The following is a 57,671-nucleotide window of genomic DNA, read 5'->3' on the forward strand; positions in this document are numbered from 1 at the left end:
GCCAAAAGCATAGTCAAGTGCTTCTGTATATATTTTATTATTTTCATCCAGCACTTCAGAAGTAAGTGCATTAAACTTATTCTTTCCCATAAATTACATCCCATATTTTATCATATGTATTCCATATATTTATTGTATTTATATAACTATATGTCCTATTTCTAATACAACGAAATCACTCGCTACCTTATTATTCAAAAGTTGTTTCATAGCTGTTATTCGAATATAAAATCTAATAAATACAAACTTAATTAACTGCTACTTCCATTTTTCCCCATATACTGGGTGGCTATTCTGTTTTCAGGATGAACATCACTCATATATATTACCGTTAAGAAAATCCATTCCAGTGGCTTCATCATAATATATATAATATCTGCCATCCATTTACTCTTTATCAGCCTTGCAACAGGGAAGCCGTATCTGTCATATATTCCCCTGACAAGCTTGTGAAAGCGTGGGGTTTTTTCTTCTAAAATCTGTTCAAAGGCATTTGCCACACAGAGCTGCCTGTTTACAATTACCTCATGACCATGGCGTACCCCTTTTCGTATAGGTTTTACAATTTTTTTATGTCCGCCTGCCGCTACCGTACATAGATAGTGTTCATCATAATAGATATTTTGAGGTGCTTCCTTCATTGACAATCTCCAGTCGGCAGTCTCCGTCCACGCCTTTATAACAGAATCTGGTGCCTGACCGAAAAGTAATAATATACCTATAATGATTCCAAGCAAAGGCAGCATAAGAATAAGGGCATATACAGGCCAATGTTCCGATTTTGACAATATTTTATTAAAAAAGCTTAAACAAGAGTTTTTTTCTATTTTTTCTTTTTCCATCTCAAGTTCATGCCACTCACGAACCTTGCAAAGCACTGTCCTTATTATAATAAAAGAAATACAAATAGGATAAGTCAACAGGTATGTATCAAGAGTACTTTCTGCCATAGATTCACCACCATAAACCTGTACGGTGAAAACAATTATTCCTATCAGCCAAAGATACATGGCGGATATTGAAAATACTGCCATAAGCGGCGGCATTTTTTTAAGCGGACAAAATCTTAAATAAAAATACCCTATAACACCTATCAAAAATATTACAATAACTGTAGGTAGGGAGCCTGAGTAAATCGGTGTATGCTTTTCTAAATTATGCAACTGCTCATACCAGTCGGAACCTGTAGTATATTTTGCCTGTGTGATATATAAAAATTCTAAAATAAGCCCATACCATATTACAATCTGGTCAAAACCCACCCCTGTTTTTGTCATCGTTTTATCTGTTTCAAGGATGAGCATCGCCAGTTGATATGCTGCCAACACTATAGGATATACAAATAAGGCGCCTACAAATCCTCCCCATAATGGAATGGCTACAACCCCGGCAGCTATATCCTTAAATTCTCCATATTCTCCAATTGAAGATATTGCGGCAATCATAGTCCATCCTATAACTAAAAATAATCCTATTACATAGCTTATAATAATACTGTTCAGTATGGAAATTCTAAATATATATTTTTTCATATTCTTCTCCGTACAACCCTTTATACAGTGCAAATCAGTTTAATCACATCTTTTTATAATAGTTCCGCCACCAAGTACAAGTCCGCTCTCATCATATAAAACAACTGCCTGCCCCGGCGTAATGGCTCTTACCTTTTTATCAAAATCAATCCTTATTCTGTCTTCTCCGATTACTTTAATGCTACAATGCTCCCCCTTATGTGAATATCTTATTTTACCGACAGCTCTCATACCGTCAAAAAACTTCTCAACCGCCATGGCATTTAGATTATTTGCTTCCAAACTGTATCCGAACACATCTTCATTTTCACCTATCACAACTTCATTTGTGTCAGGTCTTATCTCTGTCACAAAGATTGGATGCCCCAGTGCAATGCCAAGTCCTTTTCTCTGTCCTATGGTATAGTGAAGTATACCCTTATGTTTCCCCAGTATCTCCCCGTCAGCTGTCACAAAGTTTCCCTCAGGCATCTTTTTTCCTATTTCACTCTCTACAAATGAAGCATAGTCATTATCTGAAACAAAGCAAATCTCCTGACTGTCGGGCTTATTTGCCACTCTGAGATTAAACTTTTTGGCAATTTCTCTTATCTCATCCTTTTCATAATCTCCAACAGGCATCAAAGTCCTTGAAAGTTGATCCTGTGTTAGATTATAAAGTGCATAGGTCTGATCCTTTGCACTTGTCTTTGATGTTCTGAGTGCATATCTTCCGTTTTCAAGCTTTTCTATTCTTGCATAATGCCCTGTAGCAATATAATCCGCTCCAAGCATCATACTTCTCTCTAAAAGAGATTCCCATTTTACATATCTGTTGCAGGCTATACATGGATTAGGTGTCCTTGCCTGCACATATTCATTTACAAAATAATCTATTACCTTATCTTTGAATTCATCTCTGAAATTCATTACATAATAAGGTATGCCTATATCCCTTGCCACCCTTCTGGCATCATCTACAGCAGACAAACCGCAACAGCCTCCACTGCCGGACATATCCTCTTCATCTTCGCTTTGCCATATCTGCATAGTCACACCTGTGACATCATATCCGGCTTCTTTTAAAAGATAGGCTGCCACCGAGGAATCCACACCTCCAGACATACCTACCACTACTTTTTTCTTTTCCATATATTCTCCAAAAAAATTATATTAAAATCTGTTGCTGACAGTATATCATATACTTATTGCATTTGTATTAATATACTATAAAGTCTTCGGATCAAGACCATACCAATTCTCTGTCCATATTTCTTTTTCATATATCCTGTCAATATCTTCTTTTGTATATAAATAATCTGCTGCACCGGAGAAAATATCTTTCGGAAACAGTTTGAAATACTCATGCAAAAAATTCAAATACATAAAGGCTCTGTCTCCGTACCCTTCAATATATATGTATCTGTAGTAATCTGTCTTTTGTCCTGAAGCATCTTCTACTGTACAATCCGGTAATTTATCCTCTGTTATATAAACATATATAACCGCCCATGAAGAGGCGTCATCCAAATACCATCTGCCATCATCATCATAATCCGGTTTATTTACAGAAAACAGATAATAGTCTCCATGATCATATAAATATTCCATAGTAAACCCTCTTGACATCAGTATATTTACAACATCTTTTATGTCTCTACAACTGTTATCATTTTTTCTTCTTAAAATTTCTACATCTCCTGCCATGATACCTAATAAAATCTATCCCTTTCTATTCTTAAATATCCATTTTTCGTTCTTGTTCTCATTATCAAATATTTCATCAATCTGTGATTTTGTAAAGAAACAACTGTTATCAATATAGAAAATATCCTCGGGAAACTTATTTAAATAGTTATGTACTATTTCAAGCACCTGCATCTCTTTTCCTATAAGATCGGTAATCCTAAAATATGTCTCAAAGCCCATCTGTTTTATTTCATCTGTAGGGATATCTGTCATCTCAGTGTTACAATATATTTCAATAATCTTTTTATTATTACATTTTGCGTATAAAATATTGTAACTCTCTCTTTTTATATTTACTATATTTTTGCAATGTGATTTTTTTAAGGCTCTTATTACCCTATAAGCCGTGCCGAATTTTGAATTTTTCCTTTTACCGATTATCCTTCCCTCATACCTCAGTTCAACACTCATCTCTCCCCTATGTCTTGTATCCATTATATTTCCCATACCGCCCATATAAGATACAGTTGTTGATACAAATATATTTATATATTCAGCTATACTTTTAATGCTGTATAATGGTTTATATATCCAGTTTTTATCCGGCTTTGCATTATAAATACTGTCAATCATCGCTTTATTATAATATCTCCCGTTATCCACATAAAAGATATCGTTTGGGTTCTCTTGTAAATATCTGTATAACAGTTCCAGAATAATCAGTTCTTTCCCGAATATATTTGAAAAACGATAATATGTCTCAAGCCCCAGTTCATTTGCTCTTTCGGTCGGTATTTCAAAATTTCTTTCATAACTGTACACCTCTATCATATGCTCCGCATCATTAAAGAACAAAATATCATTCTCCTCTTTCATATATGATATACTGTACGCATATTTATCAAAGGAAAATTTCATACTGTAGCCCATATCTATAAGAATATAAACTAATATGTGTGCTGTCTGTATCTTATTAACACCGGCTTTACCAAGTATTCTACCCTCAAATCTCATAATCACCTCTATATTATTGCTCATTCGGATCTGTATATATCCATTCGGCAGTCCACTCTTTTTTATTATAAATCTTATCTATGTCAGCTTTAGTATAAAAATGTTTATCCTTTGAATAACAGTTCCAAAGTACATCCTCAGGTACAAGTTTAAAATATTCATGAAAAAAATTTAAAAGCATAAAATATCTACGCTCCAGCCCATATATCACCTCCATATAATTTATAAAATTCTTATACAATAATCATCTTATACTTGTCAATTTAAATTCAATCATTTACTATTTTATTGTTAATACTATTTATACTGTATATGATGTATATAGACTATCTGATAAAGGTTTGTCTGTCATACCTTTATAAATCTAAAGAACAGGAGTACTATGATATATATGGACAATGCCTCCACCACTATGGTGGATAAAGAGGCTTTTGATATGGCAAAAAAATATTTATTTGAAAACTATGCAAATCCTTCATCAAGCTATTCAATGGCAAATGATGTAAAGGCTGATATGGAAGATGCCAGAGAGATGATAGCTGATATCCTCGGTGCAAGATATAATGAAATCTATTTTACCTCAGGCGGCAGTGAATCAAATAATTGGGCAATACTAAAGTCTTGTGAACTTATGGAAAATAAGGGAAAGCATATTATCAGTTCAAAGATTGAGCATCATTCCGTACTGCATACACTCTCTTATCTTGAAAAAAAAGGATATGAAGTCACTTATCTGAATACTGATGAAAAAGGTATTATTGATATAAATGAGCTTAAGTCAGCCATAAGAGAAGATACCGTCCTTATAAGTATAATGTTTGCAAATAATGAAATAGGAACGATACAACCTGTTAAAGAGATTGGAAAGCTTGCCCATGAATACAATATTTTATTCCACACTGATGCGGTACAGGCTGTAGGGCATCTGCCTATTGATGTGAATGAGCTGAATATTGATTTACTCAGTGCAAGCGGACATAAATTCCATGCACCTAAAGGGGTTGGCTTCTTATATATAAGAAGCGGTATTAAGCTTACCTCTCTAATACATGGCGGCAGTCAGGAAAGAAATCGCAGAGCCGGAACAGAAAACACCTTCGGTATAATTGCTATGGCACATGCTTTGAAAAACTCCTATGAAACCTTAGATAAAGACAGCTTATATGTAAAATTCCTTAGAGATAGGTTAGTTTCTTTAATACTTAAAAATATAGAAGGCTCTCATATAAACGGTGATATAAAGAACAGACTTTTTAATAATATAAATATCTACTTTGAAAATATAAGCGGTGAGCTGCTACTAATTTTATTAAATCAAAACGGAGTATGTGCTTCTCTTGGCTCAGCCTGCACTACAGGAAGCATAGAACCCTCACATGTAATTATGGCTGTTTCAAATGATAAAAAAAGAGCCTCATCCTCCCTACGACTTACTTTAAGTAAGTACAATACGGAAGATGAGGTCAATAAAACCTTTGAAATACTAAAAAAATGTATAGAAAAGCTTAGGAGCTAGATTTTAACTGTATAATCCTGTGATTTGAACTCAACTCACAGGATTATATGATAAAGTATTATAACATTTATACCGACTCACTCTATGTAAGTCAGTTCTATAAATATTATCGCTTTTCACAAACCTCTTTCACAGTCTTTATAAGTCTTTCCATCAGACTTACCCTGTTTAAAACAGTGATAAGATAATATCCGTCCACAAGATCATAGATTTCATTTGCTATCTCTTTTGACATAGAAAGGGCAATTTCTTCAGCCTCTTCTCTTTCCTTGCCGATATATTTTTCTACAATATCATCTGTAATATATATACCGTTCACTTCACTTTGCATATATCTGGCGTTTCTCTCGCTTACTATAGGAATAATTCCTCCCATTATCTTAACATCCAGATTTTCTCTGGCTTCTTTAAGATTCTCAATAGCTCTCTTTGTCAAAACAGGCTGTGTAAATAATACCTCAACGCCGTTTTCCTGCTTTCTTTTCGCCTTCTTAAGTTCCGCACTGAAATTCCTTGAATTTACATTTAGAGCCGCACATATATTCATAGGGCTTTCAAATACCTCATCATTTAAAGATTTAATAAAGTTTGCAAATTTCACTGAATTGAACTCAAATACCGATCTTATCTCATCCCTTTGGGCATTCGGTATAGGGTCTCCTGTGATCACCAATACATTGTCAACTCCCATTGCATTAGCACCAAGCAGAAGTCCTCTTGAAGCATTTACATTCCTGTCTCTACAAGTCATATGAGGAAGTACATCAAAGTCCAGCTCATTTCTTACCTTACAAGCAAGCAAACAGCTGTCCATTCTTGCTCTGGCTATAGGATTATCCGCAATGGTTACAATATCCGCACCGGCAAGCTTTAGCTTCTTTGCATTCTCAATGAATTTATTTACATTTGTATCTATCGGAGAATCCAGCTCCACAGCTATTGCCTTTTGCCCCGATTCAAGCTTGTTTTTAAATCTGTTTAATCTGATATTCTGTGTGGTATTTTTTTCTGATTTTATCGCTCTTCTTGGCTTTATTAATTTTCCACTCATACTCTTTTTTAACAGCTCTATATGTTTCGGTGTGGTTCCACAACAACCACCTACAATATTTACACCCATCTCAAGGATATCTTCTATCTGATTTGCAAAATAGTTGGCTAACGAACTGTAGTAAACCCTATCATCTCTGACTACCGGATAGCCGGCATTCGGCTTGGCAAACAGATAAAGCCCCTTTGTATCCACTCCCTTTAACAATTTTGCCATATGGTTGGCTCCTGATACACAATTAAGTCCTACCGCATCAAAAAGTCCTGAGTCTGTAACCTCTGCAAACAATGCCTTATATTGATAACCTTCACTTGAGTAGCCGTCAGGCATCACTGCAAATGAAGCTGCTATGAAGGCATCACTGCATTTTCCCTTGATATAACCGGCACTTAAAACCATCCCGCTTGTGTTGCTTTGAGTCTCAAATAAGAAATTCTTTATTCCCTTTTCTAAAAATATATCTATTAAAACTTTGTACTCTTCAAATACAAGTTCATTTCTGCTCATATGAATCGGCCCGATATCTGCAAAAACATATGCTCTGTCTTTTGCGGCATCATTTGCAATATCAATTCCTGCAACAATTACCTCTTTTTGCAGTTTTCTGTCTCCGTTAAAAACGTCAATACCTACAGCAAATGTATTGGTAAGTATCGCTTTTGCACCTGCTTCTATATATTCATTATGAATACCCTTTATAAGCTCGGGATTTTTAATATTTGCAAGTTCACAGCCTATACCGTCATCTGTAAGTTCATCATAATATGTTCCCATTGCCCCGTCAAAAAGCAATATATTGTTCTTTAAATAGTCTCTAATATTTTCCATAATTTATCATCCTAAAACTGTCTTTGCTATGTCAACCGAGCTTCTGGCATCAGGTGCGTAAAAATCCGCTCCCATCTCATCCGCATACTCCTTGGTAAGCACCGCACCGCCTACCCACACTTTGCAATCATCAGATACTTTTCTTATCTCTTCAATAGTTTTTTTCATCGCAGGCAATGTTGTAGTCATAAGTGCTGAAAGCCCTACAAGCTTTACATTTTCTTTAACTACAGTATCTACTACCCTTTGTATATCAACATCTCTTCCAAGATCTATCATTCTGTAACCATAGTTTTCTAAGATTACCTTGACTATATTTTTACCGATATCATGTATATCTCCCTTTACGGTACATACAACTATCTTTCCCTTACTTACATTCTTATCGCCCTTTTTAGCTATCTCCTCTTTGATAAGTTCAAAGGCAGAGCTTGCGGCATTGGCTGCATTTATAAGCTGCGGTAAAAATATAACCTGCTTTTCATACAAATCACCTACCTTATCCAGTGCCGGTATCAGATACTCATTTATTATCTCCAATTCACTGTGGCTCTCTAAAAGCTTTTTTGCATTATTATAAGTTTCTTCCTTTAGCCCCTTTAATATGGCATCCTGTACCACTTCCTTTGTAACTTCTCCTGTAGCCGATACCTGTATAATCTTGGTCTCGGCTTTTACAGCGGCAAATCTCTCTATATACTTTACAGAATCCTTATCCTCTCCGGACAGCACTTTAAAAGAATAAACCGCATTCATTATACCTTCAATATTCGGGTTTACTATCGGTAAATCAAGCCCTGCATACATTGCCTGAATCAGAAAGTTCTCTGTGATATGACTTCTTGCGGGCAGACCGAAAGAAATATTGCTTACACCCAGAGTTGTATGAAGTCCAAGCTCCCTTGTTACTCTTCTTACAGCCTCAAGTGTTTCTTTTGCCTGATCCTGTTGTGCGGAAACTGTAAGTGTAAGACAGTCAATAATTACATCTTCTTTCTTCAGTCCATACTCAATTGCCTTATCAAGTATATGTTTTGCATTGTCAAATCTTTCCTGTGCTGTAGTAGGAAGTCCGCCTTCATTCAGTGCAAGTCCTATAACCGCTGCACCGTATTTTTTTACAATTGGCAGTATCAGGTCAAGTCTTTCATCCTCCGCATTTACGGAATTTACAATCGCTCTACCGTTGTATACACGAAGTCCCGCTTCTATCGCCTCAGGATTTGATGAGTCTATCTGCAAAGGAATATTAACTACAGATTGTACCGCCTTTACGGCTTCTATCATCAGTGCAACTTCATCACCGCCCGGAACACCCACGTTTATATCCAGTATATCGGCTCCGGATTCCTCTTCCTCTATAGCAACCTTACATATATATTCCATCTCATGGTTTAAAAGTGCTTCCTGAAATCTTTTCTTACCTGTAGGGTTTAATCTCTCTCCTACAACCCTTACACCGTTTAATTCAACCATCTCATTTCCGGAGCATATACCGGTTTTTGCCTTTGTAGGCTTTATCTCAGAGAACTTTCTATTTTCAAACTCTTTTTTTAACTCACTGATAAATTCCGGTGATGTACCGCAGCATCCGCCCGCATATTCTATTCCTATTTCACCAAAATCAGCCATCAACTTTGCAAAATCGCTTGCAAGTAGATCATATTCGCCTGTTGACGGATTTGGAAGTCCGGCATTCGGCTTTATTATTATAGGCAGATTGGTCCATTCCTTAAGTTTTTTTGCAAGTGGCAGTATTTCCTTAGGTCCGAGAGAACAGTTAAATCCTACCGCATCCACACCGAGTCCTTCAAGTGTTACAGCCATTGACTCTATCTTTGTTCCGGTAAAGGTTCTTCCTGTGGTCTCATAGGTCATAGTCACCCATACAGGAAGATTTGTATTTTCCTTTGCGGCAAGTACACCTGCTCTTACATCATAAAGATCTGTGAAGGTCTCAAATATAATAATATCAGCACCGTATTTCTCGCCTGCTACCACCATTTCCTTATATATTTCATAGGCATCTTCAAATCTCAATACTCCAAGAGGCTCCAACAGCTCTCCTATAGGTCCGATATCAAGTGCCACCTTTACTTTTCTTTTGCTCTTTGCTACAGCTTCCTTTGCTGATTTTATAGCGGTAGCTATAGCGGTATCCACATCTATCTTACATCCTTCAAGTTTATGTGCATTTGCGCCGAAGGTATTTGTATATATTACATTACTGCCTGATTCTATATATTTTAAATGTATATTTTTAACTATTTCCGGATTATCAAAGCCGAAAACTTCAGGATGTTCTCCCGCTTTCATTCCGGCTGCCTGGAGCATTGTACCCATTGCCCCGTCAAGTATCAACAAATTATGCATAGCATCTGACTCCTATTTTTCTGTACCTGCAAGATTTCAAAAGATTGCATCCTGCACAACTCTTTTTTAATGTTTCAAGCTTTTTGTCAATGACTCCTATTATTGCTGTTACCGATTTTCTGGGTAACATTATACCGCTGTCACTGACATTAACTCCTATTCTTCTGGTAGCATTGACAACATCCACAAACTGCCTTTGTATTGTTATCGGCAAATCTCCATATCCGGGTGAAAATCTGAATGTCAAATATTTATTTTCCTTTAAATATTGCTCTCTAAATCCTGCTTCTATGCTGTCACATACAGCCTCAATAAGTGTTGAGCCGCAGGAATCCATAATAAGAGCATTCGCTACATTCTTAAGTTCTTCTTTTCTGACAGCATTATCCACACCTATCCCTAATGTAGCCGCCATCAAAATGAGCTTATGACAGTCTTTTATATGTTTTTTTATGCTGTTCCCCACAAAAAAGTCCAGTTCAGCCGGAAACTCTCCCTTATTCTCAAGTTCCCATTCTCTGAAAACAAAGTTAGGCTTTGCCACGGCATTTATTTTTTCCATACACTCCAATACTTGTGAATGCAGATTTTTATCTATCTCCTTACCATTGTGTTGAAGGTATCTAAGCACCTCAGACTCATCATCCTTTGTAAGTTTTACATCTATATTGAACATTTCTCTTCTTTCCATCTTATATCTCTTTTCGTTTTACTATAGTAAGATAATTTATACTAAAAGTAAAGTTTTACATTATACATATAGCTTATAGCTGGTTATTCTTGAACTTATATTGAAATACAGTAATGTCTGTTGTAAGAAAATTTTAATTGGTATTTTTCTTTTTATATGCTAGAATATCGAGTGTAAATGCTGTATTTACATTCATCCGGGGATGTACCGGTTTCGACAGGGAACATGCAGCTGGTGAAGCTATTCGTATGCAATGCGTCAAATGGCAAAAATAAATATAAACGCTGAAGAAAATTTAGCATACGCTGCCTAAGGCAGTTGCAGACCTATAAGCACTCACACTTATAGAATCTGTATCGACTTATGTGAGAAACCTTATATACAAAGCTTTGAGTATATAGATGTATGATGAAGCTACTCTTTACTACAGTTTGTTGTTTGACTGTTTTAAAGGGGAATTCAATCAAGCAACTATAATAGTAGAAGAACAGGGAATTGTTTTTTGGACACGGGTTCAACTCCCGTCATCTCCACTTAAAAGTCTTGAGTTTTCAAGGCTTTTTTTGTTAGTTACTGCTGATATTTCGAACTTTTGTTTGCATTTTAATCGAACATATGTTAGGATAGTATTATAACTATACCCATATAAAGGAGATTTTATGGATACACTGACACCAAAGCAAGAAGAAATTTATAATATTATCAAGGATTCTATCTTGAAAAAGGGCTATCCTCCGTCTGTTCGTGAAATCGGTGAACTTGTAGGACTTAAATCCACATCTTCAGTACATGCCCAGCTCAATACTCTTGAGAAAAAAGGCTATATCAGAAAGGATCCGTCTAAACCCAGAACAATAGAGATAACTGATGATGAATTCAATCTTACACGCAGAGAAGTGGTCAATGTACCTATGGTTGGTACTGTAGCAGCAGGTATGCCGCTGTTGGCCGATGAAAATATATCTGACTATTTTCCTATACCTACCGATTTCCTGCCGAACACCGATATATTTATGTTAAAGGTCAAGGGAGAATCTATGATAAATGCCGGTATCTATGACGGCGACCAGATTATTGTAGCTAAGCAAAATACTGCCAAAAATGGAGATATTATAGTGGCTTTGATAGAAGACTCCGCTACTGTCAAGAAATTTTTCAAAGAAAATAATTATTACAGATTACAGCCTGAGAATGATTTTATGGAGCCTATTCTGGTGAATGAAGTTAGTATACTTGGAAAAGTCATCGGACTTTTCAGAATTATGTAAAAAGGCTGCTACATATGTAGCAGCCTGAAAATATTAAGTTCAGATTATCTTGCACCTGCCTCTTTAACCTTAGCAGCTTTACCTACTCTGTCACGAAGATAATATAATTTTGCTCTTCTAACTTTACCTTTTCTTACAACTTCCACTCTGTCTACAGATGGAGAGTGTAACGGCCATGTCTTCTCAACACCGATACCGTTTGAATTCTTTCTTACTGTGAAAGTCTCTCTGGCACCACCGTTTTGTCTCTTGAGTACTGTTCCCTCAAAAATCTGGATTCTCTCTCTGTTACCCTCGCGGATCTTGTTATGTACTCTTACTGTATCACCTACATTAAAGTCATCAACACTTACCTTAAGTTGCTCTGCCTCAATACTTCTTATCAAATCGTTCATGTGAAACCTCCTATTATTTTGATGTTCTTAAAATTTCTTCCAGAGGACCATCGCCTTATTCACAACCACACCAGTTTAACATATGAACTCCGACAAAGCAATAGCCAATATCTGATTAATATAGTTATCACTTATTAAGTTTTGCATTGATTTCACTTATATATCTTTTATTTATAAGCATAAACACAATCCAGACTATAAAATATACAAATATATATATTACAGTAAATGAAACCAAATCAATTACATCAAAAGAATACCAACCTGCAAGCACTGCTAAAGGAACAAAAAAAATATAGTTTATAATACAATGCAAAACAGTCATCTTACTTATACTGAATTCTGTATGAGTAAATATAAGACTTGTAACTGAAAACAGTGTACCGATTGATGCCCATATAAAAACCGATGCAATCATTGCAGTAATTTCATTTGAAAACAGCTGCAAAAATCTGTCAGGTGCCGGTTGATAAATCTTATTACCTGACAAGTATGATAACATTATGGACATTAACAGACCTATATCAATTCCTATAAAAATTCCAAATACAATCCTGCTGATAATTTTATTTTTCATGATACAAAATCTCCTTTATTTTTTTTAGATACCTTCTTGATGAGCTTGTTCTCACACCGTTCCTGAATTCAATATTTATAATTCCACCTGCACTCAGTGAAAAATGTGACACATAATCAAGATTTATAATTTCAGAATTTGACACCCTTACAAACTGTATCGGTAAAATTGTTTCCAACTCATAAAGCCTTTTTGAAATCTGAAACTCCTCTTTTACAGTCTGTGCATATATCTGCTTTGCCCCTGAATAAAACCTTATAAATTTATTGATCTCTACAGGATAAATATTATCATCCTTTCTGACATTCAATTTGTTATTATAAGCCCGTATATATTCCAAAAAATTTTCTACTCCCTCATATTTGCTGTTTATTTTTATTAAAGCTGTATCCAAGGCAATACTGTCATCATTTATGCAAATTACATTCATATGTCCTCCTTAGCTTAAAATACAAATATATTTGTTTAAATTAATAATAATGAGATTAAGAAACTTTGTCCATAGAATATAGACATGTGGCTTTTTATAAGATATATATGGAGATTACATTTTTATTTGACAATACAAATATTTTATGCACTTATCTTTGTCTCTACTATTATATAATCTCTTCCATAGAGACCTTAAATATTGTTGAGAGTACTATAAGATTATCTATGGTTGGCAAAGCTGCTCCATGCTGCCATTTGTAAATAGCTTGTGGTGTTGCAAATCCGAATATATCCTGCAACTCTCTTACACTTAAGCCTGACTCTTCTCTAAGTCTTACAATATTTTTTCCTGTTGCTACCAAATCAATGGTAGGAAAAACAAACATCTCTTTTCCTTTCCGCCTCAAGCCCGGGAAAAGAGATTCCCTCAGTTTGAAGCTTTAAAATTATAAATAGGTTTCATTACTTCAATGATATCTACAGATTCTTTGATAACATCTATGATATCCTCAAGTCTTTTATACGCCATCGGAGCCTCATCCAATGTATTTTCATTTATAGAAGTGGAATAAACTCCCTTCATCATTTCTTTATACTCATCCAAGTTTAAATTATTTTTTGCGGCAGTTCTTGACATAAGTCTTCCTGCTCCATGTGGTGCTGAATAATTCCATTCTGGATTACCTTTTCCCACAGCCAAAACACTTCCGTCCCTCATATTTATAGGTATTAAAACTTTCTCACCGCTATGAGCTGCTATCGCACCTTTTCTTAAAATCATCTCATCCACATCAATATAATTGTGAATAGTATGAAATGCCTCAAGGCTTGTCAATCCGGTTCTTTCTAAAATAATCTCCGCCATCAACTCACGGTTTCTTTTTGCAAAGTTTTGACAAATCTCCACATCATGAAGATATTCTGCAAGGTATTTATCCGATAAATAACATAAATCATCAGGTATGCTTGTCTTAGACTCATATACTTGCCAATGCAAATCTTTTAAAGCACTCTGTATCTCGCTTTTTCTCCCCTGCTCCTTATAGCTTCGTATTATCTCATCTCTTTTCTCAAGATAATCTCCATAACCTCTGTCTAAATTCATTGCCAGTCTTTGGTAATACTCGGCCACCTGTTTCCCAAGATTTCTGGAACCCGAATGTACTATAAGATATTTATTTCCATCACCTGTCTCATCTATCTCTATAAAATGATTTCCTCCACCGAGAGTTCCCAAAGAACGCTCAAGTCTCCTTGAATCTCTTAAATATCTGTAGCAGTTTAATTTTGTTAAATCAAAGCGTTCCTGTCTGCCCTCCCATACATCCATTCCGGAGGGAATATAATGTGCCGCCTCATCTACCTTTTCAAAATCTATATCAACTTTACCAAGGCTCACTGTATACATTCCACATCCGATATCAACACCTACTATATTTGGAACAGCCTTATCATTTATGGTCATTGTTGTTCCGATAGTACATCCCTTTCCTGCATGTACATCAGGCATTATACGAATCCTTGAGCCTTCAGTTATAATATAATCACACATTCTTCTTATCTGCTCTATTGCCTCATCCTCTACAACCCTTGCATAGCATATAGCTGTATTTACTTTCCCCTTTATTTCAATTTTATCCATATATTCTCCTTTACATAAAAAAGCCGCCTACCCATTTAGAGTAAGCGGCATCAAAAACATTTATCTATTATCAGCATATTATCTAACTATGCTTATAATTATACAAACAATTTCCTCGTACTTGACCTATCTCTAATGGATGCAACAAAACAAAGCCCTTCCAATCCTGACTGCTCGGGAGTGCTAAAGTATAGCGTTCAATATTAAGATAGTCAAAACGATTCATTGTTCTCATGTCTTTTCCCTTCCGGCACATCTGCCCAAATTCTTTATCAATAGAATAACATAGTAAAAGTTATTTGTCATTATACCTACAGTATAAAAAATACTCTATATCTTACAATTTAATTACCGGTTTATAGTCTTTCTATATAAAAACACTTCCGGTTCCACTCCGATATTTTCTCTAATCCATTGTACGGAGTTTTCTATATCATAGTTAGTATTATATCCCGGTATCCCGGGAATCCTTATATGAATTTTATGCTTTGGCACTTTGCTTCTAAGTTTCAATAAGTTTTCAACCATTTTTTTATTATCAGTTCCTGTATAGCTTTTATAAATATCATTATTTATATCCTTTATATCAATAATCCACTCATCCATATCATACAATACCGGTTTTATATTATCCCAAGGAACATTAAGTGAAGTTTCTATTCTTTTTGCCCATCTTTGATCTGCCAAAGTACAAACCTTATGAATATACTTTGATTGTAGCAGCGGCTCACCACCACCAAAGACAATGCCTCCTCCACTCATCAAATAATAAATATCATCCTTCCTTAAAATCTCTATCAGCTCCTGAGGGGTAAATGCTGCATGTTGAACTCCAACAAACGGTTTTTGGGGCTTATGACAAAAATCATTTATACAGTATTCACAGTAAAGAGGACAATCAAAAAATACTATGAGAGTAGATATTCCTTTCCCGTCTGTACCCATTCTAAGTCTGGAAATGGATATAATATCCCCAACCACTAATCTACCTCCTCCAGATTAAGACTTGGAATCCTTTGCTTTTCCTTTGGAATTTCTGAAAGCTTCATACTTAAATACTTAGCTTCTTCATCACATTTTTCACAGGTTCCGGCACAGGCTCCCACATAGCTACACTCCTCAGAAGAAAAATCTATGTTATTCATCTGTGCCAGTTTAAATCTGTATTCACGCAATAAATTACAAATCTTCTTTCCATCTATTCTGGCTACAGGTTTATATAGCATATCCCTTCTATAAATATCGTCACTAACTTGATTGGGGATATTTACCCTCCCCTCTAGAAAATACATACTCGCTATATTTAAATCTCCCAGCAAGTATCTGTTTTCTAACCTATCATTTTTATTTGGCTCTTTTCCCAATGGAATATATGACTTTGAAGTCATATCAAAGTAAGATTCATTTTCCATCTCACTTATACCATCTATTACAATCGGAAAAATCTCCTCAAAGTGATTTTGGACATTTTCTAAAAAAACGCCGAAATTCTTATATTCATTCTTTAAATAATCCTGAATATCTATATAACAAACTGATTTTACACCTGATAGATCTGAAAGCATATCCTCATGAGCTTTCATTCTCCATTTTCCTTCAAAGCTCAAGGGTGGACTTGCCCAAAGGTGAATATTAATACTATGCTTTCTTTTTTTAATAATATAATAAGGGTATAAACTTGCGGGATCACCGTCAGTCAAAAATAAAATATCATCTTCAGACCTTAACTTGTCATAAAGTTCATCTGCCACATCTTCTAAATCATTATAAACTCTACTGCCAACTCCCATACTCATTCCAAGACCAAATGACTTTCGTGGACAAATAAAGCACTCAAATTCATCTGTAGCTTTTATCCCTTCAAGGCAAACTACCAATACCCGATCCCTATACTTTTTTAGTATCGGATTCCGTGGATTCCACAATATGCCCGTATCCGTAATCACTATTTTCACTTCTTGATTCTCCCGTTTTTAATAAAGTAATCCATATTATCTTTTATATTTTCAGCTATCGGTATACAGGATTTAAATGAAAACATATCCGAATCTTCAAATGAGAATGTAAATTCATCAGAAATGCACTTTGCTATTTGGTCAACTGTATGATCCCAAGTCATATCCATTGCAATTCTCATACTCTCCCCATCAAACTCATCCTGTGGACAATCCGGTAAAAGTCCATATGGATTCCATTTATCAATTTCTTTTTTAACAATTTTAAAAATTGGCCTCCTATCTCCCCATTCCAGATTACTTTTTTCTATCATTTTCTTATATTTATCTTTTTTGAACTCAAAGTCTATCATAGATGGTGAACACCAAATATCCACTATTTTATTCCAATCCCTTTCCGGACATATACCGTCTATAAGTTCTGATTTAAATAATTCATCCAAGGTTTTATATTCGATTTCACCGCTTCCGTCATAATAACCGCATCTTTGAAATGATACATGATCTGCATATCCTATAATCATATATTCTGATTCATTTCCCCTAAAACATAAAGTCACTTCAGGTTCAATACCCATTTTAATCAACTCATTTATTGTTTCTTTAACATACTCTATAGAATAAATATTTCCTTTATCCTGATTTTGAAAAGCTCTGTAAAATTCATATGCATCAATTTGCTGTAAACCCGATACCTGACCATCTCCCATTTCCATTATTATTAGGCTACCATCCGCTTTCCTTGCCAAATCTATGGTTACAAAATTGCTTTCTATCCTACTCGCTATAGACTCAATCCACATATATTCATCTTCGGATATATTTACCTCTTTATTTTCATTCCAATAATTATCTGCAACCAATATTTCTCCTTTAAAGACAAATATTCTGTATTCCTCTGAAATTGGCATACCGCTCTCTTTATGTATTCCTATTGATTTAAGACTTTCATATTTTCGAAGCACCACACCGCCCTCAAAATTTTCACCCTGACGATTGATAAAATTTCTAAGAATATGACCGGATTCTTTCTCATCTTTAATATCTTTTATAAAGCAGGCATCATACCACTCATGCTTTCTACTTTTTACATAGTCTTTAACTACAAAAGCTCCTTCAAGTCCTTCTGTAAGTTCTAAAGCATCCCCTATATCCCTTGACTTATTCCATACACTAAATGGAGTAAGTCCTTCAAAATCACTATACCATCCCGGCAAAAGATGATACTTTGCATACTCTTTCGGTAAGTTTATCAGCTGTATTCCCCTTTCCAGAAGCAAATTATAAAAGTTCTCATACATATGTGGCGGCATCATCCAACCTCTGTATATAGTCAAACCTTCAATGTCTTCACCATAAAGTGACAGTTTCCCATTTTCTAAATCTTCAAAACTAAATAGTGCGCAAGTATGATTTAAGCCTGCCGCCTGATATTCTTCAAAGTAATCCTCATCCACATTCTTTTTATTTAGCGGATGACTGCAAAAAATAAAACTTAAATTTTTAGCAATTTCAAAATTCTCTTTTCTCATATATACTCCCTGATATCTGTCAACAAACAATAAAGCTTCTTATCCCTTTGTATACCAAGCGAATTCTACTCAATCTCTCCCATAAAATGTTGTTATACATCAATAATTCTTTATTATCATAATAAAGGAAAAGCTGTACAATAAAAATGCCTGCTTTTAAACTCTCTCATTTTTATAAAGCTCTTCTACTACTTTGGGGCTTAAACCAATAAACTCTCAATCAAATCTTTTCTCTGTATTTTTGATTTCCATTTATCCGGTATATTCTCATACCCATAGAAAATACCTGCTACTCCGCCTGTCACCGCTGCTATAGTATCTGTATCATTGCCCAAATTTACAGCTTTAAGAATTGCCTCCCCGTAAGATGATGTATTCAATAAACACCACAGAGCAGCTTCCAAAGTATCTACCACATAGCCTGTACTTTTTATATTTTCTTCCGGTATATCTTTAAATTCAAAAAGAGAAATAATCCTGTTATAGCTACTAATTTCCGCACCGGTATTCAATCTATAATATCTAAATGCATTATCTATTCCTATCTGTAACCTTTCTGTTATTTCACCGTCTTTTTCTATAACAGCTTTTACCAAAAAATAATATATACCACATGCCATTTTACTTCTTAAATGAGCATGTGTCAGGGCGGAGCAGTTATGTATAATATCCAGGACTTCATTATCCGATAGATTTAATTTCTTTTGCTTTTCAAATATGTGAATGCATACAGGTAAAATCCTCATAAGTGATCCGTTTCCATTATCCCACTCTGTTTCACCTCCTGATTTCAATGGTTCTGCTCCGTTGCCATACTTCATTATTGCTCTTGAGGTGGCTATACCTATATCAAATACATTATCAAAAGGAGTATACTCTCCATACATACACCAATTATGAAATCTATCCATAATATCCTTATAATCAATTTTTCCTCTATCCCTTATACTTGCAAGAGTTGCAAGTACCATACTGCTGTCATCAGACCATGTACCTTCCGGCTGATTATATGTTCCATAACCTGTCATATCTGTTATCGGGTTCTTTTTTCTGTCTTCCCTTGAAGTAAACTCAACAGGCACACCCACTGCATCACCGATAATCAGTCCATATATTCCCGATTTCCAAATATTATCCATCTATCCCCCTTAAGTATTCATTAACACATAATAATCTATTTATACACTTTAAAAGTGAAACTCATCCCTCACTCCCATTAACTGACTCCACCTTGCCGAAATAAGTTTGGCATAAAATATACTTGCCAAACCATAGCATCCAAGTGCATAGGAATCATTTAGCTCCACCAATAATGTTTTACCGTCTTTCGTAACACATATATCCATACTGCATGCAACCGGTCTTTCCTCCCAGCTGACAAATGCCTCCATCATAGAATTTAAAATATTTGAGTCATAATGATAGTTATAGCTTTTCCTATTTCTATCCAATAATAGACCATATGGCCTAACATCTATTATCTCATCATACAGTATAAAACATCTCCACTCTGCACATATATCTAAAGGCTCACTTACAAGCACCTCATAATCTTCAGAGTAATTCCCACAACCAACAAGGTCAGATATACCGCTTATTATCTTCCCTGTAAAAGCTTTGTTTCTTCTCGGCTTGACAAAATAACCCGCAGACCACTTCTCTTCATTTCTTGAAATGCTGTTTATAGTATCTTTCCAAATCCTCCTACCAAGAAATGGGTTAAGAACTTCCGGGTAATCAGGTATCCCCGGTATAATACCAAATTTAAAAAATATGCTGTTACATTGGTCTATATAATCTATCACGATATCTTCTCTTGTTACTCTATCATAAATTTCATCAATTTTATGATAGCAAATTATCTCCGCTCCCAACTCTCTAAAACCATACATAGCATTTGCAATATTTACACTATGTGGAATTTCCATTTTCATTTCATTGTCAAATTTTGTCTTTAAGTAAATTTTTCCCATAATACACCCTTTTATCCTCTCCATTATATAAATACATTATTCATTTTCCCTCCAATAATATGCTTTTCTGACAATAACCGATACTTTAAATTTAATATTATGATATCAGTTTATATCTTTATCATATAATATCATCTTAGGTGTACAATAAAAATGCCTGACACATACCAAATAAAAAATATCATCTATTTAATCCGATAAAGGCTTTATCTACATATTATTTTATTACATTTTCAACTGATGGGCAGAGCCGGAATCGAACCGGCGCTGTTTCTTTTGTAACGGATTTACAGTCCGCCCCCTTCGCCACTCGGGACACCTGCCCTTATATAATTTTTATATTTCATGACTATAATTTCAGGTAAATATCTTATTTTAAATCATGAAATATATATTCTCCTATCCGGATTTGAACCGGAATCAATCGGTTCGTAGCCGATTATTCTATCCGTTGAACTATAGGAGCATAGTGAAAAGTCTTTCCTCTTAAAACTTATTCATATAGAACATACCGCCATTCATAAAGAGTAAGAGGTGTTCGCTTTTCTTTACTTTTAAAAGAATATCACAGAAAAATTCTACCGTCATTCTACCTGTAGTATAAATGCAGTTTTATGATTTTATAAATATTCTTCTGCCGTCTTTGCTGTTTGCTTTCTTTTTAATATTTACTTTGGCCTGTCCGGTGGTATAATTTAAGTGTTGACAGCTGTTTATCATATAATTACCTGTCGGTGAATCAGCATAATCATATCAGGAGGTAGAATAATGACAGAAAATATTGAAGTTTTTACACAAAGCAGTATCAAAATTACAGACGGTGAGAATCATATCTATATAGACCCCTTAGGTATTAAGGAAGAGTTTTGTGATGCCGACTATATCCTAATTACACATGATCATTATGATCATTTTTCACCTGAAGATATAAAAAAGGTAGCTTATGAAAATACTGTACTTATAGTTCCTGAAAAAATGAAAGCAAAGGCTTTAAAAGAAATAAATTTTATAAATAAGATTGAAAGCATATCACCAAATCAGAACAAAAAAATAAACAGCCTTTATATAGAAACAATACCTGCCTATAATATTATAAAGCCTTTTCATCTAAAAATTTCAGGCTGGGTGGGCTATATTTTAGAAATTTGAGGAAAAAGAATTTATATTGCAGGTGATACAGATAAGACCAAAGAAGCCGAGGCTGTACATTGCGATATTGCCATGGTGCCTATTGGCGGAACCTATACAATGAATGCAAAAAAAGCAGCTGAACTTATTAATATAATACAGCCTGAAGTCGCAATTCCCACTCATTATGGAAGTATTGTAGGAAATAAAAATGACGGAGAGTTATTTAAGGAGAATGTAAAAGCTCCTGTAAAAGTAGAACTTAAACTTAGATTTAATTAAACTTTTCATTATGAAATAATGTTGTAAAACCCTATTAAACATCCCTCAGCTAATGACTGAAGGATGTTTAATTCTAAGGAAATTTCAAGATAGCTTTCTTTGACGATAATCCGGTGAAAGTTATCGTCTTAAGGCGTAGGCATTATGAATTTGAGGGGATAATTATCATTTAGACATTGCTTTGGTACAGCACCACTTCATCCTGCAACAAAATCCTCCCTCTTCATTTTTCAAAAATTCAATCTTCCATCTATGATATTCCGCCACCTTTTTTACTATCTTTATTCCAAGTCCGTGATTGCCCGTACTCTTTTCAAAGGCATAGGACTTTTTATTTATTTTTTGTAAAAACTCCCTGCTAACACCCTGCCCGTTATCTTTTATTTCTAAAACAATATTTTTATTATTTTCATACAGCTCTATGCTTATGGAGCAGCCTTCTACATTGTGGTTCATAGAGTTATTTATAAGATTTATTATCGCTCTTTCCACAAGCTCTTCATTTATTAAAAATGTTTTCCCCTGTAAACTCTCTTCTATATTTAAGTCAAATTCAAACTTTGATTCCATATCTTCATCCAGTGTATTTATAATATTGGTTAAGATTTTGCGGATAAAAACACTCATTTGAATCTGCTTTTTTATAAACCTTCCTGTTCCGAAATCAAGCTTACTTGAAAGATTTAAGTTTTCAACCAATGACCTGATACGCGTTCCCTGTTTATCAATAATTTCAGCTTTGTTTTTTATTGTATCATCACAGTTTTCATTTAGTATCATTTGAGCATTTCCAAGTATGATGGCAAGTGGCGTTCGTATATCATGTGAAACTCCTGCAATCCACTCCACTCTTTCTTCTTCTCTCCTTCTTTGCTTTGACTTATACAGCTTCAGAGCGATAAAAATTAATAGAATAATATTAAAGATAAAGACTAAAGGTGTTATTTTAACAAATAATAAAAAATTACTTGCATTATATTCCAATGTATATTTCCATATTTTGCTGTTTAATTTACCTATTATTAACAGTCCTCCATCATCCGCTACATAGGTATGTACCGGATAATCCTTTAGATAATACCTTGAAAATTTTGCCACATCCTGCAAAGTATACTGTCGATTTTTTAGATCATTTGGTAAATTCTCACTCCATACCGTATTTCCGTCTTTATCTATTATAAAAGCGAATTCATCATTATCTTGAAGTTTTGCACTTTCTTCAGCACTTAATAAGATGTTTCCATTATTAATTGTCAGATTATTTTTTATTTCACTTACAGATGTATAATACACACCTGATCTTTCATGCATTAATATACCGTAGATTATTAAGTCAATAAAAAGTATACCTATTGCACAGAGTAGTATAGTAATTATAAATTGTACTCTTCTTTCTCCCCTTCTTCTCATGCTCTCTCCAATTTATAGCCAAGCCCTCTGACTGTTTTTAAAAATACCGGCTTTGACGGATCTTTCTCTATTTTTTCACGCAGATGTCGCATATGAACTATTAAGGAATTTTCCAGTCCATAACTGCCGTCCGGCCAAAGTTCTTCACAAAGTATATCTGTGGTCACTATCCTCCCCCTGTTTCGATATAAAACAGAAAACAGTGTAAGTTCTTTTGCTGTAAGTGTTATATCCTCCCCACTTTTTCTGACTGTGCCTCCATCCAAAGATACCAGACTCTCTCCCAATACTACCTCCGATATATTTTCATCTATTTTATAACATCTTCTGATTACCGCACCTATACGAAGCAATAATTCTTTGGGAAGAAAAGGCTTTGTAATATAATCATCCGCTCCAAGTCCCAGACCATGCAGTCTGCTCTCATCCTCATCCCTTGCTGAGAGAAAAATCACAGGCAGTTTTGGAAAGATTCCTTCATTTTTTAATCTCTCATAAAAATCAAATCCGTTTCCGTCACCAAGCATCACATCCAGTAAAATCAAATGTACTTGACTTTTTTTTATTTTTTCATTTGCCTCTTTTAAACTGAATGCCGATTCTACATTGCTGTAACCTTCATTTTTTAAAATATCCGCTACTACCCCTGCAAGCTCTCTTTCGTCATCTATTATAAGGATTTTACAATCTTTCTTTTCCATCTTATCTCCTATATTATTTTCTTCACTTATTATAACTTATATAAGCTCCGACAATATATAAAAATGAATTTCTTAATGTAATCATAATGTAGAGATAAGCTTAATATAAGCTTTGACCATTATTCTATATATATAAAGACTTTTAGCACAAAAAAGAAAGGAATATATATGAACAATACAATACTTGAAATCAAAAATTTATCTAAAAAGAGCGGCAATACCTATCGTGTCAAAAACTTGTCCATGAACATACCGAAATCCTGTGTCTACGGATTCCTTGGACCTAACGGAGCAGGTAAAACAACAACTCTGAAAATGATTCTTGGGCTTATAAAAAAGGATGCCGGTGAAATAAAGATGTTCGGTGAAGATGTATCTTCTAAAAATCTTTTGGCTTTACTGCATAAGACAGGCAGTCTTATAGAGAACCCCGGAGGCTACCCACATCTAAGCGGTCTTGAAAATATGCAAATCATCGCAAAGTTAAAAGGTGTAAATGAAACTGAAATAGAAAAGGCATTAAAAACAGTCCGATTATACGAACAAAAGGATAAAAAGCTTGGTGCATATTCACTGGGTATGAAGCAAAGGCTTGGTATTGCTATGGCTTTACTTGGAGATCCCAAGCTTCTTATTTTGGATGAACCAAGTAACGGACTTGATCCTGCAGGCATAATGGAAATCAGAAATCTGATCACCTCTTTGCCGAAGGAAAGAGATATAACTGTTCTTATATCAAGCCATCTTCTAAATGAAATAGAACAAATGGCTGACTATGTAGGCATCATTCACAAGGGGCAGATGCTATATCAGGGAAAACTATCCGAGCTTGAATCAACCGGTAAAAATCTGGAACAGATTTTCCTTGAGCTTACCGGAGAAAGGGAATCACTATGAAGCAAATAGGTTTACATCAGTATCTTTTAATAGAATTTAAAAAGAATAAGTTTATAATTTCAGCTTTACTTTTATTTATCGGAATAATCTTAAACTGCCTTTATGTTTTGCAAGGCAGACTGCCGCAGGGGCAGGAATGGCAAATGATCTTTGCCTCAATTCCTTTTATCAATACATTATTGATTTCTATTATGATGTCTGTACTTGCCAGCAAATGTATTGATGTGGAAAATAAAGGCAATATGTGGAATACTCTGCCCACACTTTATAGCAGAACAAAACTTTATATATCAAAGCTGATGTTCGGATTTGTACATATACTTTTATTTTGTATATTGCAGACGATCTTACTGCTTTGTTTTGCCGTAAAGATTCTGCCTGAAAGCAAATTTCCGCTTTTTTATCTTATATTTACTATATTGTCAGAAATTATATTCGGAATGATTATTTTCCAATTACAATGTCTGCTCTCACTAAGATTTCAGAGTCAGTTTGCAGCACTTTCCATTGCATTTGGCGGAACACTGGCAGGAGTTTTCCTCGCTTTTGTAAGCAAGTTTTCACTTACACCATGGTCTGTACTGTTTTCTCTAAGTACCGTATCTATGGATTTTGATTCTGCAACAAGACAAATGTCTCTTTCGTGGAATAAGATAAATATTTTAGCTGTTCTTGTAGGGTTAATGTATTTTTTTGCTACCTTTATAGCAGGCTTTAAAGTATTTAATACTCCTGAAGCAAAAAACTTTACATTTATTCATTCAAAGGCTAAAAGCAGGAATATACATACAATACTGCCTGCCGAACTTATAAAACTTAAGTACAATCCTGTATGGATCCCTTTTATTTTGATTCCGATTATTTCAGCAGGCATCGGTATTATAAATTTCCTCGGAAACCAATATGTACTGTCCTTTAACTGGGATGACCTTTGGACTCAAGAATCGTTGTTTTTAGGAATATTTTTTCTCTCGCCCTTAATTGCTGTTTTGGCAAGCCTTCTGTTTCGTATGGAGCATCATGGAAATAACTGGAATATAGTACTTACAGTAAACTCAAGGTTTAAGCTCTTAAAGGATAAATGGCTTACCACATCGGCTCTTTCCATTATTTGTATACTGTGGATCGCAATAATATATATTATTTCGGGAAAACTGCTCGGTATCCCTGGGAATATACCTCCTATATTCTTTTTAAGGATTTTTACAAGTTTAATCTGTATTATTGCTGTCGCAGGTTTTCAATGTATGCTGTCACTAATAATACGCTCCTTTGCAATACCTGTGGGACTTGCATTCCTTTGCAATATATTCGGACTTTTGCTTAATTTAAAAGGACTTTTTTATGCCACACCGTTTTCAATGCTGATTTATTCCATGGGAAGTACAAATATTACAGGGAAACTTAATATACCCCTTACAATATTATCATGTTTATTTTATGTCTGTATTACTTTTTGTATAGGTATGCTGTATCTACATAAAGCGGATATAAAGACAGGCAGATAGTATTGCTCTAAAAAATTGGTAATATTGTTATAAATCATTAAGTTTATTGTTATAAACTGCCATTGTAAGAATTTTACTTAATAATGTATAATGATAGAAATGTTTTAAAAACTTACAAAATTGCCATAATATAAAAAGTAGGATTTTAAAGCTTTTATAACTGTTTGTATGCAATCTGCATGATAGCAAAATGGAGACCTGTATGAAAGAAAATAGAACTTATTATAAGAAAAAAGCATATATTATCTTACTTTTTATTACAATTATTCTGGGATTTCAAAGCCTTTATGAATACTATAAAGTCAAGATAGACGATCCTATTCAACTGATTTCAGCTGTATTATACGGTATTATAAAGCTGTTTTTATTTGCACCGCCGATATCTCCGGGGGATAATACAACTATTTTTTATGAACTGGCAAAGTGGCTTGCACCAATACTTACCTCCACCTTTGTATTTACGAAGATTTCAACTACTCTGCTACATCTAAAGAATATAGTTTTTAATAAAATAAGCGGTAATCATATTTTGGTATTTGAGAACAGCTTTATAGGTGAGACATTGATCAATAATTTGCTGAATGAGAAAAACTCATATAAGATTTCTCTTATTTCAAAAAAGTTTATTGATGATAATTTAAAGAGTAAATATGAGAAAAAGGGTATAGCTACATATCAGCTTGATTTTGAAAACAGTGACATAAATGAGATAAAAGAAGTTTTTAGTGCTTTAAATATCAATAATGCAAAGTATATGTTTTTTTGTTCGGAGAATGATCTGGAAAATTATGCTATATACACAAATATTATAAAAAGAATTAAACCCAAAAGGCATATCGGATGTTATATAAAATGTGAGTCTAAGACTGTATCTTCCTATATTGAGGATATGATAAGCCTTGAAAGAAAAAATGAAGAGAAGCTTAAAAGAATAGATACTATACATTTTGATCAGACAGATTTGACTGTCAGAATGTTGATGTCGGATAAATGTGTAATGCAAAGTATTTCAGCCAATATGGATGGGCTTTGTGCTATAGGAGAAAATTGTTCGGTAGAGCTTATAGAAAAAAATATAAAGAAAATTCATATACTGATAATAGGTATAAATGAGCTTACAATTACATTGCTGAAGCATATTTCAAATGATATGACTATATCATTAGATGAAAATACCAAGGTCAGCATTATAGATACAGATGCTGCCAATCGTATGAGCGAACTTTTATATAATAATGAGGGCTTAAAAAAATCCTTGGATATAGAGGTAATGGATATTGGATTTGGAAAAAATGCCTTAAATGAACATTTAAGAAATATAAAAAATGATGATGATTTATCAATTATATTTTTAATGAATAAAGATGTGGTTAGGAGTCTTAAAAATCTTAAGATACTTGACAGGTATTTTGAGAGCGTACCAAAGATAATAAGAAATATATCCAATGTGGATTTAAGCTATATACTTACTAAAAATCATGAAAAAATCCGAATTTTCGGTGATGTTTCACAGATTATGACAGGTGATGTAATGATAAGGGAGTCACTTGATAATCGTGCAAAACAGTTTAATGAAAGCTACAATAAGGCCTCCATGGAGGCAGGTATGGGAGAAGGTCAAAAATGGAATGAACTCTCCTATGTAAAGAAAACCTCTTCAAGACTGTCGGCATCACATGACAGAATAAAAGAAGAAATAGCAAGAAAAATATTTTTTTCTAAAACGGAGGAAGAGATTGTCGATTATCTAAATAAAAAGTTTGAAGAGTTCAGTGGTTTGCAGAATAACCGAAAGGAAAATCCTGAAAAATTCAAGCATGAATTTTGTAAATATTTAGAAGAAGCTCCGTTACTTGATTTTTTATCAAGGCTTGAACATAAAAGATGGTGCAACAGCTATTATGCAATGAATTTTAAGTATGGAGAGAAAAAGGATGAGAACTTAAAGACACATCCATGCCTTATAGACGATTGGGATATTATAAAAGGGGAAAAGTTTGAAATCTGCCATCCTGAATATGATTTATTGTCTGTATTTACTCTCTTTCAAAAGGAGGACTAAAAATGGAAAAAGAGCAAAGGCATAGAAAACCATCTGATGAAATGCAAAGAGCGGCCTATGAATATAATGAAAAAAAGTATAAATATGATGCTTTTATAAGTTATAGACATGTAGAGCCTGACCAAAGCGCAGCAAAACAGGTACATCAGATGATAGAGACATTCAAGCCTCCAAAGGAGTTCTATGAGGACGGTAAAAAACCTACCTTTAGAGTATTTCGTGACAGAGAGGAGCTGGCGGCAAGGGATCTGGGTGCCTCCATAGAAGAGGCACTTGAAACAAGCAGATATCTTATTGTCATATGTTCCAAAAGAACACCTTTATCAGACTGGTGCCAAAAGGAGATAGAGACCTTTAAAAGCTTACATGGGGATGAGAGAATAATACCGGTACTTATAGAGGGTGAGCCTGATGAATCTTTCCCGCAAGCACTTAAGGAGCTTAAGCGTGGGGATAATGAGAGTCTACAGGATGTACTTGCAGCCGATATAAGACCTGATGAAGTACTTCAGTCTGATTTTAGCGGATATGAAAATCTGCAAAATAATAATATTTCAAAATTAAAGGAGCTTACAAAGAAATCTTTAAATATATTAAAAACTGAAAAATACAGAATAATGGCAACAATACTGGGTTGCAGTTTCGGAGATCTTAAACAAAGGGATAAGGAGAGAAAAAACAAGCTTATCCTGACCGTATCCTCTATGGCGGGAACGGTATTTTTGATATTCGGACTGTTTATGGCAATCGCTTATCAAAAGGCGGAAATTGCAAGACAGGAGGCTGTTCAGTCAAATACCGGAATCTTGCTGAAAACCGCCAAAGACTTTTTGAGAGAGGGAGATTATATTAAGGCTGTACTGGTGGCAAAAGAGGCTATGAATCCTATAAAAAAGGATATGAAGTATTATGATTCTTTAAAAGCTGAAGAATTTTCTATATTCAATAATACTATATATCATAGCGGTGCCTCCACACTTACAAATATATCCACAAAAAATAAATTTACATTTATGGCAATAAGTGAGGATGAAAAATATGTAGCTTACGGTCTTAATAATAATGATACTGCCATAGCAAGTGTACAAAACGGTGAGGTAATAAAAAGATTTACAGGACATACCCAGCAGGTCAAATTTGCTGATTTTTCAAAAGACGGAAAATATCTGGCATCTTCTTCTTTTGACAATACCTGCATTATCTATGATATAGAAAGCGGAAAAGAAGTGGCAAAGCTTGAGATAGAGGGTGTGCCTATGTTAACCAAGTTTTCCAAGGATAATACCAAATTGTACTATGCTACAATTTTAAACAGTGATACCTGCTTTTATGTCTATGATACCGCTACATGGCAAAAGCAGGGCGGGTTTGTAATTAACGGTCAGGTTCAATATGCCGATATAAACAGTGACGGCAGCGAAGTACTGGTAACTTTGGCTGATAATACAGAGGATCAGCTTACAAGAAGAAGTTTAAAAGACGGCAATATAATAGATACTATACCAAGGATAAAAGGCATAAATTTAGAGCAGAATGAATTTGACAAACCTTATAAAGCTGCAAGTTATTCTGCCGACGGCAAAAATATAATACTGCTTACAGAGGGTGAGATTATGAAGATTTCACTTGAAGATAAAACAGAAATATTTAGGCAGGATATGTATATCACACCAAATGATACAAAGGTATTAACAGAAAGTGAAAACGGTGAAAAAATAGCGATAAAATCAAGTACGCAGGTATATATTCTGGATGGAAACAGCGGTGAAGTAACTGATGAAATATATTTCCCGGAACTGAATATGAAATATTTTGCCTATAATTATAATACAAATACTGTAGTCGGTTTTGGAGAAAACGGAAATTATTCCGTATGGAAAGATAAAATAATAGTTGAGAATAACTTAAGCTATGGAGGAGGGGTTCCGATAGAATTCTTCTATTTAAAAGATGGAAGCAAGATACTGACAAACTCACATGAAAGTCAGACAATAAAGATAATTGATTTAAAATCAAGGATTTTAGCAGAGCCTATATATGCAAGAATAATGGCAAACTCGGATAATTCTTCTCATATGCTGTTATTTGACGGAAACGGTTTTGTTTTATCAGATGATGACGGGAAGACAAGTAAAAAAATCAACCCCGATGAACCTACAACCTATGGCATTATGTCAAATCCAAAATACAATAGAATATCAAATGACGGCAGATATTATGCCTATATAGGTATGACAAAGGATGCTTTATCAGATGCAAAACCTGTATTAAAATTATATGATGTTCAAAATGATGTAAATAATCAGGTGGTTATAAATACAACCTCAAGCCCCTTTGTTTTCAGTAATGATTCAAAACAAATACTGTTACTTGACAGTGTAGACGGACTGAAAATATATGATACTCAAAACCTTGAACTGATAAAAAACTATAGTGATATTAAATATGAATCCGGAGTTGTAAAGTTACTGATAAACTCTCAAATCCTTGTAGTAAACAGATTTTCAGGTATAGCTTCCGTTTATAATCTTGATACCGATGAACATATAACGGATATTCCGGGAGAGGTGGTAAATATACAAAATGTTGACGGCGAAATAAAATTAAGGGGAATACAAAATAATACCGCATTTTATTGGAGCAACAAGGACGGTTTAAGTACACATGAAATGGATGAGGCATGTGCCCAGACGGCATTGAGCTTTAATGATATAAATTTATATAATGAAAATACTGATATATTGATGATGATAAGGAATAATGAAACAGACAGAAAATGCTATGTGGTTGATTTTTCAACTGGAAGATTAAAAATGACCTTAAGTCCTGCTGTCAAGGATTATAATGTAAACGGTCATATTTCACCTGACGGTAAGCAAATAGCAATAGATCAAAACTATTATGTAAATTATGATAAAGACAGTGCAAAGTCAACATACTATATAGTATCTACGGTATATAAGCTGTTAAATGAGGATGAAATATCAAATGAAATAGACGGCATCATTGCCGGAAGAAAATTATCTGATGAAGAGAAGGTACAAATAGGTATAATTGCAAAGTAAACCTACATTTCCGGATATACTATACTACTCTTGTAGAACATTTTATGCCATACAACAACTGTTACAATAAAACCGATACCGTTAATATAGCAGTCTTCGGATGCTATATTAACGGTAGATCTTGTTTTATCTTTATATGATTTTGCTCATATAGTATTAACTTCATTTCTCCTTTCCCGCTTCAAGTTCTGCAAATAGCTTCCAAACTCTTCTGATACTGTTTCTTTTTTCCCTATTTTCAGCTTGACGATAATACTTTTTTTGTTGCTTTGTTACTTTCGGTAATTTTTTATAACTAATCTGCATTAACTTTTTTGCTTCATCATGTTTTATGATATATTCCAAATGATTATACGGTGATTGATTCTTTTCCACATCCCTTTGTACATGGTAATGTGCAGTCTTTGCCTCCTCCATAGTAAGAGGCTTCCCGTCAAACGGACAATGCAATAACTTATACCTGTCAAAATATTGTATATATGATATTTTCCAAGCAGCCATATCGGTAAGAATATAAAGATTGGTATCGTCAAACTCTATTTGTACTCCTCTTTTATTAGCTAAGTACTCTATTCCCTGTGCATACTTTCTATACTTACAAGGATAGAAGGCTACCCTTTCTTCCTTTGCAATATATCTCATAGCTGTTTTCAGATTCTTACTTTTTCCGACTTCATCCACTCTGATTAACAAATCTTTTTGAAGTTCTTCATTCCACTCTTCAAGGTACAGTCTTATATCCTGACTTGAGTCACTTAGACTTATTCTCCAATTATACCAATCAGTATGCACTCCTATATAATCTTCCTTAAGCTCTGTCCAGATAGGTAAATCTCTAAATACATCCTTTAAATTTTCTCTATATCCATTGTATAAAAACTTGATATTACAGCAACACTTACATGGCTTTAAATATTTAATCCTGCCGTCATTCATATCAAAGCTTATCAATGACTTTTCTTTGATTCGATTTATAAATCTGCATCCCGGTCTGTGAAAGATCTTAGATTTATTACTCATCTGTGCTATCATTTTCTTCCTCCAATCTACAAAGTAATTCTTTGTTATAATTGGAGTTTATCAGATCATCTGTCCGTTAAAAATGACAGCTGCTAAACCTTAAGTTAACATTTTAAAACCGTTATATTCTGACTATTATCCTTCAGAATATTTCTTTGACATATAGGTAATATCCTCTTTTACCTTATTTCTAAGACTTTCGGGTTCCAAAACCTCTACATAAGGCCCGTATTGTAATGCCCAAAATCTCATTGCCTTTTCATTACAGTTGACTCTTACTATAATACGTTCTTCATCTTTTTTAATGATACTAAAATCAGTTCCAAACCAATCTACCAGTTCAGACATCATATCTTTGGTTGTCAGCAGCTTAACAGCAGTGCTTTTTCCGCTGAACATATAAATATGTTCAGCCATATGCTTTGGAAGATTTATCCCGGATTTAAGCTCAGGCATATCTTTCATCGGCTTAACTTTATCTTCAAGTTCACATACATCAGTCATTTTGTCTATGCGAAAATGTACTACATTATCATACTTGTCATAATTTCCTATCAGATAAAATTTTCCGTTATTTGCAACTATCCTGTACGGATTTACAATATAACGCTCTTTTCTTCCGGGATGAAGCTTAAAATCAGTTCCTATATAATTATATATAAAGCTGATCTTATGCCCCTCTGAGATAGCATCATTTATCTTATCTATAGAGTAGATGTTTTGTCTGTTGATATTCTTGTTAAGCTCAGGTATATTACATATATTTGATACTTTTGCATTAAAGTATTTACTTGAAAGCCCTTTTATCTTTTTAATAAGTTCCTTGGCCTGATTTGCAGAAAATACTTTTGAAAATAAAACACTGTCAATAAGTACCCTAAGTTCTGCATCATCAAACTCTCTAAAAACCATCCTATATCCGTCTTCCATTGATACTTCAAATCCATGGCTCTCACCAAATTCTTTCAATAACAAGACATTATTCTTTACAGAGCGTCTGTCACATACCGTTCCATAATTTTTTTCCAAAAGCTTTATAATCTCTTGTTGTGTCAAAGAATGATCCTCATCGGTATAATTGCGAAGTATCTCCAGTATGAACATATTCAACATCTTTTTATTTCCTATACCATACATCTATGCCCCCATTTCAAGGTCAAATATACTGCTGTAACAGATACTGATATTTTATTCTTATATTCTAAAGTTTCAATATATTTTCCTGTATTATAATACATCTATTGCTCTTAAGTTTCATTCATAAAACTCTCTATCTTTTCAATTTCCTTTTTCGCTCTTTTTCTTACAGCTTCTATATCCCAATCTCCCAAACTTTCATATTCTTTCATAAATTCTATTCTAACTGCCGCATATTGTGAATTTTTGTATTCAGTAATTTTTTCACTTACAGTATTATCCTGAATACTCTTATTTATATGACTGTCAAGTACAATCAGATTTCCTATTCCGTTAAACTCATCACTATTATCACTGAAATTATTTCTTGCCCGTATATGCTCTATATCATAAGGGTTTTTATTCTTTTCGTAGATTGCATAGTGGAAAAACTTTTCATAAATTTCTTGCTCACTTATTACTATTTCATTTCCTTGGCAAATAAACGATTCCCCCAAATTAGCTATTTCATCAAGTAATCCAGACAGTGTGCAAACAAGCCTGACTCTACTTGCATTGTAAAATAATCCTGATTTAATAGTTGTATAAAAATCTTCCTTAGGTTCATGGTCCTTACTGCGCACCGGTGACCACAGCATATCTTTAATATTTTCTATAATCTTATTAGTGCTATCTTTCTTAAACCACTTAAAGCATTCCTCACAAACCTTATTTTGAACAGAATTTATCACTCTGTCATTTACAACAGTATAGATTAAAAAGAATCTAAACATATACATATTTACTCTCAGTGAATCTATATAGTAATCGCTCCAGCCCTTTCCTTTAGCTTTAAAGTATGCAACCACAAATGGTATAGTCCAATACCTTTTATATCTGGTTTTTTCAACCATATAAATCGAAAAGATTTCTTTTGCAATTTCATGATGTGTGCCGTCATACCTTACATCTTCAATCCAGCGCCAATACTTAATAAATTCTTCCACTATATGCTTGAATGTGTCAAACTCCAGTACACTTAGGTCACTTTGCTCTGTAAGTTTATCCCCTTTAAAAAGTTCATCAAAGAACTTTTCATTGCTTTTTGATACCTCAGAAAATCCCCAGCCAAATTCCGCACAAATTATATGTTTATAGATATCTAAAACCCACGACATATTAAATTCTGTCTGGTCTTTTCTTCCGCCTACGCCCAGTGCATTATTGCTATCATCTATCAATTTATAACAATTGGCAATTTCTTTCATCCAGTTGTCTGTATCATCGATTTTTCTAAGGTAATTATAATATCTTAATTTAAAAATATCTGTTGCATTCAAATCAAGCCCAGTAGTATTTATAGTGTTAAAGACAGATACCACTTCCGGTAGATCCATTTCTTCGGTCGTCAGTATTACAAAGTATATATTATCCAATACAAAATCTTTAAGTTCTGAATAAAAATTCGTTTTATCTTTAAACTCTTGTTCGTAATACTCAGAAGTAGCCTTCCTTAACTGTTCCTTATTTTTAGAATATTTAGAGGAAACTTTTTTTATTTGAGTCTCACTCATTACTTTTTTGAGTTCTTCAGAATCTATAGTATTGCTGTAATCATTGTTTTTTTCTTTCGGATGGGTTTTGATTATCTCTTTTTGAAGTACATCCAACAAAAGTAAAAATGTTGTAAGTCTTTGTTGACCATCAACAATATCAAGTATATTGTCATCTTTAGTTTCTTTGTTAAACTGTATTGTCCCAAAAAACACGGACTTTGCATATTTTCTGGCATCCACTTCATTTTTCGTACTGAATGCTTCAAAAATAGTATTCAAAAAATCATTTATATTTTTTTCTGCCCATTCATATGGACGCTGATAAATAGGTATTCTATACCTTTCTTTTATTATATCTCTAAGTCCCAACACTTTAGAATCAATCGGAAATCCCATAAATCCTCCTCATAATAACTTATTCTATTAAGATTACAATAATAACTCGTTTTTATTCTACATCATTACAACATTTTTTCAAGCTCTAATCATTACACTATCTCGTATATTCCTAATTTGCTTTTTAGTAAGTGTTTTCTCTTTCAGCAGTTCTTGGCATCACCTCCACTATGGTATATCATCAAAATGTCCGGCTCTCATCTATGAATTCGGCAAACAAATAATTTAACTCATATATCAAAGACTCCTTTGAAAAATCATGCCCTTCACCTTTAATTATTTTATATTTACAGGCATTATTTTTTATGCTTTTTAAGATTTCAATATAGCGAAATGACGGATCTTCTTCACCATACAAAAAATACATACTATCTCCTCTAAAATTTTTGGCACCTTCTTTTATTCTATGAAAATTTATCATCAATGGAGCATTGATTAAAACAGCATTCTTTATTTTTTCAATTTTTCTGCACTGAGTTGCACCTATCGAAGCTCCGTTTGAAATTCCGACAAAAAATATTTCTTTATAAGCCCCAATATACTTACTTATACATTTTATTTCTTCCTCCAAATCACAAACATAATCTTTAGGATTGGCGGAAACAACAAATGTATAACCATATTTTTCAAATAAAAAATCGCATATATTCAAATATTTATTTTCAAAACCTTCGATAGTTCCTCCTCTTCCTGTTTTTATAAAAACAATATTTCTTTCACCTTTTATTATTCCAAACTGCTTTTCAATTACTTTGTCGTATTGTTTCAATAATTATCCTCCATCTTTTTCTGAGTTAAATACCTATATCCAACTCGTCTTGTATATTTAAGATAGCATATAGTATGTACAATATTTTGCACATACAAAAAACAGGCCTCTGAAAGCCTGTTTTTGTACTCATCCTATTCCCAATTTTTCTACCAAACTCCTTGCCTTTTTTATTGCACCGGACTTGGCATTGCTGTTTGCTATTTCTAAAAGCCCCTGCCATTTTGCATCTTCTTTGAGAATCAATCCTCTCTTTGCCGCCTCCCTTAAATAGTTGGCATAATAGATACAAATATCCAAGACACGATTTATCCATACCGGAGGCTTATTATTTTCCACAGTCTTTTCTCCTGCATATTTGATACACTCACTGAGCATAATATAGTATATACTTAAAAGTCCTCTTTCCTTTTCAACTATTCGCACCAGTTTTGCAGGGCTTATCTCTTCGTGTAATAAAAGCTCTCTTGTAATATTCCGCAGTACATCAGTTGATAGATCACCCGAGTCTACCAATTGCTTAAAAAGACTCTTTGCACCATAAATACTTTCTCCGTCCTGAGCTAAAAGTGCCACTGCAATAGTAAGAAATGCCTTTGAATATGGAGCAGGTTCTCCTTTTAGCGGACCGTTATCTTCATTCCTCCAATTTCTAAACTTGCTTACTACAATCTTCTTTTTTAAATTGTTGTAATGAAGCCATACAGCCTTTTCATCTTCATCTATAATTTCGCCTTTATTATCAACCTCAAATGCCGAAACCTGCCCCTCATTTCTAAGTCCGTAAATCCATCCGGCTACTGTTACCTGATATTCATAAATCTCTACATCAGGCAGTTTTAAATTAAATTGGAAAACCTTTTCACTTTTTCTTAATTCAATGGCTTTTACACTCATTGATACATTATCATCAATAAGTTTTTTAGGTTCAGGCAACTTTAACCAAAGCTCGTCAAAATCATCCGGAGATTCTTTAACCTCCGATAATTTCTCATTTTTGTCTGTGTCTTTTACAGTCTCTATATCAAGAGATTTTAATTTATCCATGATCTCTTTTGCATAACCCACAGCCTTTGATGCCCCCGATTTATCCGCAAGCTTTTTTATTGCTTTCATTTCCAATATACTTTTTGGGGCAAGTTTATTTTCTACTGCAAAAACAGCCTCATCCAAATAATCTCTTAAAAGTTTTACAATCTCGGCAGTTCCTGCAATCATTCTTGGAGCTGCCAATGATACTCCCACCGTATCACAGGCTGCCTCCCAAAAAAGACTCAACATACCGTCCTTTGCCAAATTCTCCATAGAAAGAGCCATACTTGCCAAATTTGAAGGAGTCCCACCCCGCCAATCCAAATAGGAAATATCTGCAATTCCCGGGAGCAACAGCCCTCTTTCCCATGCTTTGTGAGTCGCATTAATAACATCTTTGGCATTCTCATCACTTAGATTTGAGCCTATGGCAATCCAGTTCATCAGTGCGCCCTTTGTAACAGGCTTTCTCCTCTTTGCTATCTGCCTTAAAGCCAAACCCTGCCCATGATAAACTTCAGAATCTCTATGTATTGCAGTAAGTGAATAATCGCCCCAGGTCGGAAAGATGCTAAACATTGAATCATTGCTATGTGAAAGTCTACTTGGTAATAATCTAAGGCTTTTTGGAATATCAAGTTCTATATCCCAATATGATGTTTTCCCCGGTGTAAAATCCGGCTCAATATATGGATTTTTTAAATATCCAGCAATTATTTCACCGGCTGAAACATCATTCCCCTCTTCATCCTTCAAAAAATCACCTAAAGGCATTTTAATTTTAAAATTAAAATCTTTTACATTTTCCAAATATTCTTTTACATCTTTTTCTGTAATCAAATCCATATCAAGCCTTGTAAGTGCAAGCTGTAGATCCGGTTCCGAAATATATAATATATTTTCATTTTTATACATTAAAAGACGACTAAGTAAATCCGATAAACTTATGCTTAAATCCTCATAGCTTGGAGTGCTAAGTAAACAAGGCCACTTGTCAATTGATGCAAATGTCACAACACTCCTTGTATATAAAAGTTCACCATACCTGATTTTTAAAACTTCCTTTTCACCATTCCATTCATTCATCTTTCTGTCCGGACATATATTGTTTTCAATATTTTTTGCCCATCTACCAAGTGACCAAATTCCACTTGATTCATTGTCAGAAATTCCCGCAAGACTTATTTTTGCCTCATCAGGATCTTTATATGCAATCTTATTTGCAACAGCAATAAATCTCTCAAAAGTAATATCCTCAACACGTTCCTTTCTTTCTGAAATCACTGCCAGCAAATCCGTCAATTCTTCCGGTGAGACTTCTCCAAGTTCAAACCTTGGAACTTCCCATAGCTTAGGTGTTTTTCTCCAAAGTCCCTGTACTTCTTCTTTTACATCATCTTTTTCAAGTTTTAATTCCCAAGCCTTTTCAATGTTTTCGGCAAGTTTTACAATCCCCTTATCCTCATCATTCTTATAAAGTAAAAGCCACTCCTCATATTCTTTTGCAGACATCGGCTTTCCTCTTTTTAACGCAGAGTTTAAAATCAATTTTTTTATCTTTTTGGCCTTTGCAAAGCTACATGGAATCAATACCTGATACAACCAATCTTCTGTAACATTCTCTATAAGTATCGGCGCAAATCTCTCAAGTATAGCTGTCTCTCCAAGCCCCAACAGCGGAATTATTGTTTCTACTCTTGATTTGATATCCTCATCCGTAAGTCCTATTTGCTCTAAAACATTTACAAGCTCTTTTCTATCTCCCGGTCTTTGCGCTATATTAAGGCCGTAAAACACCTGCTCAACAGCATATTCTTTTGTAAGTACATTATTCTCTACACCCCAAATCAAAACTTCGGAAAAAGGTCCTGTTGCCGGCACATTTATAGAAACCCCCACTTTCACATGCTCAGTGAATCTTCTTATAATCTCATCTTTTTCAATTACAAAGTCCTCATCAAAATTGTGGTCTTTCCTTTTTGATTTCAAAAGAGTTGCTGCTACAGCTGCCCAGTCCTTCATATACTCCACAGATTCCGGAATTTCAAGATTCATTTGATGAACAAGTTTTATTGCCAACATACCAAGAACCGATAAGGAATGCTCCCATATTCTCCTATTTGATGTACATGCGGACTTTATAAAATTCATAGCATAGGTTTCGCCTCGAGCTTTGATAGCCTTTAATGCCACCTCGCTGCCACCTCTTAAAATATTTGCCGCACGCTTAGCATCCACCCCGACACGAATAGCAAATATTTCAAGTTTAGCTAAATCCACATCTACCACAGGAACAAAGCCGTAAGTATTCTCAGATAACTGTTTGATTTGTAACCACTCTCCGGATTTTAATCCTTCTCTTGCAATTTTTTGTTCTTCACCGCTACCTGTACCAAGGTTTAAAATATCTTTAAAATCTGTTTCCTCGTATCCAAGGGAACGATAAATTTCAACTGCCTTTTCAAGTTTGCTTGCCATACTATACTCCCTTTTTCAATTTCACTGCCAAAATATGTTTGCATGGACCTCTGCTGTTTTGATGTTTTAAATACCATGTGCAGGTACATTTTGCATTTTCCAAATTTTCATCTGTCGGATAAATAACTCTATATGTAGTTTCTCCTGATTTTACATGCCAGATATTATCTTCTATATGTATTGTTTCATCCACAAGTTTCTTCGCCCCCACAAGTCTTGGATTATCCTTTAAGACTCTTTCAGGGTCGTCAGGCAATTCTCTGTGGAAAAATGCTCTCTCTATAACATCAAATCCCAGCTTACCGGAAACAGCAAGCAGCTCCATCGCTTCATACATATCATTTTTTACTATTCCTGTGGATTTTGATATATTATCAATATCAAGCTTTGGTTCAAAATTTAATATATTATCAATTCTATCGGCATATTCCAATATTTTTAAGTTTGAAAGCGAATCCAGTAATGCTCCCTCACCTGAGTAGCCTTCATAGCTCTTTGCTGTTAAACTAAGAGTTATGCTCGCTCCGCTCATGCATACTTCAAGCATCATCTGCCCGGGCTCACAATTTTCAGGAGCATAAAAATATATTGCATTTACATAACTCATTATACGCTTAAGTGCACTCAGTCTGTGAAGTCCGCTGATATATACACTGTTTTTTTCTTCTCCGGATTTTAACATTACACCGGTTTTTGTGGGTGTAAGCCACCCGGATTTTTCCTTGCCTGTAACAGCCGGCAACATGGCAATAAATGCCTTTGCCTGCATTCCCTCAATATGAAATTTGTATTTCATATTTTGATGTAGCATGGCACAATTGCCAAGTGCTCTAATCCATCTGTCAGGCATTTTCACAGGTCTTTGTGTGACTATATCAGTCAACACACTTCCATTATCCGGTTTCTTGCTATGTAAGGTCTTCCATCCGTCATCTCCTATGCGAAACTTTAATCTGTCTCCTTGCTTTATATTAAAAAGAGACTTTCTTAGATTACTGCCTATATCTACATTTGTAGTACCATAAAGTATTTCACCGTCCAAAGCACTTTGAAATATATCCAGCCTTGCATAAACACCGTTACAAGCCGAAAAGCATTCCGCTCTCAGTCTGTCTCCCTGTGCGCAAAGAACAGGATCTCTTTGGTCTACCGGCACATATTTAAAATATCTTGTACTTACAATATCTGCAAGCACCAAAAGCCCTCCTGAAATAATTGTCGGATTTATAATCTCTCCGTTAAAAAATAACGGATTATCCTCTATACCTGCCGGCGTAAGAGCAGGTGCTATAGATAAAGTCAAATTGCCGTCAAAAAGCATTGATGTGGTTTTAAATTCTCTCATCATATCCCCCTGTGATAATGTGGATTTTATATATTAAGGTTATTATACTTGTATTTATTATAATGTTTCCCGGAACATTATAATTATATGTTAAAAGGGCAACTCACGGAGGAATCGCCCTTTTATTTTAGCATATAATCTAGGTTTTTAGGTTTCAAGTTAATCTATGTATAAATATGACTGTTATATACTTTCTCTATTCCCTCCTATCATACTGTATACTTTCTTAAATTATCCAATAAAACTACTCCGATATTATATTCTAATTTTATTTACTACTAAATACTACGATCACTTTATATTTTTCCTTAGTCTAAATCAAAAGTATTTACTATAATCTTATCTATCTTTGCTGTATCAATCGCTCCATGCTCATCATAAGTAACAATGAGATTTTTCCCTTCTTCTATTCCATTTTTCTTATAAAAAGCCTTCTTTTCTTCCCAGCGACGCATATATTGAGGATTTTCCATCATACCGCAGTGTTCCCAATACCAAACGATACCTGTATCGTAATCCTCAATCTTAAAATCAGGTCGTTTTATCTTACCCTCCAGCTTGAGTTCAGGTTCATATTCGTATTCAACGCCATGAAGATGAAGTTGATTTGCAATTGTTACCTCGGATTTAGACCGTACAAGTTCTCCTTTTATAGTCTTATGGACCAGCTTATTTTCATAAAATTTCCCATTAACACAACATATATCCGGTCTCATATCCGGACCTGTTTCATCTTCTTTATATACATCTCTAAATAAATCAGTAAATCTTTTGGCAATATCAGAATATTCCACCGAAGTATATTTCAGAAGATGATATGGCTCCTGATTATACAGTATAATAATCTTTCCCTCCTGTCTTGTAAGAGCTGTATAGAGCATCTCCTTTGATAAAAGCTTACATGGCTCTGCTAGTACAAGAATAACTGTATTAAATTGACTTCCTTGTGCTTTGTGGACGGTTAATGCATAAGCTAACTCCAACTGAGCTATTCCATTCTCTTCGTTAAAATCATGTTTATCAAAGGAGTATAAAATGTCGGGCTGAGATGAGAACTCAACTTTCATATCATTTTCATGATTTTTCCGGGAACTTCGACTCTTATTATAATCTCCGCAAGCTATACCTATTTCTCCATTGGCAATATAGTTTCTTGCATACTCTTCCGGATATCCTATTTTTTGCCCTGTATTAATTACGTTTATAACCTTATCTCCATATACAATGCCTTCATGTCCAAGGCTATTTGCAATTCTCTTATGTATTCCCCACCTCTTAGATATTTTTAGAAACTTCTCTCTATACTTCAGGTGGATCAAGCGGTTCACATTCATAACCCCTTGAGGCATATTTTTAACCGGAGCTAAAATTTGCCACTTTTGAGCATACTTTGCTGCTCCAGTATTAAAGTAGATGCCAAAATCTGTCTTCACTCCGCCAAGAGATATATCAAATCCTTCCTGGTCATCTATATCTTCCATACCTATTTCTCTAGCCATTGTCTCTAATAACAATTGTTCAAGGTCTTCTCTAGAACGCCATTGCTTGATTTCAATATTGGGATCTCTGTTTTTCTCAATATCTGCAATAATATCATCATCAGTTATCTGTTCATTTGTCGTAAATAGTCTCGATAAGAGTACATCTGATCTAACCTCATCAGATTTCTGCCTACGATTTACAGTCAGTTCACCATAATGTCTGCATACATGTGGAAATAATCCCATATCAAGATTTACTTTCAACATATAAACCAAATCCACAAACGGTCTTCCTGAGCCTATAGGTGGCAGCTGATTCGGATCACCTACAAAAATAATACGCTTAGCTCTCTTTAATGCCTGTATCAAAGCTCCAAACATCTCTTCTGTTAACATAGAGGATTCGTCAATAATGACAGTATCCGGTACATCTTTATAATCAGTATCCGAAAGAACATACCTCATATCATTCCAATCAAAGCGTTTACTTCTAACAAGAAACTGTGCAACATTTAGGGCAGTAAATCCCCTTGCATCATCTCCCATACTCTGCAGCAGACGTACAGTTGCCTTTCCCGTTGGAGCAAGCAGCAAAACTCCTCCTGCTTTAATATCAGGATGGCTACATAATACAGATAACACAGTTGTCTTTCCTGTTCCTGCATCACCAACAAGAACTGAGATTCTAGATTTAGCCAATTCTTCAAGAATAGCCGTCTTCTCCATTCTTGCACGTTCCTCTTGTTCGGAAATCTTTAATCCGTCATTAAACTTATCATCAAGCATCTGTCTCCAGTCAGCATCTATAGGAAGTTCTGGTGCATTCAATCTACGACTTATTCTGCGCTCTATAATATCATCAAACTCTTGAATTCTAACCAGCTTGTAATACTTAGTACCATCCCTCATCTCACGCTTAATAATTTCTGCCATGAGGAACTTTTGAATAGCTTCTATAATATCCATAGTCACGGGACATATAGGATCTAGATTCATATTCTTAATTCTATCTAATAAAACGTCCTTTGGAAGAATAGTATGTCCTTCATTTGCAGCCTCTTCCAACGCTGCAATAGCAATAGCTCGTATTCTCCTTTGATCATTCTCTGAATTCAACATAGTAGGATGCTCTAAAGGATATCTTTCTCGGATATATGGAATTGGGAATATCGCCCTATCTACTTTACATACAGAAACATAGAAACCATCTATCTTAAGTCTTGTCTTCTCATAAAGAATATATGGATTCTTAATTATTTCATCATCTGTACAGTGAATTCTTGCTTTTATTCTCTCATCCTCATAGAACAGCATTTTTGCCTGATCTATATTAAGAGATAATCTTGAAAGCAGCTTAAATAATACCTTCCTTTCATGGGACATGTGCTTCCATGTCAACTTTAGAACCGGAGTAACTTTTACTGCAAGGTTATTTGTTACTACACTTTCAGGGTTTTCAAACAAAAGTTCAACGCTGTCCCAAATATCATCTCCATCCTTGACATTTTCCTTGATTTGTCGAGCAATCAACACTCCTAACGGCAGTTCTAGTGCTGTGAGCATAGCACCCATTCCGGGAAATGCACCTCTGTCTTCCCAAACCTCAGATAACCTTATATTTAACCAATCCAGAACGTTGGAATAATCTTCATCTAGGCAATTATTTATAATTTCAAATGCTTTTATACATGAAAGAATCACATCAATAGTTGCATCATGACTTACATGTTCTGTAGCATATGAAAATTCTTCAAAAGCATCCTCCGGTGCAAATACTGTAATGCTTGACATATCAAAATCCGGGTGTGTATTGGCATACTCTATCATTTCCTGATATGGAATAATAAATCCATCTTGGTGATCACGCCGAATAGAATGACAGATATGTCCCTCCCATGTCATTGATCTAAGAGTATTCTCATCTGTATGTTTATGCTCAACTGCCGGAATATATCTCTTAACATGTCCCATACCGATAATAACTCGACGTGTATCTTCAACAAACGGGACTTGTTTTGTATAAGCAATGACCAAGGACTGATTAGGCACAATATCCCTATAAAAAGTATCAAAGATAGCCCTATGATTCATTGCATCCTGAATCCAATCTGTTTTAAATCCCAAAATCGGCTCACGCTCCAAGCTGAAATCAATACCGAACTCTTCCTGCTTCTTATCAATATTTTTAAGCATCATCCATGCAAATGGTTTTGTAACAAAGGAATACGCAGGATATACAATATCTGTTGGAAGAAAATGACCATGTGAGCTTTTATTTGACTGCTTGTAAGGATGAACTGTAGTGCGTACCAAATCACAATTAGACATAAAAGCTGAACTTTCAGCTATGCAAGGCAACTTCTCTTCATTATATGTCATACACTGTCCACAAACACTTTTTTCAAACGTATCATCTCTATTTTCCGATATATTTTTAAGCCTAAGACATGAGTTATTATCTCCCGGATTCTGACATACTGTTCCGTCCCATCCATGATCATGCCATGCAACTCTAACGGAAATATGCTGAGCCATGTTAATCACCTCCTATTTTTTACTTCTTGTAAACCATGATTTTCTATATCCTACTGCACGACCACCATCACAATACGTACCTTCCACACTAAATATTGATTCTGCTTCATTTACAGTATCCTCAAGTTGTTTTCTAGTACCTACAACCCATAGAGCTCCACCTCTATCACGTTTATCAATTACTTCAAAACCCGATTCAGTAAAGTATCTAACCAAAGTTAATTGATTATTACTTTTAACTTCATTATGTTCTTCTAATGAGGTATATGAGTTAGCATCATCTGATTTAGTGGTTAATTTTAAAAAACCTTTTTCAAAACAAGTGGGTACCTCAAATGTTTTCCTACCTGCATTTTCAAACTCAACATCAATATGGTTCATAATAGTATCAATATTTACAATTGTACCTTGACCATACTTTGCGTTTTGAACCATATCTCCTTCCTTAAGAATATTTACATCAACTCTATCATGTAGATTATCCGTTCCTATTGTCTTTTCATCTTTTACCTGTTTCTTTAGATGTACCTCAATATCAATATCTTTGTTTTGTGATTCAGGAACTCCATATTCATCTATAAGTTTTATTATCTCCTTGACCTCTGCAATATGTGTCTGTGTAAAATCAATTATCTCATCTTTAGAAATCTCAATTTTATAATCATCCTCTATTTTCTTTACATCAAGTTCAAGAATTGCATTTCTAATTTTTTCCCTAAAATAATCTTTTGAAACATCTCTAAGTTCCTTATATACCCTTGCACAATATGGACATAAAGACAGATTTAGCTGTGGCATTTCAATTCCGAAATTTGCAATTTCAACAGCATCAACATGTCGTGAAGGCTTCTTACACATCTGACAAATATTCACACCGCTTTCATTCAAATACATACCAATAGTGTATGCTCTAACTGCTTTTTGTGACTTACTTGTTCTAATCTGACGCATCACCTTCTCATACTTAACAGGATCTGCAAAGAAAAACTGCCTTCGTACATGGCCTGTCAAGTTCTCAAAATCATTAACTCTGTGTTGTGGAAACTCATCTGATATCCATGAAATTGGATCAAATACTTCATCATCCACATCATCATCCACATAAGGTATATTGTTCTGCACCTGTTTTTTTTCAAAAAAATCAGGATCATAGCCAAGCTCTTTTGCCAACTGTCGAAATACAATTTTCTTATCTTTACGATCAAGAGCCTGTACTTTTTCAAAAGTCTCAGCCTTTACATCTACATCCTTTTCAACAAATCCCAATATTTCAAATCCATGCTTATTAATCGGAATATCTTCATAGATATTCTCATCCAAGTCAAAACGTGATAACTCTATTGGAGGATAAAGCTTCCCCGACTTATCAAATAGCCATTTATAAGCATTAATTGTTTCAAGCAAATTAGCTGTCTCTTCCTTCGTATATGGATTTCTTTGCCTTCTCTTTATTGAACCCTTTAGCTTTTTCGAGATAATTAGTAAAAGTTTAAGAATTTCAGACGACTTCTTTTTTGCCAGTTCTGAATCTATATGAGTTTCAATATATTCAAGATTATCTTCCAAACAATCTATATTAATAAATGGACAAAATTCTCCCAATGCATCCCAATAGTCATCACCATGGCCTCTTCCACAACGATTTCCTTCAACTATCGGTGTAGTGACTAATCCGAGTTTTTTAAGCTGGCTAATAGAAATACCATTAGTCTCATAATACTTTGTATCAATATGTTGCAGTCCGAAGTCATATAACTCATCACTATCTGTATATATAATATTACCATCCTCGTCCTCTTCGCCGTCATCATAAGCAAGAGTTATCGGATGATAATATACTGATAAATCAATACCCTCATCTGAATGTTCAATATAAACAGTTTCCGGCTTCGCAAATTCTTCTCTACTTTCATTCTCATTTTCATTTTTTACTTTTATAATGTATGCATCTTTAAGCATTTGCCTAACCTCATCAGCATCATCAACCTCATCAAAAAGGCTGAATATCTGTTTAAGATCTTCCACATCTTCAAACCCTATCCCACCATCAATGCTTTCCACATACTTCTGAATTACTTTTTCCTTTACAAACTGATAATTGTCAAATTCTGCAATCTTTAATCCCTCTGATAACAGTTTATGGTAATCTTTTGCGATATGCCTACTTACAATCTTTGAGTTCAGAATTGTCCTGTATTTGCTTGATGAAGATAAATAAATCTGTAGCATATCATCCTTATATGCCGGAATCATTCGATTTTCCGCATTGAGAACAATGGGTGCTTCTCTCAGATACTCCCAGGCTCCCGGTAAACACCCTCTAATAGTTGCTTCATAAACTCCTGCTCTGGAATTTGTTCTTTCATTGTTGTAATAATTATCTTGATACTCACTTATGAAGCTATAAAAAGTCTTCAGCTCATCCAGCGTTCCATCTGTTGTGCTTACTGTACGTTCCGGTTGTTCACAAAGTTTTTGAGCCCAATCTTTAAAGCTAAAGACCGGTATTTCTAACTTATCACGTAACCAAGAATAATATTCTGTAAATCTTAACTCATGTTCTGCATTCAGCGCAACAAATTCCCCCACTCCATCAAATGCATCTATCCATAGTACCGAGTTTGCCTGTTCTGCAAGCGAAAATGGAACAGCAATTTTTAAATCTGATGCCATACGACTATGTCCATTTGCATCAGGAACCAGTGGTTTTGACTTAAATACTTTAGTTATCTTCTTTGACAACCCGGGAATAGTATTATTTTCTACTTCGTCCTGAAATGCGGCTAAAATAATTCGACGTATAAAGTTCTGAGTAATTAATCCTCTTCTGCCAAGATCTTCCATAGACTCTGCTATTAAAGCACCAAGTCGATTAAAAAGTACATTATTAAAATCTGACGGTGTCATCAATTTTTCTCTTGAAACTGCTGTTTCAAAACTTCCCTGTATCAGAAATGGCAGTCTTGTGTTATCTCTGGTTGGAAAGTACACCCATATAGGTGAACTATTGATCTCATTAACATTTTTAGCCAGACTGTTAACCTTATATGCAACACTTACTTCAGCATTTTTCATATCAGGATGATCAAAGACATCTTTATACTTCAAATATTTTGAAATATCTTCTTTTCTATCACTATTGTTTCCAGATATACGACAAGTTATAAGGTTCTCGTCTTTTGAGTCCTTGCTCAAAGTAATATGAGCATATTTACCGGCTTCCTTATTAATCCAATAAAGATCCTGAATACATGTCAGAAAGAGAAGAATTTCTCCTGATAATCCCTCTAATTTATCCAATACGTCATTACCACTTACATAACTAAGTTTTCCCTTGGAATCAATCTTATTGAAAGGAATTATAATTTTTGTTAGATGCTCACAGTTAGCAAAAACATATACTTTTTTACTGCCATCCGAATAATTGAACTCTTCTTTTATCTTTCTAAAATCCCAATTATTATTTACTTCTTTAGGCAGAAGATAATTCTGAATAATAAATCCTTCTTCATCAGAATAAATCTCCGGTTGATATGTATACTTAAATACAGATTTGAACCCCATACCAAATTTTCCAATTGTACTTGCATCATCTCTACTCTTGGTCCCCATCAACATAGATGAAACTCCACGTACATCATCCTCGTCAAAAGGTTTTCCATTATGGTAAAAAACAAGCTTATCACAATAGTACTCAATAACAACCTTACTTGCTCTTACATCTTCTGCATTCTGCAAAAGCTCATATACAAAATGGTTACTATCTGAATAATGTCCCGCCAAAAGAGCCTCATATTTCTGAGGCTCCTCCGTCATAGCAAACCAATCATGTTTATTTTTCTCATATATTGCCTGATAATTAATCTTACTCACTTTCAATTTCCCACATTCTTTTAGACCACATGCAATACACCTCTAATAAGTAAATTGGTGTGAATATCTGCCTTACTAATGGTCTCTTCTACCTTTCTTTTCTGTTCTTCATATTTCTTCTTGAGATTCTCAAGCTGTGATACTCTCATTCTCTTAATCTTATCATCTGTTGCGGCATCAATCTGAGCTCTAACAATGGTCTCCTGCTGATTAGCGGAATGTGCTATCTGCTCCAAGCGGTATTCGCACTCATTTCTAACATCTTTTGTATATACATCTTTTGCAATCTGCCATCTTCGGTAATGCAATCTATCCATGTCATCCCATTGGTCAGAATGAAACGCTTCTTTACCTAAGTATTCAGAAGCATAATGAATGAATGAAAGAATATTCTTCTCAACCTCTTCATTATCACTGATAGCAATTAACCTTATATCAGGTTTTAATCCAACATACTTCCATGCATAAATTGTAAATTCATAATTGCCTGACGGTATTCCTGAATCTGAAATACACACACTAAGATTACATGGGAATTTTCTACTCACATATGCTGCTGCACTCATAACCAGCGGATGCATTTGTGTAAGGAAAGTAATATCTCTATTATCCTTAGCATAATTACTGTCGAAGGTTACATAAAGAACCGGTTTATCAGACTTAAGGTATGCCTTCCAAATCTTAACAGCATTATTATTAGCCGATAGCTGCATTGAGAGTAAATCGTCAAGAAGTAGTCTGCGCTTATCTGAAGCAAGTCTAAGTGTCTTTAGTTCTGCTTTACCTCTCAAATACTCCCCATGTCCAAGGTAATCACTAAAAAATACACCCACCATCTCATTCATGCTCTGAGGATTAATCCACTGATTTTCAGCTTCCTGAACATCCTTATCTATCATATATTTTGAAAGGTCAAATCCATACAATGATTTTTCTTCCTGCTCCAAACGGTGAAGCTCCTGAACCTTCATTACTTCATTGTCTGCCATCTTCTCAATCTTCATCTTACGTTCTTCATCCGTAAGCTCAGAATCAAACATAATCTTGAATATCTGATCTGAAATATCGCCAAGAATTTCTGAGCAATCACCAATGCTTTCCTCAAACACTCCAATCTTTGAAAGACACCTGTCATAAATCACAGCATCAATTGTATCCTCTGTGATCATATTATAGATCTTTACTGTATCACTCTTTTGACCACGACGATCAATACGTCCAATTCTTTGCTCAATTCTCATTGGGTTCCAAGGTAAATCATAGTTGATCATAGAATCACAGAACTGGTAATCCAGACCTTCACATCCAACCTCACTAAACAAAAGAACATCTATTGCATCCTTCTCATTCCTATCAAGTAAGAATCTCTTACGAAGATTAAATCTCTCCTCGTCTGGTACTGATCCATCTACCTGACCTACACGGATACCATGTTTTTTTAAATTCTTCTTCAGGTAACCAAGTGTGTGTCTAAATGAACTGAATACAATAATACGATTATTATCTTCTTTCTGCTTCTGATTCACTATCTCAAGAAGTCTCATAAATTTAGGGTCGTCTATAGTAAGAGACTTCGATAGTTTTGATATATCATCAGCCAGTTCAAACAAAGTGTTTTCCTCATCCGAATTCAGTTCAAAATCATTCTCATATAATTCACCATCTTCCTGAATCTGTGCTAATCTCTTATCTACTAAATCATTCATAAATGGTGCAAGACCATAAATGCAGCTGGATGCCTGACGCATAATTGTGCAAAGCATAAAACGTACACTCTGTCTACCATGTAACTGAGCCAAGGCAGTACTTTCAAACTCTATCAAAGTATCGTAAAGATCTTTTTGAATACTATTGAACGGAACTTTTACAGTCTGCGTTCTACGAATACAGAAATCTTCGATATCTTTTCTTCTGGTACGATTAATCATTGTATGGAATGAATGAAATCCTTCTATAATAGATATTGCCTTAATCTTCTCATCTCTGGATAAATCCTTTTTGTCCAAGACAGTGAAAATTTTTTCAAAGTCAGGATTATGCTGAATAACATTTCTTCCCCATGTGGTTCCAAGTATATTAGATATTTCCTGCTTTCCTGCTTTCTGCCAGTCTTCTTCTTGATTTCTCACAATATGAAGAAGATTATTAACAAACTTATTTGGCTCTGACATAGTCTTAAATGTATCCTTATCAATAACTAAATCCGGTCTTAAAAGGTTTAGTACTGTATATAAGTCATTATTGCTGTTCTGAAGCGGTGTAGCTGTAAGGAATACAACTGCATCAGCATTACGGCAAAAAAGTTCAACTCCACGATACATCCATGTATTAGAGTTACGGATATTATGAGCTTCATCAACAATTAAAAGATCAAAATGTGGAATCGGATCAAGCTCTGCAAGGCCTAAATTCCTATGTTTTTTTGAGGACTTTGACTGCGTTCCAAGAATGGAATCTTCATTAAATAAAGAATACGGGATAACTGTTTTACTATATCTTTCAGGCCATTCTCCGTCACGATCTGTTTCCTGTATGCATTCTGCAAGTGTCCTACCATCTAACTGAGTAAAATTTTCATCAAAACGCTTCATTTCAAGTTGCCATTTTCTCTCAGCTACAAGAGGTCGTGGACATATAACAAGAACTGAACTTAGAGAAGATCTTGCTTCCATTTCTTTTAGAATTAAACCTGCTTCAATTGTTTTACCTACACCTACATCATCCGCTACAAGTATACGTGGGCTGTCTGACTTAATCATTTTCAGAGCCGGTCTGAACTGGTATGGTACAAAATCAATTCTGGCTGCATTTAACGAATACAAATTCCCTGAACCCGGATTATTTATTTGATAAGCTGTGAGTGCTGCACGTACTTCTTTTAATGTAAGATAATATTCTGCCTTTTTATTTTCCTGTAATTGAATTTGCTCACGATAAAATTTCTGTATATCACCATTAATCAGTACTGAGTAGCTGTTACCATCTATTGCAATAACTGCACCGATAATCTTAGAATTACTTACAAGCGTCACAACACTTCCCACTGTAATATCAGTAGTTTCAGATATGACTATTTTCTCGGAAGCCTCCAATACTCCAGTTTTTTTAACAGTATCCTCCGATACTACTCCCTGTAAATCCTTATCTTCTTCTACATCCATAATTAAAGCTTCCATATCTCTTGTTTCCTGCATAGAAGCATCAAATGTATACATAAGATCAATAATAACATTTATATCATTAATAACCTTCTCTTTATATATACGATTTTGAGCAATATGTGCCCAATCATTCCTAATCTGCTGCATATCATGAATTTTTTCACGTTCCTTATTGTTAAGATAAAACATACCTGTAATAACAAACCAGTTACGATATACAATACGAAGTAATGCTGCCAAATCAAGACCTTCAATTTCCTTAATACCGCCTCGAAGAACATTCTCTCTCTGATGTGGGCTGAGATTATTGATAACTAAGTCCTGCCACCAATCATCAGTGATTTTTGGAAGTTTCTTTGACAGCCATTCGCTCATCTTCCGATTCAGTCGAAACATATACTCATTCATCTTACTATTCAATAAGACTGTATCCATATAACATCTTCTCCTATATTGCTATTTTATTTATATTTATGACTAACATGTGACTCATTTTTCATATACTAAAAGTGGGATTGTAGTATTAACTACTATTATATTTAAATCTACACATGTCTTAATAAATGTTAGTATTAGTAATATATTACACAAAATTAAAACCAATTTTAAGGATTAGCAAATCTCTTAAACCTTTTTCATAAATTGTAATGACACTAAATATTGATAATCACATTTTCGTCATATTTACTTATATTATACGTTATTTCAAAAAACCGTTCAATTATAATTTCAATTACATATTCAACTTTTACGGATACATTTTCAAACTTACTTATATGTATCTTTTCTTCAAATACACAACTTTACAAATATACTATATTAGCTTTCTTTAAAAAGTACTTAATGTTTCTCCTCCTTCACCCTTTTACAAATTTAGTCGATTTTTTGCTTTAACACCCTCCTCACAAATCAATATCTACTTTATAACTGTCATCAATAAATACAATGTTTGCATTATGTTTTTTTGCACCTGTAAAAAATTTAGTGTTTTCCTCTAAGACGCTTTCCATAGTACACCATCCATCATCTATGCGACTTTCTACGGTATTTGCATATTTTTTTATATTATCAAAGTTACTCTCAATATATTTTTTGCTCATTACAAGACAGTAGTATTTTATATTATCAAGATATTCTTTTTCAAAATCATTAACCCAATCAAAGGGTATATAGCATCCTTCAACAATAAAATTTTGCCTGTTTTCTATGGTGGTTTTAATCATTTCACGAACAATAGGCCAAAGATACTCTGTAAGCTTATCATCATCTTTAACGGTAAGTTTAGTATATCCGCTACGAATTAACCCCATTTTCAAATGGTCTATCGATAAATAAGGATATTTATACTTTTCAAGTAATTTTTGAGCAAGCACAGTCTTACCTGTATGTGATGCACCTGTTATTAAAACGATCATTATTTTCTCCGTTCTAAACATATTTTTATCTGTTTCCTTCATACATAATCTTATAAAATTAAACTTTTCACTCTCTTAGAGCATAATAAATTCTGTAACAATCCCATTTAATATTATTGCCTGAATCGAAATTTCTTTAAATATAGTGTAGTATCTTCTCTAAAAATACGCAAGCAATTCGGGCTTTACCTTTATATAGATTTAAAATCGCGTAAGAAAACCTTGCAACATCTGTATTATTTATATTTCATCAAAAAGTTCTCCCGTAAATAATTTGGTTTTATCTATATACCGAAGCTATCATAAATGCTATAATAAGACATATAAAATATGCTGTATTCCATATCATTCTTTGGAATTATTACGTGGTTTAACTCAATAAAGTTAAACATATACCAATTATTGCTTTTATATTGGAACTGTTAATGGTTCTAAAAAAGCAAATGTCACATTTAAAAATAAGCAATCTTACAACTACGATTGATTTATAAGGAGGAGATATGATAAAAAGAGTAAGATCCGTTTTTGTAATGCTTTGTATGGGAATGATTCTTTGTTCCTGCACTCTCTCACAAAAAGCAGAGTCCGATACTAAAACAGAGCAAAGCTCAGAAAGTTCTGATAAAACAGAAAAAAGTGATGCAAAAAAGCAAGGTGAAAATCAGGATAACGGTAATGTACAAAATGAGAACATTATAAATAACGGTGCTTATTTTGTTAAAATCGGTTCTGATATATATTTTAGAAAATACGGTGAATATGCATTGGAGAAAAATGCATTATTCGGTGAGTTTTTAGAATATCCTACTTACACCGGTATCTCATGGATTTGCCGTCTAAGAGAAGACGGTAAGGTAGAGGAACTCTTTAAAGATAGCGGCTATGGTAAACTGTACTATAGTAATCAAAGGTTTTATCTGTCGGAAATGACTGATGACGGGACATCAAAAAGCTATAGTGTAAATATGGAGGGAGAAGACAGGAAAGAACTTGGAGCAGGTGCGATACTTGGAATAAGTGAAAACGGGCAGTATCTGGCTAAGGGAGATTGGGATTCTGCCGTTGTTATAGATTTAAGTTCTAAAGAGACACCTTATATTTGGGCAAGTGAAGAAGGTTCCCCTGTTGTATTTCTGGGTTTTGTAAATGACGGTTTCCTCATAGAAGGTGATAATTATTCCGGGGACGGGTATAATGTTACTTCAAGACAGATTTTTGGAAGAAGTTTTGATAAACCTGAGGAAAATATTATTGTAGGAAATCTTAATGAAAATAAAGAATCATATTCCTCTCCGGAATTTAAAAGACTGACTGAGGATGGAAAAGAGTTTTATCTAACATTTGGATATTATGGCGGAACAGGACATTTTTTGGAAAATGTAGAAATTTATAAAGCCCGCTTAGAAGAAAACAGTCTGGAGCTTATATCTCAAGATACGGGCATACAGGAAGAAACGGCTCCTAATATTCCACTTATTTTTGCAAATAACGGGAAAATTGATATTGTAGCAGGTGGATCTGACGGTGAGCTTGATATTGATGAGGGATCCGTTTATAAAATTGACCGAAAAGGCAGACAACCTCTGATTTCAGATCTTTTTAAAGTTGATCCGAACAGTCAGACAGGTAAGTCAATCGGCAAAGCGGAATTGGTTGACGGAGATTTATTATTGATGGTCTTCACCCAAATATATACCCCATATCAGGATGTAGGATGGAGAATGAGCTATAGCAGATTAAACACAGAATATATAGTTGTCAGAAAGGGCGGCGATAAGCCTAAGGTTTTTGAACAGTGGTCAGACAGTGAATTTAAGCAAAATGCCGAGGTCTGGAAAACGGGCGAAAATACTTTACTGTACCGTCCGCTGCCTGATAATCCTACAGAAAGCGAGCTTTCAACGGATATTGTTTATTACGTCCCTATTCCGGAATCTGTAAAATATAATTTCAGTGCACAAATTTCATCTCCACAGCAGGATGAATACGGTGAATTTAAGCTTCCTGATACTGAAGGTGAAAAACTTCAATTGATTTTTGACCACACCGGAGCTTTAAGAGATATTGTTAAAGAGTAGTGTCATTTATTTCAAGATTGTCTGAAATAAATATTTAGAGGGAATATAAAATAAAACTTTACAATTATATTTATTCTCTTTACAATAAGTTTATTTTTTGGTACACTGCATTAGCATTATAAGTGGTGATAAACTTTATTTATACCATATCTTGAAAGGAGTATTATGACTTTAGAAAAAAAGAATATAGCCACATGTATTATTTTAACTTTTGTTACCTGTGGTATTTATGGTATCTACTGGCTTTATTGCATGATTAGCGATATTAATACCATATCAGAAGACCCTGACAGTATGTCTCCTATAATAGTTATTCTTCTGAGTATTGTTACCTGTGGAATATACTCTATATATTGGTTTTATAAGGCAGGTGAACTATTAGATCAAAAAGCAATAGAATTTGGTAGAATGCCTGAAAATCGTTCCAGTTTGTATTTGATACTTATTATACTGGGATATCTTATACCTATTTTGATTATGGTTGTATACATACTATTACAAAACAGTATCAATGTTATTGCCGATGAACAGAATTATACCATAGTTGATAAGCCTACATTATAATATAAATATATGAAAGACAGACTTAAAAGAACAATAAAAAATACCATTGCAATACTTTGCCTTGGTATTTTTTTATATATACTCTATAATTTTCATATAAGAATCCCTTGTGCGTTCAAAACACTTACACATCTGAACTGTCCAAGCTGCGGTGTCAGCAGAATGTGCGTGTCAATCTCACATGGTGATATAAAATCAGCCTTTTATTATAATCAGGTACTTGTCTTTCTGACACCTCTCATAGCACTCTATTATATCTTCTATCAGATAAGATATATAAGAACAGGTCAAAGAAAAATAAGTAAATTAGAAAACAATACAATGATTTTAATTATAGTTATTTTGATAATATACGGTATTGTAAGGAATCTACCTTTTTATCCTTACAGACTGCCTTAAAAGTCGGGTTTCCCCGACTTTTTATATTTCCCCGTCTCTAAACTTTTGTATAAGTTCATGTCCTACACTGATATGAAACGGCAGTACAGGTACATCCTCTCTCTCAAACCATCTTGCCTCAGAAAGTTCCTCTTTTTGTAAGGTAATTGTATCGTCACCATCCAAATCTGCAATAAATGCAACCATTAAAGAGTCTGAAAATGACCAAGGCTGTGACTTATAGCTCTGTATATTCTTCACCTTAAGCCCTACTTCTTCTTTCACCTCTCTTCTTACAGCATCTTCAAGTGTCTCTCCTACCTCCACAAAACCTGCTACAAGTGCATAAAACTTGTATGTACCCTTCGCATTCTTTGTCAGAAGCAGTCTATTGCCGTCTCTGATAGCCACTATGATTGCAGGAGATATCTTAGGATACTCTATATGCTTACATTTCGGACAAATTAAAGCTCTTTCAGTACCTGACTTCTCTGTTTTAGTCCCGCAGTATCCACAGTACTTTCTGCTCTGCATCCATCTGTAGACCTGTGAGGCACTGATACCTGCAAATGCCTGATATTGTGGCTTAAACTCACGAAATACCTGCATCCCCTCCATATAGAAGCCGCCAAACTCCGGCACCTGCATATCATCTGCCAGATAAAACTCCTCATCATCTACTGCATTTACATAGACGGATTTATCATATATATCCTCAATATCTTCCTCCAAGTCTTTAAACCTTGGCAGTCTAATCTCTTTTGTCAGTGCATCCTTTATCAGCATCACTTTATTGTATTCAAAATGCAAAACAAATGAATTCTTATTATTTTCTTTTTGGGCCTTTTTTCTCCTATATTCAGGATAAAAGACCTTCGGGTATATCTCCTGTATCATAATATTCTTTCTATACTATAATTCCTGATAATGATATTTTTGTAAAAGCTCATATCTCATATCCCAAAGCTTCTGTG

The 57,671-nt window shown here is 34.4% G+C and carries 41 protein-coding genes, 2 tRNA genes, 1 other RNA gene and 1 pseudogene (1 of these 45 only partly in view); 11 read left to right on the forward strand and 34 right to left on the reverse strand.

Translation table 11 applies throughout. The annotated features are described in order from the left end of the window. Positions 1 to 251: 251 nt before the first annotated feature. From HMPREF0381_RS09965 to HMPREF0381_RS09985, 5 genes are all read right to left on the reverse strand, one after another. Positions 252 to 1,532 (reverse strand): DUF6688 domain-containing protein, encoded by a 1,281-nt coding sequence (locus HMPREF0381_RS09965; protein WP_008751852.1) that lies wholly within the window; start codon positions 1,530 to 1,532, stop codon positions 252 to 254. A 39-nt stretch (positions 1,533 to 1,571) separates the two neighbouring features. Beyond that, the gene (gene mnmA / locus HMPREF0381_RS09970) at positions 1,572 to 2,663 is read right to left on the reverse strand and encodes a tRNA 2-thiouridine(34) synthase MnmA (RefSeq protein ID WP_008751853.1); all 1,092 of its coding nucleotides are present in this window, start codon (positions 2,661 to 2,663) and stop codon (positions 1,572 to 1,574) included. A 75-nt stretch (positions 2,664 to 2,738) separates the two neighbouring features. Next, positions 2,739 to 3,218, reverse strand: a complete 480-nt coding sequence (locus tag HMPREF0381_RS09975) for a hypothetical protein (protein ID WP_008751854.1) — start codon at positions 3,216 to 3,218, stop codon at positions 2,739 to 2,741. 15 nt (positions 3,219 to 3,233) lie between these two features. Next, positions 3,234 to 4,214: a hypothetical protein gene (locus HMPREF0381_RS09980; protein ID WP_040461368.1), complete on the reverse strand. Its 981-nt coding sequence runs from the start codon at positions 4,212 to 4,214 to the stop codon at positions 3,234 to 3,236. Positions 4,215 to 4,227: 13 nt separating this feature from the next. Beyond that, positions 4,228 to 4,395: an oligoendopeptidase F gene (locus HMPREF0381_RS09985; protein ID WP_242824421.1), complete on the reverse strand. Its 168-nt coding sequence runs from the start codon at positions 4,393 to 4,395 to the stop codon at positions 4,228 to 4,230. A 201-nt stretch (positions 4,396 to 4,596) separates the two neighbouring features. Between HMPREF0381_RS09985 and HMPREF0381_RS09990 the strand changes: the two genes are divergently transcribed. After that, positions 4,597 to 5,730 carry a cysteine desulfurase family protein gene (locus HMPREF0381_RS09990; protein WP_008751857.1) on the forward strand — a complete coding sequence of 378 codons (1,134 nt, stop codon included), beginning with the start codon at positions 4,597 to 4,599 and terminating at the stop codon, positions 5,728 to 5,730. Between the two features lie 106 nt (positions 5,731 to 5,836). Here HMPREF0381_RS09990 and HMPREF0381_RS09995 read toward each other — a convergent pair whose 3' ends face one another. Genes HMPREF0381_RS09995 through HMPREF0381_RS10005 form a run of 3 tightly spaced genes read right to left on the reverse strand, consistent with a single transcriptional unit; the run spans position 5,837 to position 10,673 of the window. Continuing rightward, entirely contained in the window at positions 5,837 to 7,609 is a 1,773-nt protein-coding gene (locus HMPREF0381_RS09995; protein WP_008751858.1) for a bifunctional homocysteine S-methyltransferase/methylenetetrahydrofolate reductase, read from the reverse strand. 6 nt (positions 7,610 to 7,615) lie between these two features. Next, the gene (locus HMPREF0381_RS10000) at positions 7,616 to 9,982 is read right to left on the reverse strand and encodes a homocysteine S-methyltransferase family protein (RefSeq protein WP_008751859.1); all 2,367 of its coding nucleotides are present in this window, start codon (positions 9,980 to 9,982) and stop codon (positions 7,616 to 7,618) included. Beyond that, positions 9,975 to 10,673, reverse strand: coding sequence for a vitamin B12 dependent-methionine synthase activation domain-containing protein (locus HMPREF0381_RS10005; RefSeq protein ID WP_008751860.1), 699 nt, complete (start codon positions 10,671 to 10,673; stop codon positions 9,975 to 9,977). The genes HMPREF0381_RS10000 and HMPREF0381_RS10005 overlap by 8 nt, the downstream gene beginning before the upstream one ends. A gap of 198 nt (positions 10,674 to 10,871) precedes the next feature. Between HMPREF0381_RS10005 and ssrA the strand changes: the two genes are divergently transcribed. Beyond that, positions 10,872 to 11,209: a transfer-messenger RNA gene (gene ssrA, locus HMPREF0381_RS14655) on the forward strand. A 123-nt stretch (positions 11,210 to 11,332) separates the two neighbouring features. Beyond that, positions 11,333 to 11,941 (forward strand): transcriptional repressor LexA, encoded by a 609-nt coding sequence (lexA, locus tag HMPREF0381_RS10010; protein ID WP_008751861.1) that lies wholly within the window; start codon positions 11,333 to 11,335, stop codon positions 11,939 to 11,941. A gap of 44 nt (positions 11,942 to 11,985) precedes the next feature. Here the strand turns inward: lexA and rplS are convergent, their stop codons facing one another. The 12 genes from rplS to HMPREF0381_RS10070 all read right to left on the reverse strand — a co-directional run bounded on the left by rplS (position 11,986) and on the right by HMPREF0381_RS10070 (position 20,912). Next, positions 11,986 to 12,336 (reverse strand): 50S ribosomal protein L19, encoded by a 351-nt coding sequence (gene rplS, locus HMPREF0381_RS10015; protein WP_008751862.1) that lies wholly within the window; start codon positions 12,334 to 12,336, stop codon positions 11,986 to 11,988. Between the two features lie 127 nt (positions 12,337 to 12,463). After that, positions 12,464 to 12,913, reverse strand: a complete 450-nt coding sequence (locus tag HMPREF0381_RS10020; RefSeq protein ID WP_008751863.1) for a DUF3021 domain-containing protein — start codon at positions 12,911 to 12,913, stop codon at positions 12,464 to 12,466. Beyond that, on the reverse strand, positions 12,903 to 13,343 hold the full coding sequence (locus tag HMPREF0381_RS10025; protein WP_008751864.1) for a LytTR family DNA-binding domain-containing protein: 441 nt from the start codon (positions 13,341 to 13,343) through the stop codon (positions 12,903 to 12,905). Before HMPREF0381_RS10025 ends, HMPREF0381_RS10020 begins: the two co-directional genes overlap by 11 nt. A gap of 169 nt (positions 13,344 to 13,512) precedes the next feature. Next, entirely contained in the window at positions 13,513 to 13,731 is a 219-nt protein-coding gene (locus tag HMPREF0381_RS10030; protein ID WP_008751865.1) for a helix-turn-helix domain-containing protein, read from the reverse strand. Positions 13,732 to 13,772: 41 nt separating this feature from the next. Further along, positions 13,773 to 14,987, reverse strand: a complete 1,215-nt coding sequence (locus HMPREF0381_RS10035; RefSeq protein WP_008751866.1) for an RtcB family protein — start codon at positions 14,985 to 14,987, stop codon at positions 13,773 to 13,775. Positions 14,988 to 15,335: 348 nt separating this feature from the next. Beyond that, the gene (locus tag HMPREF0381_RS10040; protein ID WP_008751867.1) at positions 15,336 to 15,968 is read right to left on the reverse strand and encodes a radical SAM protein; all 633 of its coding nucleotides are present in this window, start codon (positions 15,966 to 15,968) and stop codon (positions 15,336 to 15,338) included. Beyond that, on the reverse strand, positions 15,968 to 16,942 hold the full coding sequence (locus HMPREF0381_RS10045) for a hypothetical protein (protein ID WP_008751868.1): 975 nt from the start codon (positions 16,940 to 16,942) through the stop codon (positions 15,968 to 15,970). The genes HMPREF0381_RS10040 and HMPREF0381_RS10045 overlap by 1 nt, the downstream gene beginning before the upstream one ends. After that, on the reverse strand, positions 16,939 to 18,474 hold the full coding sequence (locus HMPREF0381_RS10050; RefSeq protein WP_207635187.1) for an ATP-grasp domain-containing protein: 1,536 nt from the start codon (positions 18,472 to 18,474) through the stop codon (positions 16,939 to 16,941). The genes HMPREF0381_RS10045 and HMPREF0381_RS10050 overlap by 4 nt, the downstream gene beginning before the upstream one ends. A gap of 200 nt (positions 18,475 to 18,674) precedes the next feature. Beyond that, entirely contained in the window at positions 18,675 to 19,613 is a 939-nt protein-coding gene (locus HMPREF0381_RS10055; protein ID WP_008751870.1) for an ADP-ribosylglycohydrolase family protein, read from the reverse strand. Positions 19,614 to 19,661: 48 nt separating this feature from the next. Continuing rightward, positions 19,662 to 20,447 (reverse strand): ATP-grasp domain-containing protein, encoded by a 786-nt coding sequence (locus tag HMPREF0381_RS10060; protein WP_040461835.1) that lies wholly within the window; start codon positions 20,445 to 20,447, stop codon positions 19,662 to 19,664. Positions 20,448 to 20,688: 241 nt separating this feature from the next. Then, positions 20,689 to 20,772 (reverse strand) — tRNA-Tyr (locus tag HMPREF0381_RS10065). 69 nt (positions 20,773 to 20,841) lie between these two features. Continuing rightward, positions 20,842 to 20,912: transfer RNA gene (locus tag HMPREF0381_RS10070), tRNA-Arg, on the reverse strand. 303 nt (positions 20,913 to 21,215) lie between these two features. Between HMPREF0381_RS10070 and HMPREF0381_RS10075 the strand changes: the two are divergent. Further along, positions 21,216 to 21,857: pseudogene (locus HMPREF0381_RS10075) on the forward strand (MBL fold metallo-hydrolase). A 165-nt stretch (positions 21,858 to 22,022) separates the two neighbouring features. On the opposite strand, the gene HMPREF0381_RS10080 reads toward HMPREF0381_RS10075, so the two are convergent. Together HMPREF0381_RS10080 and HMPREF0381_RS10085 are read right to left on the reverse strand one after the other, a co-directional pair. After that, positions 22,023 to 23,267: a sensor histidine kinase gene (locus tag HMPREF0381_RS10080; protein WP_008751874.1), complete on the reverse strand. Its 1,245-nt coding sequence runs from the start codon at positions 23,265 to 23,267 to the stop codon at positions 22,023 to 22,025. Beyond that, on the reverse strand, positions 23,264 to 23,968 hold the full coding sequence (locus tag HMPREF0381_RS10085) for a response regulator transcription factor (RefSeq protein ID WP_008751875.1): 705 nt from the start codon (positions 23,966 to 23,968) through the stop codon (positions 23,264 to 23,266). The genes HMPREF0381_RS10080 and HMPREF0381_RS10085 overlap by 4 nt, the downstream gene beginning before the upstream one ends. Before the next feature lie 168 nt (positions 23,969 to 24,136). Here HMPREF0381_RS10085 and HMPREF0381_RS10090 point away from each other — a divergent pair, with 168 nt between their 5' ends. From HMPREF0381_RS10090 to HMPREF0381_RS10105, 4 genes are all read left to right on the forward strand, one after another. Further along, positions 24,137 to 24,865: an ABC transporter ATP-binding protein gene (locus tag HMPREF0381_RS10090; protein WP_008751876.1), complete on the forward strand. Its 729-nt coding sequence runs from the start codon at positions 24,137 to 24,139 to the stop codon at positions 24,863 to 24,865. After that, complete coding sequence (locus HMPREF0381_RS10095; protein WP_008751877.1) at positions 24,862 to 26,373, forward strand: ABC transporter permease; 1,512 nt, start codon at positions 24,862 to 24,864, stop codon at positions 26,371 to 26,373. The genes HMPREF0381_RS10090 and HMPREF0381_RS10095 overlap by 4 nt, the downstream gene beginning before the upstream one ends. A 202-nt stretch (positions 26,374 to 26,575) precedes the next feature. Continuing rightward, positions 26,576 to 28,435, forward strand: coding sequence for a hypothetical protein (locus tag HMPREF0381_RS10100; protein WP_008751878.1), 1,860 nt, complete (start codon positions 26,576 to 26,578; stop codon positions 28,433 to 28,435). A 2-nt stretch (positions 28,436 to 28,437) separates the two neighbouring features. Beyond that, positions 28,438 to 31,500 (forward strand): TIR domain-containing protein, encoded by a 3,063-nt coding sequence (locus HMPREF0381_RS10105; protein WP_008751879.1) that lies wholly within the window; start codon positions 28,438 to 28,440, stop codon positions 31,498 to 31,500. A 162-nt stretch (positions 31,501 to 31,662) separates the two neighbouring features. Here HMPREF0381_RS10105 and HMPREF0381_RS10110 read toward each other — a convergent pair whose 3' ends face one another. The 10 genes from HMPREF0381_RS10110 to HMPREF0381_RS10155 form a co-directional block, all read right to left on the reverse strand. Further along, complete coding sequence (locus HMPREF0381_RS10110) at positions 31,663 to 32,532, reverse strand: hypothetical protein (RefSeq protein WP_008751880.1); 870 nt, start codon at positions 32,530 to 32,532, stop codon at positions 31,663 to 31,665. 123 nt (positions 32,533 to 32,655) lie between these two features. After that, positions 32,656 to 33,657: a helix-turn-helix transcriptional regulator gene (locus tag HMPREF0381_RS10115; RefSeq protein WP_008751881.1), complete on the reverse strand. Its 1,002-nt coding sequence runs from the start codon at positions 33,655 to 33,657 to the stop codon at positions 32,656 to 32,658. A gap of 110 nt (positions 33,658 to 33,767) precedes the next feature. Then, entirely contained in the window at positions 33,768 to 35,588 is a 1,821-nt protein-coding gene (locus HMPREF0381_RS10120) for a DUF262 domain-containing protein (RefSeq protein ID WP_008751882.1), read from the reverse strand. A 181-nt stretch (positions 35,589 to 35,769) separates the two neighbouring features. Continuing rightward, positions 35,770 to 36,357, reverse strand: coding sequence for a hypothetical protein (locus HMPREF0381_RS10125; protein ID WP_008751883.1), 588 nt, complete (start codon positions 36,355 to 36,357; stop codon positions 35,770 to 35,772). A 129-nt stretch (positions 36,358 to 36,486) separates the two neighbouring features. Further along, on the reverse strand, positions 36,487 to 39,867 hold the full coding sequence (locus tag HMPREF0381_RS10130) for a PRTRC system protein E (protein ID WP_008751884.1): 3,381 nt from the start codon (positions 39,865 to 39,867) through the stop codon (positions 36,487 to 36,489). A 1-nt stretch (position 39,868) separates the two neighbouring features. Further along, a complete protein-coding gene (locus HMPREF0381_RS10135) occupies positions 39,869 to 41,212 on the reverse strand; it encodes an SWIM zinc finger family protein (protein ID WP_040461376.1) in 1,344 nt (447 codons plus the stop codon). A 308-nt stretch (positions 41,213 to 41,520) separates the two neighbouring features. Continuing rightward, on the reverse strand, positions 41,521 to 45,228 hold the full coding sequence (locus HMPREF0381_RS10140) for an AAA family ATPase (protein ID WP_008751886.1): 3,708 nt from the start codon (positions 45,226 to 45,228) through the stop codon (positions 41,521 to 41,523). 12 nt (positions 45,229 to 45,240) lie between these two features. After that, entirely contained in the window at positions 45,241 to 49,101 is a 3,861-nt protein-coding gene (locus tag HMPREF0381_RS10145; RefSeq protein WP_008751887.1) for a sacsin N-terminal ATP-binding-like domain-containing protein, read from the reverse strand. Between the two features lie 20 nt (positions 49,102 to 49,121). Further along, complete coding sequence (locus HMPREF0381_RS10150; protein ID WP_008751888.1) at positions 49,122 to 52,697, reverse strand: SNF2-related protein; 3,576 nt, start codon at positions 52,695 to 52,697, stop codon at positions 49,122 to 49,124. Between the two features lie 467 nt (positions 52,698 to 53,164). Further along, positions 53,165 to 53,719 (reverse strand): zeta toxin family protein, encoded by a 555-nt coding sequence (locus tag HMPREF0381_RS10155; RefSeq protein WP_008751889.1) that lies wholly within the window; start codon positions 53,717 to 53,719, stop codon positions 53,165 to 53,167. A 458-nt stretch (positions 53,720 to 54,177) separates the two neighbouring features. Between HMPREF0381_RS10155 and HMPREF0381_RS10160 the strand changes: the two genes are divergently transcribed. The 3 genes from HMPREF0381_RS10160 to HMPREF0381_RS10170 all read left to right on the forward strand — a co-directional run bounded on the left by HMPREF0381_RS10160 (position 54,178) and on the right by HMPREF0381_RS10170 (position 56,718). Further along, positions 54,178 to 55,755 carry a hypothetical protein gene (locus HMPREF0381_RS10160; RefSeq protein ID WP_040461378.1) on the forward strand — a complete coding sequence of 526 codons (1,578 nt, stop codon included), beginning with the start codon at positions 54,178 to 54,180 and terminating at the stop codon, positions 55,753 to 55,755. Positions 55,756 to 55,920: 165 nt separating this feature from the next. Further along, positions 55,921 to 56,319: a DUF4234 domain-containing protein gene (locus HMPREF0381_RS10165; RefSeq protein WP_008751891.1), complete on the forward strand. Its 399-nt coding sequence runs from the start codon at positions 55,921 to 55,923 to the stop codon at positions 56,317 to 56,319. Positions 56,320 to 56,328: 9 nt separating this feature from the next. Continuing rightward, positions 56,329 to 56,718 carry a DUF2752 domain-containing protein gene (locus HMPREF0381_RS10170; protein ID WP_008751892.1) on the forward strand — a complete coding sequence of 130 codons (390 nt, stop codon included), beginning with the start codon at positions 56,329 to 56,331 and terminating at the stop codon, positions 56,716 to 56,718. Positions 56,719 to 56,739: 21 nt separating this feature from the next. On the opposite strand, the gene nudC is transcribed toward HMPREF0381_RS10170, so the two are convergent. Both nudC and HMPREF0381_RS10180 read right to left on the reverse strand, forming a co-directional pair. After that, positions 56,740 to 57,594 carry an NAD(+) diphosphatase gene (gene nudC, locus HMPREF0381_RS10175; RefSeq protein WP_008751893.1) on the reverse strand — a complete coding sequence of 285 codons (855 nt, stop codon included), beginning with the start codon at positions 57,592 to 57,594 and terminating at the stop codon, positions 56,740 to 56,742. A 15-nt stretch (positions 57,595 to 57,609) separates the two neighbouring features. After that, positions 57,610 to 57,671, reverse strand: the 3' portion of a protein-coding gene (locus HMPREF0381_RS10180; RefSeq protein ID WP_008751894.1) for a nicotinate phosphoribosyltransferase. Its footprint extends 1,402 nt past the window's final position; the window shows 62 of its 1,464 coding nt (coding positions 1,403-1,464); its start codon lies off the right edge, out of view — the gene reads right to left on this strand; it ends in the stop codon at positions 57,610 to 57,612.

It is taken from the genome of Lachnoanaerobaculum saburreum DSM 3986 (assembly GCF_000185385.1).
GTDB classification, from domain to species: domain Bacteria; phylum Bacillota; class Clostridia; order Lachnospirales; family Lachnospiraceae; genus Lachnoanaerobaculum; species Lachnoanaerobaculum saburreum.

Coding starts and splice junctions, on each gene's coding strand:
- HMPREF0381_RS09965 (WP_008751852.1), bottom strand. CDS start 1,532: ATGAAAAAATATATATTTAGAATTTCCATACTGAACAGTATTATTATA.
- mnmA (WP_008751853.1), bottom strand. CDS start 2,663: ATGGAAAAGAAAAAAGTAGTGGTAGGTATGTCTGGAGGTGTGGATTCC.
- HMPREF0381_RS09975 (WP_008751854.1), bottom strand. CDS start 3,218: ATGGCAGGAGATGTAGAAATTTTAAGAAGAAAAAATGATAACAGTTGT.
- HMPREF0381_RS09980 (WP_040461368.1), bottom strand. CDS start 4,214: ATGAGATTTGAGGGTAGAATACTTGGTAAAGCCGGTGTTAATAAGATA.
- HMPREF0381_RS09985 (WP_242824421.1), bottom strand. CDS start 4,395: ATGCTTTTAAATTTTTTTCATGAATATTTTAAACTTGTACCTGAGGAT.
- HMPREF0381_RS09990 (WP_008751857.1), top strand. CDS start 4,597: ATGATATATATGGACAATGCCTCCACCACTATGGTGGATAAAGAGGCT.
- HMPREF0381_RS09995 (WP_008751858.1), bottom strand. CDS start 7,609: ATGGAAAATATTAGAGACTATTTAAAGAACAATATATTGCTTTTTGAC.
- HMPREF0381_RS10000 (WP_008751859.1), bottom strand. CDS start 9,982: ATGCATAATTTGTTGATACTTGACGGGGCAATGGGTACAATGCTCCAG.
- HMPREF0381_RS10005 (WP_008751860.1), bottom strand. CDS start 10,673: ATGGAAAGAAGAGAAATGTTCAATATAGATGTAAAACTTACAAAGGAT.
- lexA (WP_008751861.1), top strand. CDS start 11,333: ATGGATACACTGACACCAAAGCAAGAAGAAATTTATAATATTATCAAG.
- rplS (WP_008751862.1), bottom strand. CDS start 12,336: ATGAACGATTTGATAAGAAGTATTGAGGCAGAGCAACTTAAGGTAAGT.
- HMPREF0381_RS10020 (WP_008751863.1), bottom strand. CDS start 12,913: ATGAAAAATAAAATTATCAGCAGGATTGTATTTGGAATTTTTATAGGA.
- HMPREF0381_RS10025 (WP_008751864.1), bottom strand. CDS start 13,343: ATGAATGTAATTTGCATAAATGATGACAGTATTGCCTTGGATACAGCT.
- HMPREF0381_RS10030 (WP_008751865.1), bottom strand. CDS start 13,731: ATGTTTGTTTTTCCTACCATTGATTTGGTAGCAACAGGAAAAAATATT.
- HMPREF0381_RS10035 (WP_008751866.1), bottom strand. CDS start 14,987: ATGGATAAAATTGAAATAAAGGGGAAAGTAAATACAGCTATATGCTAT.
- HMPREF0381_RS10050 (WP_207635187.1), bottom strand. CDS start 18,474: ATGAGAAAAGAGAATTTTGAAATTGCTAAAAATTTAAGTTTTATTTTT.
- HMPREF0381_RS10055 (WP_008751870.1), bottom strand. CDS start 19,613: ATGGATAATATTTGGAAATCGGGAATATATGGACTGATTATCGGTGAT.
- HMPREF0381_RS10060 (WP_040461835.1), bottom strand. CDS start 20,447: ATGGGAAAAATTTACTTAAAGACAAAATTTGACAATGAAATGAAAATG.
- HMPREF0381_RS10080 (WP_008751874.1), bottom strand. CDS start 23,267: ATGAGAAGAAGGGGAGAAAGAAGAGTACAATTTATAATTACTATACTA.
- HMPREF0381_RS10085 (WP_008751875.1), bottom strand. CDS start 23,968: ATGGAAAAGAAAGATTGTAAAATCCTTATAATAGATGACGAAAGAGAG.
- HMPREF0381_RS10090 (WP_008751876.1), top strand. CDS start 24,137: ATGAACAATACAATACTTGAAATCAAAAATTTATCTAAAAAGAGCGGC.
- HMPREF0381_RS10095 (WP_008751877.1), top strand. CDS start 24,862: ATGAAGCAAATAGGTTTACATCAGTATCTTTTAATAGAATTTAAAAAG.
- HMPREF0381_RS10100 (WP_008751878.1), top strand. CDS start 26,576: ATGAAAGAAAATAGAACTTATTATAAGAAAAAAGCATATATTATCTTA.
- HMPREF0381_RS10105 (WP_008751879.1), top strand. CDS start 28,438: ATGGAAAAAGAGCAAAGGCATAGAAAACCATCTGATGAAATGCAAAGA.
- HMPREF0381_RS10110 (WP_008751880.1), bottom strand. CDS start 32,532: ATGATAGCACAGATGAGTAATAAATCTAAGATCTTTCACAGACCGGGA.
- HMPREF0381_RS10115 (WP_008751881.1), bottom strand. CDS start 33,657: ATGTATGGTATAGGAAATAAAAAGATGTTGAATATGTTCATACTGGAG.
- HMPREF0381_RS10120 (WP_008751882.1), bottom strand. CDS start 35,588: ATGGGATTTCCGATTGATTCTAAAGTGTTGGGACTTAGAGATATAATA.
- HMPREF0381_RS10130 (WP_008751884.1), bottom strand. CDS start 39,867: ATGGCAAGCAAACTTGAAAAGGCAGTTGAAATTTATCGTTCCCTTGGA.
- HMPREF0381_RS10135 (WP_040461376.1), bottom strand. CDS start 41,212: ATGAGAGAATTTAAAACCACATCAATGCTTTTTGACGGCAATTTGACT.
- HMPREF0381_RS10140 (WP_008751886.1), bottom strand. CDS start 45,228: ATGGCTCAGCATATTTCCGTTAGAGTTGCATGGCATGATCATGGATGG.
- HMPREF0381_RS10150 (WP_008751888.1), bottom strand. CDS start 52,697: ATGGATACAGTCTTATTGAATAGTAAGATGAATGAGTATATGTTTCGA.
- HMPREF0381_RS10155 (WP_008751889.1), bottom strand. CDS start 53,719: ATGAAGGAAACAGATAAAAATATGTTTAGAACGGAGAAAATAATGATC.
- HMPREF0381_RS10160 (WP_040461378.1), top strand. CDS start 54,178: ATGATAAAAAGAGTAAGATCCGTTTTTGTAATGCTTTGTATGGGAATG.
- HMPREF0381_RS10165 (WP_008751891.1), top strand. CDS start 55,921: ATGACTTTAGAAAAAAAGAATATAGCCACATGTATTATTTTAACTTTT.
- HMPREF0381_RS10170 (WP_008751892.1), top strand. CDS start 56,329: ATGAAAGACAGACTTAAAAGAACAATAAAAAATACCATTGCAATACTT.
- nudC (WP_008751893.1), bottom strand. CDS start 57,594: ATGATACAGGAGATATACCCGAAGGTCTTTTATCCTGAATATAGGAGA.